Consider the following 57671-nt stretch of genomic DNA (forward strand, 5'->3'; position numbering starts at 1 on the left):
CCACTTTTGGGAGATGGGTAAACAATATTATCTTTTTCAAGTTTATCATAGGCTTTTAAAACTGTACCAATACTGCAATTAAATAGTTGGGATATAGTCCTAATAGAGGGTAATTTTTTTTTGTAGGTGAAATTTCCAGCTGAAATTCCATTATGAATATAGTCAATAATCTTTTCGTATTTTAACAATATAAGCAACTCCTTTAATTTTGTACTAGTACAGATTGCACTTTTATTTCTTGATAACTAAATTATACTATACTAATATGTAGGTGTAATCAATTTGTGCAAGTATAGTGGAGACACTTGAGAGACTAAGAAGTGTGGATAAGTTTTGAAAGGGGATTAAATTGATAATAATTACAGAAGAAATTCTAAGTAGTATTCAAGAATTTAAAAATAAATTGTTACAATACAAAGAAGGCAAATTAGATAATATGAAATCATTCAGTTCCATTATGGGGATTTACAAGGAAAGGTTGAATGATACATATATGGTTAGACCGAGAATTGCTGGAGGGGTTACAACACTTAAACAATTAAAGGCTATAAGTAAGATAGCTAAGAAATGCGATGTAGTAAAAATGCGTTTTACAACAAGACAGGATATTCAATTTCATTCAGTAAAATTGGAATATTTGGATAGTGTAGTTGATGAATTGGTAAAAGCCGGCTTAATCACAAGAGGCGCTGGCGGTGATGGAATAAGAAATATAACATGTTCTCCTCTTTCTGGAGTTTCGATAGATGATGTGTTCGATGTTACTCCATATATGAATGAGGTTACAAATTATATGATGAAGGATCCAGCAAATCTTAAATTGCCAAGGAAATATAAAATAGCTTTTTCAAATAGTGCAGAGGATACTGCTAATGCCACAATTACAGATATAGGTTTCATAGCGAAAATAGTTGAAGGTAAAAGAGGATTTGAAGTTTACGGTGGTGGCGGATTAGGTAGTGGTGCTAGGGTAGCTCTAAAACTGGAAGATTTTATAGAAGATACAGATGCATTATATTATGTACAAGCTATGAAACAAGTTTTTGAGAGAGAAGGCGACAGAACTAATAGACAAAAGGCTAGATTAAGATTTGTGGTTCAAAGATTAGGTGAAGAAGAATTTATCAAAATGTTTAGAAGTGAGCTAAATAAATTGAAAACAGAGCAGGACTTAAAACTCAATATAGATTCAAAAGAAGAAGTGATAGATAACAATAGGATGGACAATAAATTATCATGGAAAAAGGAATATAGAAATATAATATACACACAAAAGCAATTAGGATATTATTCTTTATACATTCATCCGCAAAATGGAGATATTAGTATTAACGATTTGGATAAAGTATTAGATTACATAACAAACTTAAATTATGAAACATCCATAAGACTTACTATGAATCAAGGCTTTTTTGTGAGGGATTTAGAGGAGAAGGATGTGGAAGGCTTGATAGAAATAATATCTGCTTTTTCATCTACATTCAATATATATAATTCTGTAATATGTGTAGGGCCTAAGGTTTGCAAATTTGGTATTAATAATTCTCAAGGTTTATTTCATAATATAATTGAGGCTTTTAAAAATACATCCATTGATATACAAAGCGCACTTCCAAGAATACTTATATCTGGATGTCATAATTCCTGTGCACAACCTCAGAAAGGTCTCATTGGATTTATGGGAAAGAAGAAGAAGGCAGATAATGGATTAGTTCCTGTATATTCTATATCTTTTAATGGTAGAGTAGGTTCAGGTGGTGCGAAGTTCGGAGAAGTTTATGGAGAAATCCCTACAAAGAAAATGGTTGATTTTCTTTTGGGATTAGCTCAGTTAAAAGTTAATTCAGGCTCTATAGATTTTACTGACTTTATAGAAAAAAATGAAGTAAGTGTAAGAATGCTTGTAGCTAAATACTCTTCAATAGAGAGCAATAGTAAAAATCCAGATTTATATTCTGACTTCTAATTCATTTATCATGGTCACTCAAAGCAGTGTTTGTAACATTCATAAATAATATTAGCATGCGATAAGATGAGGAGAAATCAGTTATGACTAAACCAGAGCTTTTAGCTCCAGCGGGGAACTTAGAAAAACTTAAAACAGCTATAAATTTTGGCGCGGATGCTGTTTACCTTGGAGGAAGTAAACTGAATCTAAGAGCATTTGCAAACAATTTTAATATTGAAGAATTAAAAGAAGGACTAGAATTTGCACATTCTAGGGGTAAAAAAATTTATGTTACATTAAACATAATTCCTCACAATGATGATTTAGCAGAAATAGAGGATTATCTTAAAGAGTTATATGAAATTGGGGTTGATGCAATACTTGTTGCAGATCCAGGAATCATTGAAACTGCTAAAGCAGTAGTTCCAAATCTTGAGATACATTTAAGTACTCAAGCAAATTGTGTAAATTATAAATCTGCTTTATTTTGGCACAAATTAGGTGTTAAAAGAGTAGTAATGGCGAGAGAAATGAGTATAAATGATTTCAAAATTTTGAGAGAAAAACTTCCGAAAACCTGCGATATAGAAGCTTTTGTTCATGGATCAATGTGCATGGCATATTCAGGTAGATGTATGTTATCAAATTATTTAACAGGTAGAGATGCAAATAGAGGCGAATGTGCACAACCATGCAGATATAAATATCATCTGATAGAAGAAAATGAATCCGGAGAACGTCATGAAATTACTGAGAATAACAATGGAATCTATATAATGAATTCAAAGGACTTATGTATGATAGAACATATCCCTGAACTTATGGAATCTGGAATTAACTCTCTTAAAATTGAAGGAAGGATGAAGAGTGTATATTATGTTGCATCTGTTGTAAAAGCCTATAGAGAAGCCATTGATAAATACATAGAAGATCCTAAAAAATATGTTTTTGATTCTAAATGGGCAGATTATCTTCTAAAGCCTAGTCACAGACCTTATACTACTGGCTTCTACTTTGATGAAGAGATAAAACAGAGTTATGAAAGCTCAGCATACATTCGTAATTATGACATTGTAGGTATTGTGAGAAACTATAACAAAGATTCTCATATAGCAACAATACAGCAAAAAAATAAAGTCTACAATGGTGATGCTGTTGAAGTTTTAGTTCCAAAGGGCGATAACAAGAATATTAAACTTAATAGCATGAAAAAAGAAAACGGAGAAGCTATAGATAGTGCACCATCAGCACAAATGATTTTCACAATTGAATGTCATGAAGAGCTTAAGGCAGATGATATAATTATTAAACTTAAGGAGGCAAAATAATAAAAAAATCACAAGTTATTAAACAAATTTTAGATGCAGGTAAACCGGATTTTGATACACATAAAAACATTCAAAATGTAGCCATAGAAGCTATTAAGAGGTAATAACTATGAATGAATTACTTATATATTTTGACAATGATTTGTGTATGTGTTACGGTTAGTATATTCATCGGAGGGTATATAACTATATGCTGGATAAGATGGTTGGATAAAATCAACTGTCTTATCCAGCATTTTTTGTTTTTAGGAGGTTATATATTAATGCAACAAGATAATGATTTAACGAAGGGGAAGGTTATTCCTACACTATTAAAATTTGCATTTCCGTTTTTATTAGCAAGTTTGCTGCAAGCACTTTATGGTGCAGCAGATTTGCTAGTTGTTGGTCAGTTTGATAATTCTGCACAAGTTTCTGCGGTGGCAACAGGGAGTCAGATTATGCAGACAATTACAGGAGTTATTCTTGGACTTACCACGGGCGGTACAATTATAATCGGCAACTATTTGGGTGCAAAGAAATATAAGGATATTGTGGAGTCGATTGGAACTATAATTTGTATATTTGCTATAATGGCTGCTGCTTTGACTGTAAGTATGGTGCTACTAACAGGTACTATTACAAGTTTAATGAATACACCAGCAGAGGCATTAAAATATACAAAACAATATATTTTAATATGTTCTTGTGGTATACCATTTATTATAGGTTATAATGCGTTAAGTGGTATTCTACGAGGATTAGGCAATTCAAAAGCTCCATTATACTTTATAACAGTAGCTTGCGTAACTAACATTGTTGTAGATTTAATATTAGTGGGTGTTTTACATATGGGTGCACCAGGAGCGGCAATTGCCACTATATTAGCTCAAGCTATAAGTTTCATAATTGGGGTCGTGTATGTAAAAAAGGTAGGTTTTGTTTTTGAGTTCAATCGCAGCCATATTAAACTTGAATCAGGTAAAGCAAAAAAAGTATTTAAGTTAGGACTGCCAATAGCATTACAGGATGGTTTAATTAACGTTTCTTTTATAATAATTACAGCGGTTATTAATGTGATGGGGCTTATGGCCTCTGCATCTGTAGGTGTTGTAGAAAAAATAATTGTATTTACAATGCTTCCAACTATTGCGTTTGCTTCGGCAATTGCAGCAATGACAGCTCAGAACATGGGTGCGGGAAAGCAGGAAAGAGCGAAACAGTGTTTGTATGTAGGAATTGGATGTTCGTTAATTATAGGAATAATATGTTATATATATGTACAAATTAATCCAACGTCGCTGACAGCATTGTTTTCGAGGGATGTTGAGGTTATAAAAACAGCCTCACTATATCTGAAATCATACAGTATTGACTGTATTTTGGTATGTTTTGTATTTTGTATGAATTCGTTTTTTAGTGGCTGTGGCAATTCTTTATTTCCAATGATTCATAGTTTAATTGCTACTTTTTTTATTCGTATTCCGTTGTCCTTTGTTTTAAGTAAAATGGCAGGTATAACGCTGTACGAAATTGGGTTTGCATCGCCGCTTGCAACATTCGCATCACTTGTAATGTGTATAATTTACCTGAGGTCCGGAAGATGGAAGAAGAATCAATTTATCCCAAAGGCCTAAAGAAATCGTCGGAAGGTGGATTTCTATTCCGTTGACAATTATATAGGTGGAGTATAAAATCGAAAGTAATTATATTAAGATACACCATAAGGGGGATTTTATTTATATGAAAAAGCAATCATTCTACTCAGCGCTTGATAAAGACAGGAAGTACATTTTAAATTGTTGCTTTTTTGTTTTTGCAGTCAATGGGCTATATGCCATGATTTTAGGTTCGCTTTTGCCAATTATTAGTAGTGAGTATGGTCTAAACAATACAATGAGCGGTCTTTTACTTTCAGCTCATCAAGTAGGTAACCTAATATCGGGATTTATTGCAGGTGTGTTACCTCTTTATTTAGGAAGAAAAAAAGCTATAATGTTTTTATGTAGTTTTGTTATTATGGGCTTTTTAATAATGATTTTGACAGGTAATCCAGTGTTACTCATTTTAGGATTCTTGTTTACTGGAATAAGTAGGGGGAGCATCTCTAATTTTAACAACACCGTTGTAAATGAGGTGTCCGGAAGTAGCTCAGCAGCACTTAATTTTTTACATAGTATTTTTGCAGTTGGAGCTTTAGCTGCTCCGTTTTTAGTAATTATATGTACAAATATGGCGGGTGATTTTGGCTGGAAAATAGCTTCAGTCGTTATTATTATTCTTGCATGTATCTCTATTTATCTATTTTCAAAAATGAAAATAGGGGAGACAGCAAAAAAAATGAAACAAATCAAAGTATATTATAAATTTATGAAAAACAAATTTTTTTGGATTACAGCTGGTATTATGTTTTTTTATTTATGTGCAGAGGCAACTATAAATGGGTGGTTGGTTAAATATTTTATAGATTCAAATATTATGACTATACAATATGCTCAAGTGCTTGCTTCACTGTTATGGATAGTCATACTTATTGGAAGGTTAACCTGTGCGTTTTTAGGGGACAAGGTATCTAAGAAAAAATTACTTTTAGTAACAAGCCTTGGGACCGTCGCATTTTATTTGTTGTTGTTATCGTCTCAGAATATAACAATTATAACAATAGCCATAATGGGATTAGGATTTTCTATGGCAGGCATATATCCTACAACAGTTTCAAGTGTCGGGAAAATTATTAAGGATTACCCTATGTCAATGGGAGTACTCCTTATGGTTGGGGGTATTGGAGCTATTATAATGCCAATTATAACAGGCGCATTATCTGACGCTTTTGGGATTTTTGCTGGTATGAGTGCAATTATACTTGCGATTGTCTTGATGATAGTTTGCGTTGTCTTAAGTGTGACAAGCAGCAATGGAATTGCTTAGATCGATTAATATAAGCTTAGCATAATATGTGATTATAAATATAGACTATGAGCGTATAGATTATTTATGTCGAATCATATATAATGATATCCTATTTAGTAATTTTTAATAATATAAAATAGGGGGAATTATGATGCCATTAATAGGTAGAAAACATCTTGAAGATGTAGTAAAGAAACCAGTTAAAAGCTATTGGAACTTAAATGAACATACTAGTAAGGATATGAAAGAGTTAAGAAGCAGCGACGGCAATCACTGGTATTACGTCAACACTAAGAGTAAAGAGAGTGTTCAAAAGGCACTAGAAGCTGTTAGAGAGTTATACATGTTGTCAGTGGTATATAAGGAAGAAGGTATTGCTATACTGGAAACCATGTTGAAAGTATTGAAATAAAATTGAATATATTAAAAAAAGAGGTTAATCTATAATTATTTTGGATTAGCCTTTTTTTATAATGAAAATACTGTAAGATAAAATAAAATTTATGAATTGTATTGAAAAAGCAGCATAATACTGTATAATGGTAGGGGTTAAAGCTTATTAGTTAGCGTAAATAGAAAAGAGTAAAATTCATTTTTGTGAAAATTAAACGCTTCATAGAGTTTCTATGAAGTTTTTTGTGAATTAATGATATGATCATTTATAAATGCTACATTAAAAAAACGAGAGAAGAGGATTCAAATGGAAAGTTTAGTGCTTTTAATTATAGGAATACTTAAGATTACCATACTTGATTTAACATTATCTGGCGATAATATTGGTGTTATTGCTTTGGCAACAAAAAAATTACCACCTGCATATGCTAAAAAGGCGAGTTTGATTGGAATAACAGGAGCTATTGGATTAAGAATAGTATTTGCTTGTATTATAACTTTAATAATGAATATACAATGGTTACATATTAAATTAGTTGGTGGTTTATTTTTAGTGAAAATTACATGGGATTTCATTAAACCTGAAGCTCAAGAAGATGACTGCACTGTGAAGAAAGCAGGGAAATTTTGGGAAGCTGTGGCTATAATTATTATTGCAGATATAAGTATGAGTCTTGATAATGTAATTGCAATAGCAAGTGCTGCAAATGGAAGTGTATTATTAATTATAGTTGGTATTTTGATAAATGTACCAATAATTTTTTTTGGAAGTCAAATTGTTGCAAATTTAATGAGAAAACATCCTATTGTTATATATTTGGGCGGTGGGATACTAGCCCATACTTCCCTTAAAATGATACTCGAGGATAACCTAACAACAAAATATATAGAGATTGCACCGGCAGTTCTAACAATAATTCCATGGATTTTTGCCATTAGTATATTAATTTATGGATTCCTAATGATAAAAAAATCAAAAATTGAATTGGGAACCAATCAATAAGTATAGAACATACATAAAACAATATTGAGAATTGGATAACTTTATTTTTACAAAAAACAAAATAACAATACCATTTTGGAACAAAGTAATTTGTAGTAATTTGTAAGAAAATGTGGTAATATGTTACTGGAATATATAAATTTTAATTTGCAGTAGCAAAAGTTATTTTTGAAATGAGGATAAATATTATGGATAGGACTAGAAGTAGGCGAACTATGGTTTTAGGGTATTTTTCAATTGCTTGTTTATCATTAATTATAATATTATTTAGCATTTATAGTATGAATAAAGTATGCAGTGAATCTGATTTTATTATTAAAAAAATAATTCCGGCAAAAATCTTTTCAACGGAAATTCTAACGTCATTAATTAATCAAGAATCAGGTATTCGGGGTTATATGATTTCAGAAAATAAAGAGTTTTTAGAACCCTATTATTTAGGAAATAAACAAGTACAAGAATATTATAATTCTTTGGATAACTTGAAGGATACAACACTTGGTCTTGGTATTACAAATAAACTTAACCAGCAGATGAAGTCTATCCAAAATTTTTATAAACAACAAATAGAATTAGTCGATAATCGAAAATTAATACAGGCTAAGATTAATTTAAATAAAGGGAAAAAGTTAGTGGACAATTTTATCATGACTGATAATATACTAATAAGACAAATTGATTTAGAGGTAAATAGCTCGCGTAATAAAGTTGCAAATACTCAAATAATTCAGCGATGTTTATTGATCGTTATGGGAATTGTACTTATTGTGGGTAATATTATATTTATTAATTATATTTCAAATTTTATGTATGAGGAAGTTAAGAAAAAAAATGAAGTGAATAAAGAATTGAATAAACTACTTGTTTCACATGAAGAGTTTATTGCAAACATTTCGCATGAACTTAAAACACCACTAAATGTAATTTTTTCAGCCATACAATTATTTCAAATATATTGTGATAACGGTTCATTAGATGAGCGGCGGGAAACAATCATTAAATATCTTGACTCAATGAAATTAAATTCATATAGGTTATCTAAACTTATAAATAATATAGTTGATTCATCAAAAATTCAAGCCGGATTCTTTAATTTAAATTTATCAAATAATAATATTGTTGAAGTCGTGGAAGAAATAGTAATGTCTGTAACTAATATTACTGATATTAAAGGTATACGTATTATTTTTGATACAGATACGGAGGAAAAAATTGTTGCATGCGATACAGAGATGATACAAAGAATATTATTAAATCTTATATCAAATGCCATAAAATTTTCAAATGAAGGTGATGAAATACTTGTGGAGTTCAAGGATAAAGATAAATACTTTGAAATTTCAGTCAAGGACAACGGCATAGGAATTGAAGAAAAAAACTTGAGTATGATTTTTGATAGATTTAAGCAGGTAGATAAATCGTTATCAAGAAATTCTGAAGGCACAGGCATTGGCTTAAGTTTAGTTAAGTCCATTGTGGAATTACATGGAGGCACTATATATGCTGAAAGTGAATTCGGAAAAGGAAGCAAATTTACAGTTGAACTTCCAGCTAGTAAGGTGACACATGACAATATGTTATATAATAGTAAAGGGAAAAGTGAAAATGAAAATATACGTGTGGAACTTTCAGATGTTTATTTGTAACTCAAGATTAAATTTATAAATATAAAATGTACAATGCTTATTTATTAAAAAATTAAGATACAGGGGAAGTATTTGAAATTTTTTGGAGCATAGGACAAAATGAAAAATACAAATCCCTCAATTGTTAAAGTTTTGTTTTAAATAGAATATATGGTGTAGTTTAGCTATTAGTACAAATGGGGGATTATAAAAATGACAGAGGTTAATTATATCAAATTTAAGTGGGGAAGTATTTTTTTGATTATATTAGTTGTCTTTAGTTTTGGTGGTTATAGATTCGTAAAAAATTCATCATTAAATAATAAAGCTAAACTAACATTTGTAAGTGCCCAGGTAACAGAGAGTATGGTGATTACATTTCCAGATAAAAATTTGGAAAAAACAATAAGGGACTATATACAATGCCCTACCGGAGATATTTTAAGGGATGATGTTGATAAGATAACAAACCTAAAAAATACTAAAGGTAAACATATTAAGAATCTTTCAGGTATAGAAAATCTGACTAATTTAGTATGTCTAGATTTAAGTGACAATCAAATTAGTAATTTAAAACCTTTGAAGGGATTAACAAATTTGACTAATTTGAATTTAGCAGCTAATAAAATTAATAATATAGAACCTTTGATAGGGCTTATTGAATTGACTCATTTAGATTTAGCAGCAAACAAAATGAGTAATATAGAGCATTTAAAGAGACTTACTAAATTGACAAATTTGAATTTGGCTGATAACCAAATGCGTGATATAGAAACTTTAAAAGGACTTACCAACTTGACAAATTTGAATTTAGCAGCAAATCAAATGAGTGACATAGAACCATTAAAGGGACTTACTAACCTAATCGATTTGAATTTAGCTGCGAATAAGATGATCAATATAGAACCTTTAAAGGGACTCACTAAATTGACTAGTTTGAATTTATCTGCGAATAAGATGAGCGATATAGAACCTTTAAAAGGACTAACTAATTTGACCAAATTGAATTTAGCAGCAAATCAAACGAGTAATATAGAGCCATTAAAGGGACTTACTAACCTGATTGATTTGTATTTAGACACTAATCAAATAAAAGATTATTCTCCGGGCAATACTAAGTATAAAGAACTGGAAATGCCTAGCAATGTGAATACAGTTATTACTCCTAAGCAAAATATAACAAGTGTCAGTAATCAGGTTGAAGCTAGTAAAGTTATAACATTTCCAGATGGAAATTTAGAAAAACTAATAAGAGATGCCATTCAAAAACCAACTGGAGATATTTTAAAGTCTGATGTTGATAAGATAACAAGTTTGCAAGATGCTAAAGATAAACATATCACAAATCTTTCAGGGATTGAGAATTTGACTAATTTAACTTCATTAAATTTAAGTAATAATCAAATTACTAATATAGAACCTTTAAAAGTGTTGATTAATCTAACTGAGCTAAATGTCAGTTTGAATCAAATAGATGCTACAGATATGCAATCACTGCGAAATGCCTTGCCTAAATGGAATATTAAATAAGATGGAAGGGCTTTATTTATAACAGTATGATAAAATAAACACTTTGTGATAGTATGGTTGTTTAAAATTACGAAATGTTATAATGTGGGAGGTTATCCTATGTCAAGAAAAGAAAAAAACTTATCTCAAAGTGTTGCTGATGATATCCTTGCAATGATTACTATAGATAAAAAATTTGTTATTGGAGATAAACTACCAAATGAAAATGAACTATCGAAGCAACTAGGAGTAAGTAGGACTACACTTCGAGAAGGTATTCGTATTTTAGTAACTCACAATATACTTGAAATTAAGAGAGGCAAAGGAACATATGTGACAAATCATGAAAAGCTTAATGGGGATTTTGGATTAGAAGAGTTTTCTACAATTAAGATGAATGTTAAAGATTTGTATGAAATGAGATTGATTTTTGAGCCTCAAACTGCTTATTATGCTGCAAAGCGAGCAACAGACAAGGAGCTTGCAAGAATACTGTATTATGGTAGATTAGAGGAAGATAAAATTTTAAATAAGCTTGATCGTACTGAGACGGAGCAAGCTTTTCATAAATCTATTGCAAAGGCAACTCATAATGAGTTTGTGAATAAGTTAATGCCTATACTTTACAAAGCAATTGATAAGGGCGTCATTTTATCCTATGAAAATGAAACCATAATTTGCGATACGCTAAATGATCATCATATGATTATGGAGTTTTTAGAGGCCAGGGATGCAGAGGGTGCAAAAACAGCGATGAAGCTTCATATTTTACATGCTATGAGGGGTCTTGGAATAAGTAATGAATAAAATAAATGTCAGTTCTTTGTTACATAAGAATTGACATTTATTTTTTTATAATTATGATAGTAAATCATTGACAACAGACATCATACAACGTACAATGAAAACAAACAACTGTGGACTATAATTTATAAAGGTGGTAATGTTATGAGAAGTGATGTAGTAACAAAAGGAACAAGCAGAGCACCTCAACGTGCACTATTTAATGCTTTAGGTTTTACAAAAGAAGAAATGGAAAGGCCTCTTATAGGCATCGTTAGTTCAAAAAATGATATTGTACCAGGTCATATGAATTTAGATAAAATTGTAGAAGCTGTGAAAATTGGTGTAGCAATGGCAGGCGGTACTCCGATAGTTTTTCCAGCAATTGCAGTATGCGATGGAATTGCCATGGGTCATCAAGGTATGAAGTATTCACTAGCTACAAGAGATTTAATTGCGGATTCAACAGAGGCTATGGCTATGGCACATGCTTTTGATGCACTAGTAATGGTACCGAACTGTGATAAAAATGTACCAGGGCTTTTAATGGCAGCAGCAAGAGTTAACGTACCAACTATTTTTGTAAGTGGAGGGCCTATGCTTGCAGGTAAAATTGATGGATGTAAAACAAGTTTTTCAAGCATTGCTGAGGCAGTTGGTGAGTTTAATGTTGGTAAAATTACCGAGGAAAAGTTGGAAGAATTTGAAAATAAATGTTGTCCAACCTGTGGATCTTGTTCTGGTATGTATACTGCAAATAGCATGAATTGTTTAACGGAAGTTCTTGGAATGGGACTTGGCGGGAATGGAACTATCCCCGCGGTTTATTCTGAGAGAATTAGGCTTGCAAAACAAGCCGGAATGAAAATTATGGAACTACTGGGTAAAAATATAAGGCCGAGAGATATTATGACCCAAGGTGCATTTGAAAATGCTCTAACTATGGATATGGCTCTTGGATGTAGTACAAACAGTATGCTTCATTTGCCGGCAATTGCTCATGAAGTAGGCATTGAGTTAAACGTGGATATGGCAAATGCAATTAGCGATAAAACACCTAATCTCTGTCACCTTGCACCGGCAGGACATACCTATGTTGAGGATTTAAATGAGGCTGGTGGAGTTTATGCTGTTATGAACGAGATAAACAAATTGAATTTATTAAACACTGATTTGATTACATGTACGGGCAAAACTGTTGCAGAAAATATCAAAGGATGCGTAATAAAAGACACACAGGTGATTCGCACTATTACAAATCCTTATAGTACTACTGGGGGAATTGCTGTACTTAAGGGTAATCTTGCTCCAGATTCATGTGTTGTAAAACGGTCTGCGGTATCAACTGAAATGTTAAAACATGAAGGACCAGCAAGAGTGTTTGATTGTGAAGAAGATGCTTTAAGCGCTATTAATTCAGATGAGATTACTCCAGGAGATGTTATTGTAATTCGTTATGAAGGTCCTAAGGGTGGTCCTGGCATGAGAGAAATGCTTAATCCAACATCTGCTATTATGGGACGAGGACTCGGTAACAGTGTAGCTCTTATAACAGATGGACGGTTTAGTGGTGCAACAAGGGGAGCTGCAATTGGACATGTTTCTCCAGAAGCGGCAGTTGGCGGAAACATTGCTTTAATTCACGAGGGGGATATTATATTAATAGATATTAATGCTAATTCTATTAACTTTAATGTTAGTGATGAAGAACTTAAAATAAGAAAAGCAAACTGGAAGCCAAGAAAACCTAGTATTACAACAGGTTATCTTGCTAGGTATGCTGCATTAGTGTCATCAGGTAATAAAGGTGCCATCTTAGAAATCCCAAGATTTTAAATTGGTATTAAACTAAAAATTTATAAAAATAATAACCTACATCTTATAGAAAGATGTAGGTTATTATTTTTGATAATATCATTATCAAACATGAAACTACGTTGAACTAATTTTATACGGTAAGGCTTTGTACCATGCTTTGTGCAGCATTTTTTATGGTAACTAATTTATATTCTCTATTTCTTCTAGTTACCCCTATGAAATCATATTTTACACCTTTAACATGGTCTACAAATCTTTCGAATGAGGCAAGAGTGGAAAGGCATCCATTGCCAGTTCCACCGGGAGCTGCAATGCATATAAAAGGTTTACCAAATAAACTGTTTTTATCACCATTTGAGGCTTCGCATCTGCGTAGTCTATCAATAAATGATTTGAGCGATTCGCTCATATCACCCCAGTAAGTAGGAGTAATAATTATGTATCCATCTGCTTTTACCATTTTTTTGTGTAGGGCTTGAAAATCATCTTTTACCTGGCAGACATGATCTTTAAGGCATGTACCCCATCCTTTTCCACAAGCGTGGCAAGCTGGAATATTTAATGTGTTAAGACTTATTATATTTGAGGTAGCTTCGCCCATTTCTACTCCAACTTTTGCAGCCTCACCACAGGCAGCAGTTAAACCGTCAGTGTTAGGACTAGAAGTAATTATCATTATGTTCATTTAAAAACCTCCATATTATTTATTTTAACTTTCCATTTCATTTTAGTACATTAAGGGGTTAGTGGCAAATAAAATGTATATTCGCCAAAGCTTTTAATATAGAACATATGCTTTAAGAGTACAGTTTATTTGGTAAATTTTTTCTGTTTTATATTATTGTTTTTAATATCTAGATAATATATAATTAAAGTTACTTAAGTACATTTTATGAGAAAAATAAGTTGAGTTTGTATTTTATTAGAACAAGTTTTTGGTTGAAAGGAGATTATTATGAAAACAGATAAATCTAAAGAAAAAGGTACTGTAAAAGAAAAAAAGACTAATATGTTATTAGCTTCCTTTATGCTATTTGTCTTCCCGATAATAATTGTTGTTGTTGCGGTAGTCTTAGGAGGAAATATAGGGAAACATATAGGAGCACCTATTCAAATCGCTAGAGTTTGCGGAGGAATCGTTGGTTTTATATTTGCAATTGTAGTTATTAAATTATTTGATAAATCAGCTGCGATAGATGATAAAGAAGAAAAAATTTATTGGGAAGATTTGTAGATATTAATCTTATAAGCTTTTTAATTATTTAATATTTTAAATTAATCTGAGGGAGTGCTAACGATGATTGGGAAAAGGCTAAGGTTCGGAGATACTATTGGGCTAATTTCTCCTGCAAGTCCTGAAAATATAGAAGCAATAAAAAAGGCAATTTTATTTCTAAATAATCTAGGATTTAATGTAATAGAGGGGAAACATCTATATGATAGATGGGGTTATCTTGCTGGCAGAGATAAAGACAGAGCATCCGATATTATGGAAATGTTTGAAAATAAAGCAGTAGACATGATACTTTGTGTTAGAGGTGGATATGGCTCAAGTAGATTACTACCATATCTAGATTATGATATTATAAAGAAAAATCCAAAGATATTTGCAGGGTTTAGTGATATAACAGTTTTTCTAAATGCTTTTTACGAAAAATGTGAGCTAACTACATTTCATAGCCCAATGGGGACTTCTAATTTAGAAGATATGGTCACATTTAAAAGCTTTATGTTTACATTTATGGAAGGGTATAAACCATACACTATTAAAAATCCAGATGAATTTAAAACATCATGTATAAACCCAGGTATAGCGAAGGGTAACCTTATAGGCGGTAATTTGGGGTTAATATGTAACTCGCTTGGGACTCCATATGAAATTGATATGAAAGATAAAATACTTTTTATAGAAGAAGTTAATGAGGCACCTTATAGAGTTGATAGAATACTAACACAACTTTTATTATCAAATAAACTTAAGCAGTGTAAGGGGATTATTTTAGGCCAATTTAAAGCTTGTGACTTACCACATTATGAAAGAAGCCTTACACTAGAAGAAGTTCTTGAGGATAGATTATACAATTTAGACATACCTATGTTTTCTGGGTTTTGCTCAGGGCATGATTACCCTAAACTTACAATCCCAATTGGGGCTAGGGTCAGAATGGATGCAGAACTTGGAATTATAAGTATATTGGATGCTGTAGTAGAATAATATAAAAGCTTGTAAAATTTAAATTTTACAAGCTTTTATTATATTAATTATTTTATTACTCTTTTACCTATTACAAAGTGCTCTTTATAATATCCAGTTAATTCAGATATTTTTACAACATCGCCTGGTTTGGGACAATGTATAAATTTATTGTTTCCAATGTAAATTCCAATATGAGATACCTCAGAAGGTGAAGAAGTATTTGTTGTAAAGAAAACTAAATCGCCATTTTTAAGATTATCTATATTAATAGGTGTACCTACATTTATCTGATCCATAGTTGTTCTAGGTAAAGTTATACCGTAGTGATTATAAACATAAAGTACAAGTCCTGAACAATCGAAGCCACCACTTATATATTTACCAGTAGTACTTAATGTTGCAGGAGTAGTACCTCCCCATAAGTACGGCGTACCCAAAAATGTATTAGCATAAGACACTATATTATTTCCGGTAACGGTTGTAGTAGATTGTTGTCCATTTGCTATGTAGTTTGGACTGTTTGATGTTTCATAAACCATACTTACATATGGTTTATATATGTATCCCCATTGACCAGAATATTTGATCTTGTAGAAATTACCTTGAGTTCCATATATATCTATCTTTTGATTTGGTTTTAATGAACCTATAATAGTTGCCTTACTATCCAAGGAAGCTGTTTTTCTTACATTTAAAAAATCAGATGCTATAATTTTTCCAACACCAGTAGGTTTTGCTGGAGTGGTTACAATAGGCGTTACAGCAGGTGTAGGAGTGCTTGTACTACTTGTAACCTTTACATATAAGGTACTTATATAATTTGTTTTTCCATTATAAATTATCTTATAAAACCCATTTAAGGTACCGAGTATTGTAACTTTGCTTCCGAGTGTAATAGATCCAGTCACGGGGTAGGTGGACCCAGCTCCAGACCTTACATTTAATGTTGTCGCTGTTATTTGACCATGTTTTTCAGTTGTAACAGGAGCGCTTTTTACTAGATTTACGTATGAGCTACCTATGTAACCAGTTTTTCCACCCTGATTTATTATATAAAAATCTCCAGATTTTCCGAGAGTAGTTATTTTTTCGTTTTTTGAAAGATAACCTGTAATGTTAGATAAAAGTGAAGGTTTTTGTCTAACACGTAATGATGATGTATTTACAACACCGGTGTCTGCAATTGCAATTTGGGAACTTACTATAGACAATAGCATTACTATAAAAACTATTCTTTTTTTCATTTGTTTGCCTCCAATATTTCATTTAATAGTTCTATTTCACTTTAATACGAAACATGAGATAGCTAAATTATATATTCACCACCTTTATTTTGAGTCTAATTTAATCCTACTCAAAAAATCCCATGGGAAATATTATGAAGTCGTATTTAAATAGTATAGCACTTATACTATAAAAAATGTTATTTTTATAAAAAAAATGTCGCTATTTGTTGTTTAACATGATATATATCAATACTGAAAAGGTATTAAGTAGAACTAAGAAACAAATTAGTGATCAAGTCAATATTAATACAACAAACATCTTCTGATTATTGATTTTATAATCTAATAAGTATAATATATAAATAAAATGTAGATTACAAATCACATATTTATATAACAAGTAAGGATAATTTTTGAGTCTATGTGTAATTTTTAAATATGGGAAGACCATATATGGGGAGGCTGAAAGAGTGGAGAAATATTCTGCATTAACTCCAATAGAAGTTGCGGAGATACTTAAAATATCAAAGAACACAGTTTATGAATTGGTAAAAAGAGGAGAGCTTAATTCATATAAAGTTGGCAATAAATTAAGAATAGAAATGAAGGACATTGAAGAATATAAAAATAAGTCTAAAAGACTTCAAAATACTAAACAAAGTAATGATGAAGGAATTAATTCTTATAATTCGATTGAGAGCCAATATGGATTAGAAAAAATTCAAAAAAATTATGGCTTTGTTATATGTGGTCAGGATATTATGCTAGATATATTATCAAGACATTTACAACAACATACTAAAGGGTTTCAGGCACTTAGATCTTATATTGGTAGTTATGATGGATTATATGCACTTTATCATGGTAATGTTCAAATTGCTACGTCTCATTTATGGGATGGTGATACAGGGCAGTATAATGTACCTTATGTAAAAAGAATGCTTCCTGGAATACCTGCAATAATAGTTCATCTTGCTAATAGGATGCAAGGATTTTATGTTCAAAAGGGTAATCCTAAAGAGGTAAAAGGATGGGAAGACTTAAAACGATCAGAAATTATTATAATAAACCGAGAGATAGGTAGTGGGACAAGAGTATTATTAGATGAACATTTAAAAAAGCTTGGAATAGATGGTAATAATCTATCTGGTTACGATAGAGAATGTTTTTCACATCTTGCAGTAGCGAGTACTGTTGCAAGAGGGGGAGCTGATATAGCTATTGGAAATGAAAAAGCTTGCCAGCAGGTAAATGAAATTGATTTCATTCCATTACAAACTGAAAGTTATGATCTTGTAATTAAGAAAGAGGATTTAGACAAGCCTCGTTTTCAAGCTGTATTTCAAATTATTAGGTCAAAGGAGTTTAAACTCGAACTAGAAGGTATAGGCGGATATGACCTTAAAGATATAGGGGTTATAACTGCGGAGACCTAATGAACTAAAAAGTGATTTAGCATATACGCTAAATCACTTTTTAGTTCATTATTATAAATTATTTATAAAAAATAGTTGAAATATTCAGTGAATTAGGATACAATAAAAAACAATAAACACAACGTAACATAACAAAACATGACAGAACATAATAGAACACAATAGAAATATATTTATAGGGGGAAGAAAATGAAAAAAAGAGTAAGTTTTGTATTAACTATGTTCCTAATTACATTCACATTGGCAATGACGGGGTGCGCTCAAAAGGCTAAAACAGCTGAAACACCAGTTCAACCAGCTGCTCAAAAATCAGTTACACTTACAATTTCAGCTGCTGCAAGTTTAACAGAGGCCATGGGGGAAATAAAAACACTTTATAAAAAGGAAAAACCCAATGTTACAATAAATTATAACTTTGGTTCTTCAGGAATTTTACAACAACAAATAGAACAAGGCGCAAATGCTGATTTATTCTTTTCGGCGGCTACAAAACAGATGACTGAACTTGCGAAAAAAGGGTTGCTGATTGACTCTACTAAGGTTAATCTATTAGGAAATACGGTGGTACTTATAACCAAGAGTGATTCTACATTAGGTATTAAGGATTTTAAAGATTTGAAAAACAGTAATATCAAAAAAATTGCTTTGGGAGAGTCTAAAACTGTTCCTGTAGGACAATACTCAGAGGAAATATTGACATCTTTAAAAATTCTTGATAAAGTGAAAGCAAAGGCTGTTTATGGAAAAGATGTTAAAGAAGTTTTATCTTGGGTAGAATCAGGAGATGCAGATGCCGGAGTTGTATATGGCACGGATGCTAAGACTTCTAAAAAGGTAAAGGTTGTAGCTGTCGCTGGCAAAAAATTATATAAAAAGCCAGTGGTATATCCAGTTGCTGTAATTAAAGCTAGTAAAAATATAGATGATACTAAAGCGTTTTTAAAATATTTATCTAGTGATAAAGCAAAAGCAGTGTTTGTTAAATATGGTTTTAGCTTTCTTGTAAAATAAGTTAGGAGTTGGAGTGTATGTCAGAATATTCACCATTATGGATTTCCATAAAAACCTCTATTACAGCTACTTTTATAGTGTTTTTTATTGGTATCGCAGCGGCTTGGTTTATGGCTAGCTATAAGGGACGTGCTAGGGGGATATTAGATGGGATTTTGACATTGCCAATGGTACTTCCTCCAACGGTTGTAGGATTTATATTACTTATGATTATAGGAAAGAATTTCCATATAGGAAAGTTATTAAGTAGATTTGGAATTAATATAATATTCACATGGTATGCTACAGTTATAGCTGCAACTGTAGTTGCCTTTCCTTTAATGTATAGGACTTGTGTTGGTGCTTTTAGGCAAATTGATGTTAATGTTATTAATGCAGCAAGGACCCTTGGGGTATCAGAGCGAAAAATTTTTTGGAAGGTAGCTGTACCACTAGCTTGGCCAGGAATTGCCGCAGGTACAGTCTTGTCATTTGCAAGGGCACTTGGAGAATTTGGAGCAACTATAATGATTGCTGGAAGTATTCCTGGTAAAACGCAAACAATACCAATTGCAATATATTTTGCTGAGGTAGCAGGAGAAACTAGCAATGCCATTAAATGGGTTATATTGATATTTATAATATCTTTAACAGTAATGGTTGCTAGTGATAAATGGGCTGAGAAGCAAATGTTTATAGTATCATCTGCTAGGAGAAAATAATTATGAGTTTAGAAGTAGATATTATAAAAAAACTACAAGGATTTGAACTTAAAGTTAAATTTAAGGCTGATAATTATACATTAGGTTTTTTAGGATCGTCTGGGTCAGGGAAAAGCATGACGCTAAGATGTATTGCGGGAATTGCAACACCTGATACAGGGCGAATAGTGTTAAATAATCGTGTGTTATTTGATTCAGAAAAAAAAATAAATATGCCAATACGAGAAAGAAAGGTTGGTTTTCTTTTTCAAAATTATGCTCTTTTTCCTAATATGACAGTAGAAGAAAATATTGGTTTCGGGCTTATTAAAAGGATTTCTAAAGTTGATAAAGTTAATAAAATTAGTAAGAAAATTATGGACTTACAGCTTAATGGAATGGAAAAAAGATATCCATATCAATTGTCAGGAGGGCAACAACAAAGAGTTGCACTTGCAAGGGCTCTTGTTGTAGACCCTGAAATATTACTTCTTGATGAACCATTTTCAGCACTAGATGAGCACCTTAGGAATAACATGATTATTAGGCTGAAGGAGGATCTTAAGGAATTTAAGGGAACTTCAATTTTTGTTACACATAACATGGAAGAAGCTTATCAATTATGCAATAATATAATAATAATAGCAGGAGGAAAGATTGATGCTGTTGGTCATAAGGACGTTATATTTAATAATCCACCAACGCTTTATTCTGCTAAATTAACAGGTTGTAAAAATATTTCAAAGGCTAGGAAAATTGAACCTAATATAATAGAAGCTGTTGATTGGGGATGCAAAATTACATTTAATTATGAAATAGAAGGCGATATAACATATATAGGAATTAGGGCTCATTATTTAGAAATCTGTGAAGAAGATGAAGTCATTAATACTTTTAATTGTTGGGTTGTTTTTACTAGTGAGGCTTTATTTAGAATAAAAGTATATCTTAAATTTGGTAAGCCTATACTAGGTGAAAAAGATTATAATATAATGTGGGATATTTCAAAGGAAGAATGGGATTTAATTAAACAAAAACCACTTCCTTTAAAAATAAGAATTAATACGGATAAAGTTATAAAAATCAAGAAAAGCATATCAAATTAAAAGGTCACCTATTAAAGGCGACCTTTTTCTAATTCATCGATTATTTCTAATTCTACCAAGTCTATATTTGTTTTTCCTATATATCCAAATTTAAGCTGATTAGTTCTTATAAAGTTCATTGCCTTGTAATAGGTTGCGTGATTCATAAAACCGGGATAGAAAAACACATAATCGCAATTAGCTAAAACACTAGTATCAAAATTTTCACTAAAGCCGTGCAACGTTCTAAGCTCTGGATATTTTTCTCTGAATCTTCTTCTCCAGTCTTTAGCACCACCTATGATAATAATATTAAAATTTGATATGTAATCTGATAATGACTTTGTTTGCGCAAGCGGGATATAATCATTGTTTATTTTAAATACATATTCTCGTAGACCATTTAATTCAGTTCTATATCTTTTCTCAACTAATAATTGGTTTTCAAGATCAGTGATTCTATTTTGCATTTCCACAACTTCAGAATTATGTGTTTTATTTACTTTATTTATCTGAATGTTTAAAGTATCTTCAAATTTTGTATTTTGTTTCTTAGAAATCATTAACTTATTTGATATATCTTTATTTGTCAGATTAACAATATTTAAATTATCATCTAAAGTGTTTATTTTAATAAGTAATGTTTCTTGATTATTTTCAAAATATAGGTTCTTAGATTTTTTATATTCATTAATTAAAGATTTTATAAAAATGCCATTTACAAGAACTTGAAGTATCACTTTAGGGTCCAAAGAAGTATATCCCATTTTAATATAGGATAATAATATTTCATCAATATTTAAAAAGTTCGAATCGGAGAATAAATGATTAACATCAAGTTTGTTAATAATGAAAATATTCTCAAGAATTCCACCTGATTCTTCAATAATATTTATATTGCTGTTTAAAATATCTTTAAAACTATTTATTTTGCCATACTTTCTCTTGAGTAATGCTTTGATTTCTTGAAGCTCGTTTTTATGTACTTCTAATTCCTTCGTTATGTCTCTTGTCATGGGATCACAAAACTCAAATGTTTTTATATCATTAATAATTGATTCAAAAAAACCTTGATCAACTTCACTTGCAGTGCGATATATACCAAAATAAAAGTATATTGCGGCTTCTAGCCTTGCTTCTGTTTTCATTGTAACTTCATCCATTAGATGGTATTTTTTAGTTAACTCTCTTTTTTCATGCTTTTTAACAGCATTAAATACTACGCAGTAGTGTTTTCTAAGTAATTTAATTATAGTGTTTCTTAAGTTATAATCATTCTCCGCAATTAAAAGAACACCAAGTGCTTTTCTTCCTTCAATTTCTTGCTCAAGTGTACCTTGTGTCATAATAATATGCTTTGCACAGGAAGAATTTTTAACAACTTCATAATATTTAATTTTATCAAGAAGATACAATTTATTAATATCTTTTTTCATTTCAGGGTTTCTAATGATTGCTATGCTTACATTTGCTAATATGTAATTTGAAAGAACATTCTCAGGGACATTCCAAGTTTGACCTATCATTTTTGAAAAATTTCCAATATTTAAATTTACTACATTTGAGTTATCTTTAATCAAATCCAATTATAGAATGCCTCCTTTACTATATCATTATTAATTGTGTTAAATATAATGATAGTGTATATAGCGTATTATAAAGCTAATATTAGGATAAATCAACAACATAATAACATTTAGAAATGACATGAAGTTAGTTAAATAAAACCAGATTACATAAGAAAAACATGGCAACGATTGCAAAATTAATCAATTCATATGGCAACGATATCATAACAAAAAATGATGGAATTGCAAGAATTATTATAAAAAACTTGCAAAAAAGGCTTGACTATATATCAAAAAGACAGTAATATAAATAAAAATAACCTATTAAAAAAGAGTAAAAATGAGTATAAATATATAAATACAATTCATTTGTTTCAAAATTTAAACAAAAAATATTTTATTTAAAACTAATAATTAAATCACATAAAGTAAATATTATGGTTATGATAAGATTTCAAAAAGATCATTTAGAATAAAACATAAAGAAATACTGGCTTTTTATCTATAATAACACTAATATAAATGATTTTACGTGTTAAATGTTCGCAATTTTCAGAATTAAATTGAATAATAATAAATTTCTCAAAAAATACAATATTTAAACTTCTGAAATAAAATAAATTATAACTTTATAAAACAGTCATTTATATTTTATAAAAGTCATAAACATATTAAAACTATTTTTAAACAAAATGATTTTTAGATATTCAAAAAACTCATTTTTAATTTGGTAAATACTTTACTTCAAATAAATTTGTGGTAAAGAATTATATATATGAGGAGGAGTTAATATGAGACAAGTAGCAATTTATGGAAAAGGTGGTATTGGAAAATCTACCACAACTCAAAATCTAACAGCAGGTCTTGCAGAAATGGGAAAACAAATCATGGTGGTTGGATGTGATCCAAAAGCAGATTCAACTAGACTTCTTCTTGGTGGTCTTGCACAGAAAAGTGTTCTTGATACATTAAGGGAAGAAGGCGAGGAGGTAGATCTTGACTCAATATTAAAGCCTGGTTATAGAAATATAAGATGTGTTGAATCAGGTGGCCCAGAGCCGGGTGTAGGTTGCGCAGGACGTGGAATTATTACTGCAATTAATATGTTAGAAAGTTTAGGTGCGTATACTGATGATTTAGATTATGTATTTTATGATGTTTTAGGTGATGTTGTCTGTGGTGGGTTTGCAATGCCAATGAGAGAAGGAAAAGCTCAAGAAATATATATAGTTGCAAGTGGTGAAATGATGGCACTATATGCAGCAAACAATATTGCAAAGGGCGTACTTAAATATGCTAACAGTTCAGGAATAAGACTTGGTGGAATAATTTGTAATAGTAGAAATGTAGATAAGGAAATAGACCTATTAAAAGCATTTGCAGAAGAACTTGGAAGTCAATTAATATATTTTGTGCCAAGAGACAATATGGTTCAAAGAGCTGAAATACACAAACAAACTGTAATAGAATTTGATCCAGAGGCAGGACAAGCGCAGGAATATAGACAACTTGCTAAAGCAATTGATGAAAATAAGATGTTTGTTATTCCAAAACCAATGTCTCAAGAAAGATTAGAAGCAATATTAATGGAACATGGGTTAATGGATATCTAATTAAGTATATCTAATTCATTATAACAATATAGATAGGGGGAATTAAACGATGATAATGATTAAAGCAGTAATTAGACCAGAAAAAGTAGGTATTGTTCTCTCAGAGTTATGTGATGCTGGTTTCCCAGCAGTTACAAAGATAGGTGTAGTTGGACGTGGTAAGCAAAGAGGAGTTAAGGTCGGAGATGTATATTATGACGAAATTCCAAAAGAAATGTTAATGCTAGTAGTTAGCGATAATGATAAAGATGATGTTATAAAAATTATAATTAGAAGTTCAAAAACAGGAGAAAAAGGTGCTTTTGGTGATGGAAAGATTTTCGTAAGTGATGTAGACGAAGTATATACCATAAGTTCTGGAAATTCTGGATTATAAGGAGGGCCAATAATATGAAGGAAATAACAGCTATCATTCGAATGGATATGGTTAATAAAACAAAAGAAGCTCTTCTTAAAATAGCAGTTCCTTCTATGACTGCAATAAGGGTTATGGGAAGAGGAAAGAAAAAAATAGCTTATGAATTATTTCAAAATGCATTTAGTGAGGATGAAGGACTACCTCCAATAATCGCTGAGCAATTGTCTGAGATGCACAGATTAATGCCAAAGAGAATGATAATACTAGTTGTAGAGGATAAAGATGTACAAAATACAGTAAAAACTATTATAGAAGTAAATCAAAACGGAAATCCAGGAAATGGAAAGATATTTGTAGCTACGATAAATGATGTGGTTACAGTAAGAACCGGAAAAACTGGAATAGAAGCTATTTAATTAAATAAAGCGAGGTGAAGTATATGAAAGAATTTATGGATAAAGTGCTTGAAAAATATCCTGCAAAAACATTTAAAAACAGAAAACAACATATAGTTATTAAAAAAGCGGAGGATGATTTATTATCAATTACAGCGAATACTAGAACAATTCCAGGGATGATAACAAGCAGGGGATGTTGTTATGCAGGCTGTAAGGGCGTTATACTCGGGCCAATAAAGGATATGGTTCATATAGTTCATGGACCTATCGGGTGTTCTTATTATACTTGGGGAACAAGGAGAAATAAGGCGAAAACTGAACCAGGAGGTCAAAACTATATAGAATATTGTTTTTCAACAGATATGCAAGAAAGCGATATTATATTTGGTGGTGAAAAGAAATTAAGACAAGCAATAAAAGAAGCAGTAGAGATATTCCATCCGACTGCCATAACAATTTCAGCTACATGCCCAGTAGGACTAATTGGTGATGATATAAATGCAGTAGCGGCTGAAGCAGAAAAGCTTTATGGAATTCAAGTTTTAGCTTTTAATTGTGAAGGATACAAAGGTGTAAGTCAGTCAGCTGGACATCATATCGCTAACAACAATTTAATGAGAAGTGTAATTGGTACAGGAACTAAAGCTCCTACTAAAAAACATTCTATAAATTTGTTAGGTGAGTATAATATTGGCGGAGATGGCTGGGAAGTTGAAAGAGTATTCAAAAAAATAGGTTATGAAGTAGTATGTGTAATGACCGGTGATGGTAGTTATGAGGACATAAAAAATGCTCATACAGCTGATGTTAATTTAGTTCAATGTCATAGATCTATAAATTATATAGCTGAAATGATGGAGACAAAATACGGAATACCTTGGATAAAAGTTAATTTTATAGGTGTTAGTGGAATTACTGAGACTTTAAGAAATGTAGCGCTTTATTTTGATGATAAAGATCTTATAGAAAAAACAGAAAAGGTAATTGCAGAGGAAATTGCTGCAATAGAAGGACAAATGCAATATTATAAAACAAGACTTGAAGGAAAAACAGCATTTTTATATGTTGGAGGTTCAAGGTCCCATCATTATCAAACGCTTCTTCATGACTTAGGTATTGAAACTGTAGTTTCAGGTTATGAATTTGCCCACAGAGATGATTATGAGGGTCGCGAAGTTATTCCTGATATAAAACTTGATGCAGACAGTAAGAACATTGAGCACTTAACAGTTGAAAAAGACGAAAAGAAATATAGAACTATTATATCTCCGCAGAGATATGAAAAACTCAAAAATGAAATACCTTTAGCTAAGTATGACGGCCTTATAAAAGATATGAAGAAAGATGCTGTAATAATTGATGATTTAAACCATTTTGAAACAGAGCAATTAATTAAACATTTAAAACCTGACATGTTTTTCTCGGGAATTAAAGATAAGTATGTAGTGCAAAAGATGGGGGTAACGTCAAAGCAATTACATTCATATGATTATTCAGGACCGTATGCAGGATTCAGAGGAGCAGTAGTTTTTGCAAGAGAGCTTACATCGGGAGTACATACTCCTGCATGGAGATATGTTACCCCACCGTGGAAAGTAGAACCACTATTAGAAGGAAAAGTTATTGGAGGTGATGAGTAATGTTAGATTTAACTACGAAAGATGTCGTTGAAAGAAAAGCTTTAAGAATTAATCCTGCAAAAACTTGTCAACCTATTGGGGCTATGTATGCAGCACTTGGTGTTCATGCATGTTTACCTCATAGTCATGGGTCCCAAGGATGTTGTGCTTTTCATAGAATGCAACTTACAAGGCATTTTAAAGAGCCAATAATGGCATCTACAAGTGCATTTACAGAAGGAGCATCGGTTTTCGGTGGAGGAGCAAATTTAAAAACTGCTATAAAAAATATATTTGAACTTTATAAACCGGATATAATAGCAGTTCATACTACTTGTTTATCAGAGACTATCGGTGATGATTGTAAAACAATGATTTTTCAAGCTGAGGGTGATATTCCAGAGGGTAAACATGTAATTCATGCTAGTACTCCAAGTTATGTAGGTTCACATATAACTGGATTCTCAAGTATGGTAAAAGCTTTTGTTACTTATTTATCTGTTAATAGCGGCAAAGAAAATGGAAAAGTTAATCTTTTACCAGGATTTGTAGATCCAGGTGATATGAGAGAATTAAAAAGGATTCTTAGTGTTATGGGAATTGACAATATTCTTTTCCCGGATACTAGTGGTGTTTTAGATGCACCTATGACAGGTTCTTTTGAAATGTATCCACTTGGTGGAACAACAGTTGATGAAATTATTGATGCTGGAAATTCAAAGCTATCAATAGCACTTGGTTCATATTCTGCCGAGGCTGCTGGGATAGAGCTAGAGAAAAAATGCAAAGTACCTATGAAAACTTTAGCTACTCCTATTGGAATTGAAGCTACAGATAGATTGATGACAGAACTATCTCTATTCTCAAATAAAGATGTTCCAAAATCTATAGAAGAAGAAAGAGGGCAACTAGTTGATTTAATGTTAGACAGTCAAGCTTATTTTAATGGTAAAAAAGTAGCTATTTATGGAGATCCAGATATAGTTACAAGTTTAGCCGAATTTGTAATAAGTCTAGGCGCTATTCCAAAGTATGTAATTACAGGAACACCAGGAGAGACTTTTGTAAAAGAGGTTAATGCAATGCTTGAAAAAAATGGTATAGAGGGATCTACAGTTAAGGCTGCAGCTGATTTATTTGAACTTCACCAATGGATGAAAAATGATCCAGTAGATTTATTAATGGGTAATACTCATGGTAAATTTATTGCAAGAGCAGAAGATGTTCCATTTGTAAGAGTTGGTTTCCCAATACTCGATAGATATGCACATCAGTATTTCCCAATAGTTGGATATAAGGGTGCTATTAGATTAATTGAAATGATGTCAAATGTCATATTAGATAAAATAGATAGAACATGTCCTGAGGAGGATTTTGAATTAGTAATGTAAATTAATATTCGTGGAGGTGATTATATGAAAACAGAATTACTTAAAGAAAGAGAAGACTCAGTTTGTTATAACTCTAAAAACAAAGGAAAAAAGATGAAGTGTGATGGCAATAGCGTATCTGGCTCTGTAAGTCAAAGGGCTTGTGTGTACGCGGGTGCAAGGGTTGTATTAAATCCCATAACAGATGCGTTTCATTTGGTTCATGGACCTATTGGATGCGCTGCCTATACTTGGGATATAAGAGGAAGTCTAACTAGTGATTCTGAAAATTACAGAAATAGTTACTCCACGGATATAAGAGAAAAAGATGTTATATTTGGGGGAGAGAAAAAACTTGCTGCTGCTATCGATGAGATAGTAGTAGCACATTCCCCTAAAGTAATATTTGTATATTCAACTTGTATTGTGGGTGTAATTGGTGATGATATTGATGCAGTCTGTAGAATGGCAGAAAGCAAATATAATATTCGAGTTATTCCAGTTAAAGCACCTGGGTTTTCAGGAAATAAAGCAGTAGGATATAGAGCCGCTTGCAATGCAATATTAAATCTTATGGGTGAGAATAATGAGCCAAAGGTTTTAGGAATAAATATTTTAGGTGATTTTAATTTAGCCGGAGAAATGTGGATTATTAAAAATTATTTTAAAAGAATGGGTGTTAAAGTAGTTGCAAGAATCACAGGTGATAGCACAACTGATGAGATTAAAAAGGCACCAACAGCTAGTCTAAATATAGTGCAGTGTGCTGGATCTATGCATTACCTTGCAAATCAAATGACTGAAAAATTTGGAATACCATATATTAATGTTAGTTTTTTAGGACTTGCGGATATTAAGGCATCTTTAACAAATGTAGCGCAGTTAAGTAAGGACAAAAAAATTATAAAAAGAACAAAGGAACTAATTGAAACTGAAGAGAAACAAATTGAAGAAACATTAGCTTATTACAAAAGGAGACTAATAGGTAAGAAGGTTGCTATATATGTAGGTGGTGGATTTAAAGCTATTTCACTTATTAAACAATTTAGAGAACTTGGAATGGAAACTGTTATGGTAGGAACTCAAACTGGTAAGGAAGAGGACTACGATATTATAAAAAAAATAACTAATGAGGGAACGGTAATTTTAGATGATACCAATCCAGCAGAACTTGAAAGATTTATACTTGAGAAAAATGCAGATATTTTAGTTGGAGGAGTTAAAGAAAGACCGCTTGCTTACAAACTTGGAATTGCATTTTGTGATCATAATCATGAAAGAAAACATGCACTAGCGGGATTTGAAGGAGCTGTTAACTTTGCAAAGGAAGTAGATTTAACAATCAATAGTCCAGTTTGGAAACTTATATAAAACAGGAGGTGTTAATATGGAAATCAGAAATTCGGTGAATTTGAGTGTTAATCCTTGTAAGATGTGTATGCCACTTGGTGGTGTGATGGCACTTAAAGGAATTGAAGAAAGTATGGTAATTCTTCATGGATCTCAAGGGTGTAGCACATATATTAGGCGCCACATGGCAACTCATTATAATGAACCAATTGATATTGCATCGTCTTCACTTACTGAAGATGGAACAATTTATGGTGGTGCTAAAAACTTAAAATTAGGACTTAAAAATATAATTAAATTATATAATCCCAAAATTATTGGCGTTCTAACAACTTGCCTTGCAGAAACTATCGGAGAGGATATTGGACGTATAATTATAGAATTTCAAGAGGAGAATCCTGAAACTAGAGATATTAAGATTATTCCAATATCAACACCTGCATATTCTGGTACCCAAGCTGAAGGCTATTATAAAACACTTAGAAGACTCGTTGAATATTTAAGCATGGGTGATATAAAAACTAAAAAAATTAATATAATTGCTGCTAATATAAATCCAGGAGACATAAGGTTATTAAAAAGTATTTTAGATCTCTTTAAGGTAGAATACACAATATTACCAGATGTATCAGAGACATTGGATGCAGGCTACAATAAAAAGTATAATAAAGTTCCAGAGGGTGGTACTAGTCTTCGTGATATAGCTTTAATGGGAGGAGCCGTCGCAACAATAGAGATGGATTGTAGCGCTGAAATCGGATCTACTGCTGGAGATTATTTGTTTGAAACTTTTGGAGTCCCAATATTTAAGTGTGCAGTGCCAATAGGGTTAAAGGCAACAGATGTATTTATTAATTTAATATCACAAATCAGTGGAAAACCAGTGCCTAAGGTATTAGAAAAGCAGCGGAGTCGTTACCTTGATGGAATAATTGATTCACACAAATATAATGGAGAAGGACGAGCTATTATTTTTGGAGAACCGGAAATTGTGTATGCAGTTACATCATTATGTGTTGAAAATGGAATAACACCACTACTTATAGCCACTGGTTCTAAAAATAAAATTTTAAAAGGTAAATTAAAAGAACTTACAAAAGATCTTGATAATCAACCTATTATTATTGATGATACTGATTTTGAAATTATTGAAAAACATGCAAAAGAGCTTAAGGCGAATTTATTAATTGGTGATTCCAATGGAAGACGGATCGAGAAAAAATTAGGAATCAAATTAATAAGAATCGGATTCCCAATTCATGATAGAGTTGGTGCTCAAAGGGCAGTTAATGTGGGATATTATGGTTCACTAAGATTTTTAGATGAAATCACTAATTCTATATTAGAAAGAAAAGAAAGGGGCTATAGGCGAGATATGTATGATAAATATTATGATAACGGAAAAGATGAAGATAAGTCTAATGCTCAGGCGCAGGTTAAAAAGATAATCAGTATGGAGGAAAAAACAAAAAGTCACCCATGTTTTAATGGCTGCGCACATGATAATGCAAGGATACACATTCCAGTAGCTCCAAATTGTAATATAAGTTGTAATTATTGTAGTCGTAAATTTGATTGTGTAAATGAGAGTAGACCTGGAGTTACAAGCTCAATATTATCTCCAGTTCAGGCCTTGGAAAGATTCAAAGAATTCAAAGGTAAACTTAAAAATCTTACAGTTGTTGGGATAGCGGGCCCTGGAGATGCATTAGCTAATTTTGATGTAGTTAAAGAATCCATCCAACTAATAAAGAAAGAAAGTCCTGATATAACGTTTTGCTTATCTACTAATGGATTAATGTTACCTTTTTATGCAAATGAAATATTAGAACTTGGTGTTTCACATATTACTATTACTATAAACACAGTAGATCCAAAGATTGGAGTTAAGCTTTATAAGGAGATTAACTATCTTGGGGTGAAGTATACGGAGATTGATGGAGCAACTATTTTACTACAAAATCAGCTCTCGGGTCTTAGATATCTTACGTCGAAAGGACTTATTTGCAAGGTAAACATCGTTTATGTAAAAGGTGTTAATGATATTGGAATTGAGGATACTGTTAAAAAGGTTAAAGAGTGTGGAGCATTTATGACAAATATTATGCCTATGATAAATGCACCAGGAAGTGTTTTTGAAGACATTAAAACGGTAAATAATGAAGACTTGCTCGCTATGAGAAAGAAATGCGAAATAGATCTTAAACAAATGTATCATTGTAAACAGTGTAGAGCAGATGCTGTAGGAACTCTTGGAAATGATATATCTCAAACAGCAGGAGCGATAAAATCTTCCGCTACGGATGAAGTTAAACCAATTAGATTTGCAGTGGCATCTAAATCAGGACTTAATGTGGATCAGCATTTTGGACATGCGCAGGAGTTTTATATATATGATTTTACAAATGGTGATGCAACATTTATTGAAAAGAGAAAAATACCTAAATTTTGTACAGGTGCAGAGGATTGTGATGATAGTCATGAAGATAAGATAGATTATATAATAAAAACAATTGATGACTGCTCTGGGGTTCTTGCTCTTAGAATTGGAGATATACCTAAACAGAAACTTGAAAATAAAAATATAGAAGTATATCTATTATGTGATGAAATTAGAAATGGAATTAGAAAAATAGTAGGGGAGGCAGTGTCATGATAAAACCAGAATTTCACGTTTTTGTCTGTACGAGTTCTAGAATAAATGGAACTCAAAAGGGATATTGTCATTCTAATGATTCCACTGAAATTGTAACAAATTTTATAGAAGCTATTGAGGAAAATGATATTAGTGATAAAGTAATGGTAACTAATTCAGGATGCCTTGGATTATGTAATGAGGGGCAAATAGTTATTGTATATCCTGAAGGCACCTGGTATGGAAAAGTAACACCAGACGATGTGGATGAAATTGTGCAGTCACATTTGATAAATGGAGATATAGTAAAAAGACTAGAAATATGATAAAGAATTAAATTATTTTATACGAGGGGAGTGTTATTAATGTCTATAATTATAAATGGAAAAGAAACTTATATTATTGATAGGACATTAATGAACATAACGAAAAAAAGATTTAATGAAAATGAAGTACATGAGTTCACGATGAATTTAAGAAGAATAGGGGTAGATTTCTTTGAGGTTGATGAGAGGACATTTAATATTGTAAGACCTCTGATAACATCAGAGGTTTTTATTTTTAGAATTGATAAAATTAGTCAATTGGAAATATGTAAAAGAAATGGTATAGAATATATTTTAGTTAAAGAAGAGGACTTAGAGTTTTTTAATATTAAATGTATTGAAGAAAATTATAACTTTAAAATTATATTAGAAATAGATATTAATTCTTATAAAAGCAATTTCATGAATAAGATTAATAAAAATATAGATAAATTTTTTTGCTTAAGATTTAAAGGCGAGAGTAACTGGTTAACTTACGATTATATACAAGAAAAATATAATGTAAAAACTAATATTTATGCTAGTGATAAATTTTCTATGGCAACAGCAGCATGTTTTCAGGCTATTATTAAAGGAATAGATTATATAACCACAGCTTTTTGTGGACGTGATGGGACTTATGGCACAACGCCACTGGAGGAAATATTAGTTTCTACAAAAGTTATTTTGGGTGAAGAAGTAAATGAAGATATTAGTGTTCTTAGCGTAATGAGGTTACAATACGAAAAAATAACCTACAGTAAGATACCTAACAATAAGCCCGTAATTGGTAAGGATATATTTAAATATGAATCTGGAGTACATGTGGCTGGCATTGAAAAAAATCCAATAACATATGAACCTTTTAAACCTGAAATTGTTGGAATGAAGCGTAAACTTGCTTTAGGTAAGCACTCAGGTAAAAATTCAATCCATGCTAAATTAAAAGAGCTTAATATAGAAAATAAATTTATGGAAGCAGAAATTTCAGATATTTTGGAGAGGGTTAAAAGTAAAAGCATAAAAAATAAAATGGAACTTTCAGATGAGGACTTTATAGAAATATGCAAAGGAATTAAGAGGGTACGTTATGTATAAAATAGTTGATACTACATTAAGAGATGGTGAACAAATGGCAGGCGTTGAGCTAGGTTTTGATGACAAGATTGAATTTGCTAAAATTATAGATTCAAAAGATGTATATCAAATAGAAGCTGGCACTCCTGCCATGGGTGGGGATGAAAAAAAAAGCATTGAACAATTAATGAGTCTAGGGTTAAAAAGTAAGGTTTCTGCATGGAATAGGATGAATATAAGTGATATAAAACATTCTATTGATTGCAGGGTAGATATTGTGCATATATCAGTTCCTGTATCTGATATACAAATAAAATGGAAACTTGGGAGAAATAGAGTCTGGGTTATTAATGAAATGAAGCGGAGCGTTTATTATGCTAAAGAAAAGGGCTACGAGGTTGTGGTTGGTCTTGAGGATGCTTCAAGAACATCAATCGAGTTTTTAATTCATATTATAAGGGAAGCTAAAGAACTTGGCGTACAGCGTGTTAGATATGCAGATACTGTTGGAATACTGTATCCAGATAAAATATATAAACAAATTAAACAAATCAAAAAAAACATTGATATTTCTATTGAGTTTCATGCACACAACGATTTTGGTATGGCTGTGGCAAATTCTGTTTCTGCAGTTATGGCTGGGGCAGAATTTGTAGATTCTACATTTGGAGGAATAGGAGAAAGGGCAGGTAATTGTGATTATGTTAAGTTAATAAATGCCTTAGATAAAAATAATAATTTAGTATAAATAAACACTATATTTTATTAAAATAAGGAGGAAAATTTATCAGATAAACAAAAAAACATTGATTTGATAAATAGAAAATAAAATGGAGATAGCAGTATTTCAAGATGCTTCTGGTAAAACAGAATCTATAGTTGAACCAGGTATAATTAAAGTTTACGCGGGAAGCAAGGGCACATGGAAAATAACTAAGGAGATTATCTTTAGAATAGATAATATAACTGGGATAAAAGAAATTAGAGGCAACATTATAAAAATGGCAGAAGAATTAGGTAATTGCAAAGTTTTTGTTGGGAGAGAAATAAAAGGGATGACCTACAATATTCTTGATGGAATGGGATTTAATACTTGGGAACTAGAAGGTAACCCGATGGAATTATTAGAGTTTGTATTTGAAAAAGAAATGGTCGAAGCAAAGTTAATAAAGCTGGAAAGATTAGATGATTTGAAACCTATTATTCAAAAGGTTAAGGATGGACATTATTATGTAAATCTAAGGAAAATTCAGAAAAATAATGAAAGCTTTACTTCGAAGAGTATATTGATACCATTTTTGATTACTACAATTTTTTATCAATTAGAGATAATTTGTGGTCATATACCACCCTGGTTCAATTCTGAATTTGAAAAGTTGAATTTAAAAATGGAAACGACTCATATTAGTCAAAGTGAAATTAAAGTAATGGTTTATCCTGATATTTGCAAGGAATAGTAAATATTTTATTTCGGAGGCGATAATATGAAGGAGTTTATGACTAAATATGGTATGCTAAAAGGGATAACTAGTATTGAATTTTATACTGATGGAATAATAAAGGAATGTAAATTGAGCGAGTATTGCGAGATTAACACAAGTTATGGAATTTTGGTTCCTCAATATGATGAAGAAGAAGTAAGACGTAAGTATAAAAGATCTTTATCCTTTTATAAAAATGGAAATTTACAAAGTATTTCTTTTCAAGGTGGAACGAATATAATTACAAGTGTAGGAAAACTATCAGCAGAGCTTGCGGTATTTCATGAAAATGGGGAAATTAAGCGCATTTTCCCGTTAAATGGTAAGATAACTGGCTATTGGACTGAGCAAAATGAATATGAACTTTCCGAGGAGTTAGAATTTCATTTTGAGTTTGGAAAGTTTAAGAAAAAAATTATTGGCATTAATTTTTATGAATCTGGCGCTGTAAAGAGCCTAACTTTATGGCCAAAGGATTTTATTAATGTTTTATCACATTATGGGATGATAGAGACTCGTATTGGATTCTCACTATATCCAAATGGTGCTATTAAGTCTTGTGAACCTAGAAGGCAAACTTTAATAAAGACTGTTATTGGAGAACTTCATGCATTTGATTTTGATGCTATTGGCCTTAATGCTGATACAAATTCTTTGAATTTTAAAGAAAATGGAACTATTAAATCATTGTATACATCATTAGATAAAATAACAGTTAAAGATGCTTTTGGTAGCTCGCATATTTACGAGCCAGGATTAAAACCAAATAATTTTAATGATAAAATTATGGATGTGGTGCCTCTAAGGGTTGAATTTTATCTGAGTAAAGTAAAGATTAATGAAACAGAGTACAATATAGAGAGTAACACTTTCTGCGTTGATAAGTTTGTTAGAAAATTATTTTAGGCAAATATAAATTCTAATTTAAAGCAGAAATATATGAAATTAACCTTCCTATTTTATTAATGTTGGTGTAAACTTATGGAAAGTATTGTATAAGAAAATTTAACAATTAACTAATTCTAAACAAAAAAATAACATATTCTTTACAAACAACTGATATAATAATATTATTATCAAATACATTTTCAAATAGATATTTTATAAAAGCAGTTTTATAAATTTTAGTTTTATTTATCTAATAATATATTAGAAAGGTGAGGATTAAAATGAATGAAGAAGAATTGTTATATAATGTGATTTTCCCAGAAAGCAATGACCCTAATTATATTAATTATGGCTATTTTATAGGGAGGAGCAAAAAAAATGTATTTAAACTGAAAGCTATTATTAATGAAAGTCAACTTAATCCTGTATTAATTTGTGATGGTGATAAGCAAAATGCTTTTTTTGCAAAAGTTTTTCAAAGTGAAGTAGATAGATTTTTGCAAATTATAAGTGAACTTGATTTTAAACAAATTAGGATAAATAGCTGTCACATGAACGAAGTAAAAGCTATGTTTGAAGAAGAGATAAAAGATAAACGAAAAAAAGAACATAGAGTAGTTCATTATTTATTACCAAGGAAATTTAATAATGGAACAAAAAATTGGAAAATACCGGACGTAATAGAGTTTAATCCAATAAATGAAAATAAGCCAGTTTTAAAAGGAGTAATTAATTTATAAAAAAATTAGAGGAAAATATTAATATAAGGAATTACTCTAGTGGTGATTTCTTATATTTTTTTTGCGTTAATTAGGAACTATCTTAATTGTTTATGATACAATTAATAAAACATTTATATTATGAAATATAGTTTTAAAATATAAAATAGGTTGGTGAGTAGATTGAAAGGAAAAAGGGAGCGAGGTAAAAGAATTTTAATTGTAGCCTTATTATTTTCTTTGGTATTTAGTGCTCTTGTTGGCAGAATGGTTTATTTAATGGCCGTTAATGGGTCGAAGTATAAATCCTTGGCATTAGAGCAGCAGACCAAAAGTATAGCTGTACCTCCTATAAGAGGAGCAATTCTAGATATAAATGGTCAAGAACTGGCATTAAGTATGAATATTTATAGACTAGATGTTGATTTAAATGTATTAAAAAAATATTTAGTAGTAAAAAAAATACCAGAGGAACAAGCGGATCTTCAATTGTCGAAAATACTAAATATTGATAAGGGCAAAATTAAAGAGATATTAGATGACAAAGATAACAAAGGGAATCCATTACAGTTTGTATCACTTAAAAGAAAGGTAGAGAAGAAAGTTGTGGATAATATTAAGGCTCTAAAATATAGTGGAATAATAATTTCAAAAGATGTAGAGAGGACATACCCAAACGATAACTTTTTATCACATGTAATGGGACATACCAATTTAGATGGAAATGGAGTCAATGGAGTTGAATTAAGTTACAATAATGAATTAGCAGGTGTTCCCGGAGTTAAGGTAGTTGAAGCGGATAGGGAGAGTAATGAATTGCCTTATACGGAAGCAGTGACAGTTCAACCAGTAAACGGAAAGGACTTAACATTAACTATTGATGAACGAGTTCAAGAGTTAGCGCAGAAAGTTGCAAAAGAAACATTAGCTAAAAATGGTGCAAAATCTGTAAGTATAACAATTATGAACCCAAAGAATGGCGAAATTATGGCAATGGCTAATGCACCGGATTATAATTTAAATATTCCATATGTAGAAGGAAAGACAAGCAAGGAAATACAGGAAATTTGGAAGAATAGAGCCATTAGCAGTGCATTTGAACCGGGATCAATTTTCAAGGTTATAACATCAGCTGCAGCCCTTCAAAATAATGCTGTAACGGAAAAGGATCGATTTATAAGTAACGGTAGCATTAAGGTCGGAGATAAATTATTATATAGCGATAATAAAGAAAATTATGGAATTGAGACTTTCTCGGATATAATTAAAAATTCAGATAATGTAGGGTTTGTTAAACTAGGACAGATGATAGGAAAGGCTAACTTTTACAAATTTATAGAGCTTGCTGGATTTGGACAGAAAACGAATATTGATATGCCAGGCGAGGGCACAGGGATTGTAAAAGACTTAAATAATATAACACCGCTTGATCTTGCTACAATGGCATATGGACAAGGGGTTGCCGTTACTCAGATACAATATATTGCAGCGTTTAACGCAGTGGCAAACGGAGGCACATGGATAAAACCACATGTTATGAAAGACATATCTCATATAGAAAATGGAAAAAAGGTTATGGACAAGCAGTTTAGTGATCTAAATGAGAAAACAATAATGAGCAAAGAAAAAGCGACTCAGCTAAGAACGTATTTGGAAAGGGTAGTTAAAGAAGGAACAGCAGTTGGTACGTATATCGACGGTTATCATATAGCAGGGAAAACTGGAACTGCAAATGAAGTTAACAGTACAAATGGAGGATACAACACTGGTAAATATGTATCCTCATTTGCGGGTATGGCACCTGCTAGCGACCCAAAAGTGAGTTTAGTAATTACTATAGAGGAACCGAACGCTTCGAATTATTATGCTGCGCAAACGGCAGTACCTGCGGCGCGTAAGTTGTTTTTAGAATTATTTCCAATAATCAATATGGCTCCTAGTAATGTGGGTAGTGCAAAAAAATAATATTCCTCCAAAATATTTTATTATTGAATATTTACATTTTTGCTTCATAATGGTAATATACATATATAGTGGCATAAAAGTTATAATAGGATTAGCTCTATTTATATGGTTTATAAATAAAGCATAATAAAGAATGTCAATATATTTGATATTAGGGGGTAAATAACAATGATAAAAACTAAGAAAATGTTAGCTTTGGGTGTTGGTTTAATTATGACGACTTCGCTATTCGCTGGATGCTCAACTGATGGGTTCGCACTTGTGAAGTCATTTACAAAGTCACAAACAATAAACTCTATGCAGAGTAAAACTGATATTTCACTTAAGGTTTCAGGCACTAATATGTCGATAAAAGAGAAACAAATGATGGATACTGTGTTGCCATCTATAGATGGAACTAAAATCTCTATGGTAACTAAAACCAATCAGAATGAGGATAGAACAATATCAAAAATGCAAAGCGATATATCATTACAATTAGTTCAATCTCCAGATCCTATAAATATGAGCATTTGGGTTGATACAGACATAACTGGAGAAAAACCTGTGATTAATGAGTTGTATAAAATTCCTAAATTACTTTCATCGCAGCTTCCAACTGAATTAAAAGGTAAAGAATACATGGCTATGGATTTAGCGAATATGCCAAGTACACCAGGTATGCCCAAAACTGATTATAAAAAACTTATGGCTTTTAGCAAAGAATTCCAACCTAAATTAACTGATTTTATAGTTAAATATGCTAAACAATTTAATCCGACTACAAAGTATGTTACCTATATAGGAAGTCAAAGTTTCTTGCAAGATAACGTAATGCAATCTTCAAATACTTATGAAGTAAAGTTAAATGATAAATCATTTAAGGATTTAATGCATTATACTTTGAATAACCTTTCAGAGAGCAAGGATGCTATGAGTTTTACTCAGGATTATATGAAAGCTATGATGTCAGTTTATGATGTTACTGGTGGTAAGGATAAAACGAGCAAGGATGAAATAAATAAGGCATTTGGAGATGTAACAACTCAATTGCCACAACAACTTAAAAGTATGAATAAATCATTAGAATCTATTGATAATCTTAAAATTCTTGGAGATAAAGGAATTACAATTAGATATACTATTAATAAAGATGGTTATATTGTAAATGAAAAAGGTAATGCAGAATTTGTAATTGATTTACCTAGCATAAATAAATTATCTGGTACAACAGCTGTGGCAAGTAATAGTGACCAAACTGGGATATATACTGTAGGGGTAGATTTTAATACAGATATAACTAATATTAATAAAAATATTGATATTGTGTTACCAAAAACAAATTCAACTAATTCATTTAACTATAATGATATATTGAAGTTAGATAACACAAAATTACCCACAAATTAGTAGGTGTATCTATTGTTGGTTTATAGGACATAAATAAGAACAACCTGTAAAATTTTTTACAGGTTGTTTTTTAATGTGCATTAAAAGGGTATAATGTACATTAATTTCTAATAAAGTACTTACAGGTATTTTATATGTGTGATGCTAGTTTGTGGTATATTAATTAAAAAGGTTAATATTCCTTAATTTTATAAAAAAATAGGAGTAGGGTGAACTTTGAATGGAGAAAAATATGGATATAGAACTTTCTAGTATGTTTGTGATTTTTGGTGGAACTGGTGATCTGACAAAAAGAAAACTTATTCCTGCTGTTTTTAGCTTAATGCATGAGGGAAAGTTATCTGAGAATTTTACAATTGTGTGTATAGGGAGACGAGAAAAGACAAGTGAACAGTATAGGGAAGAGATGCATGAGTATGTAAAAGAATTCTCTAGATTTCCCTTGAATAATAAATTATGGGATAATTTTATTAAGAGAATATTCTACAAGAATTTTGATTTTACTTCAAATAACCAAGGATATAAGGATTTAGATTTGTTTTTGGGGGAAATGGATAATGAATATTCAACAAGAGGAAATAGATTATATTATTTAGCAGTTGCACCAGAGTTTTTTGAGGGTATAATTAGAAATTTAAAAAACAATAATATGGTTTGTAAATCAATAGGTTGGCAGAGGGTAATGATAGAAAAGCCTTTTGGATCAAATTTGAAAACTGCGAGAATTTTGAATAAAAATATATCAAAACTTATACCGGAAGAGGATATATTTAGAATAGATCATTATTTAGGAAAGGAAATGATCCAAAATATATTAGCAATTAGATTTGGTAATTCTCTATTTGAACCTTTATGGAATTCAAACTATATTGATAATATCCAAATTACATCTAATGAACTAATAGGTGTAGAAAATAGAGGGGCATATTATGAAAACGCAGGTATATTAAAAGATATGCTTCAAAATCATTTATTGCAGATGCTTACAATGATTGCAATGGAACCACCAGTGGATTTTGATCCGGAATCTATAAGAGATGAAAAAGTTAAAGTGCTTAGATCGCTAAGACCTTTTACTACGGCGTCATTAAAGAAAGATATAGTTCGAGGGCAATATGGTTCAGGAACAATTAATGAAGTCAAGGTAGTGGGATATAGACAAGAAGAAAGGGTGTCTAGGGAATCTAATACAGATACATTTATAGCGCTTAAGACTTATATAGATAATTTTCGTTTTGGAGGAGTGCCAATTTATATAAGAGCAGGAAAAAGAATGGATACTAAAAGTACGGAAATAGTTATTCAGTTTAAAAAACTTGCTGGAATTAATTATTATAAGGAATTTGATCAAATAGGAAGCAATCTTTTAGTTTTAAAAATTCAGCCTGAAGAGGGCTTTTATTTTCAAATAAATGCTAAAAAACCTGGCAATGACTTTAAAATAGAAAAGGTAGAGTTAGATTATTGCCAAAGCTGTAAGTATTTAAATGATTCGCCTGAGGCCTATGAGAGATTGCTACTTGAAGCAATGAGAAATAATTCATCTTTATTTACAAGGTGGGATGAACTTGAATATTCTTGGAAATTTATTGAAAGCATTGAAAAAGGATATGAGAATGATGTTTCTGATTACCCTAACTACGAGGCGGGAACACCAGGACCTACGGGAGCAGTAGATTTAATTGAAAAGGATGGCAGACAGTGGTGGAACACTGAACTTTAAGGAGGGATAACATGATTATATATGATATATCTATGATTATTGAAAAGGATATGGGAGTATACAAGAATAAAGAGGAAAAAAGGCCGATAATTAAATTTGAAAGTAAAATACCTAAAGATAAAATAAATGAATCTAGTTTGTATATGAATGTGCATACAGGAACTCATATTGATGCAGCATTTCATGTAGATAATGATGGCGATACAATTGATGCTATAGATCTAACTAAATTGATTAGGAAATGTAGAGTAATAGACTTAACTAAAGTTATAGGTTCAATAACAAAAGAGGATCTTATAGATAAAAACATTAAGCCATTGGAATTTTTATTATTTAAAACTAAAAATTCATTTAAAGATGGGTATGAAACAGATTTTGTATATCTCTCAATAAGCGGAGCAGAGTACTTGGCAGAAAAGGAAATAGTGGGTGTGGCAATAGATTCATTTGGAATAGAAAGAGCTCAACCGGGTCATGAAACCCATAAAACACTTTTTAATAAAGGCATAATTATAATAGAGGGTGTTAGATTAAAAGAAGTTTCAGAAGATGAATACTTCATGTGTGCGCTTCCACTTAAAATTAAAGGTATAGATGGTGCGCCTGCTAGAATAGTTTTAATAAAAGACTTAATGATATTATAAAGGGAGAGATTTAATTGTAATAATATTCTGTTTTACGATTAGTTTTACAAATTCTTGACTATATAGAAAATAAGGATTAGTTTTACAATTAAATGATATCTGTATAGGAAAATATAAAGTTAAAGGGGGGGGCTAACCCCCTCAATTACTTAGCATTGTGATTATAAGCATACCATTATTCAATACGTAAAAACGGTAGTTGTTAATGTTTTAACGCTATTTAACAAAAACTTAACAAATCTAAAAAAATCTAAAAAATAATAAGTAATTAATGTATATAACTGTTCTAGTACTGAAAAAGGTAAATATAACAGAATGCTTTGTTATTATAAGACGCTAATTCGGAAATACGGGACTGTATTGCCAAAAACATTAGTAAAATAGATATTATTTATAATGGTTAAAGTAATGAATAAGCAGCTGTGTATATTTTTAAAATAGTTTCTGATATATGAGGCATATAAATTGTTATATAGGCATTTGTTAAAAATTTAATTATTGTTGACTTTTGCACTAAATAAAACTATCTTGAGAGATAGAAGCTTGGTTATTTATATAATTCGACAGGAACTAATTAGACGAATTTTATTATAGGATTATAATGTAATTGATATTATAATCAAAGGGGGAGCGTTTAATTATCATATAAGTAGTTCCTTGCGAGTATAATATAATTAATATTGTAGTAGAGGAAGGAGCTGTAAAGGTGATAAAAGAAGAAGAAGGAATTATAATAGAGATTTCTAAGGATAATATTGCAAAAGTAAAAGTAGGAAGGCATAATGAGTGTAAAAATTGTGGCGCATGTCCTGGTGATAATTCAGTTGTAATAGAGGCTAAAAATCCTATTGGAGCTAAAATTGGTCAACGAATTGCATTTGAAATGAAAGATACAAATATGTTAATGGCAGCTTTTGTTGTATATATACTTCCTCTTGTTCTAGTTGTGGCAGGTGTTATTGTTGGACAAGTGATAGCTAAAAAATTTGGGTATTCTGTTCGGGGATTTCAAATTGGAGGCGGAATAATAACATTTGTATTATCAATTATTAATATTAAACATTTTGAAAAGTACGCTCATAATAATGACAAAATGCAACCTGTGATTACTAAAAGTTTATCTTGAATATAATTTTTTCGAATTTGATTATATCTATTATAGTTCACAAATTTTAAATATTTTAAAAGAGGTGTGGAAAAGTGATAAAAAGTTTTCGTGGAGGAATACATCCAAATGGTTCTAAAAATTACACCGCGAGCAAGCCTATAGAAATAGCAACTTTACCAAGTAAAGTTGTTATTCCTGTGAGTCAGCATATCGGTGCTCCTTGTGTGCCAACTGTAGCAAAGGGGGATTATGTAAAGAAGGGACAGGTTATAGCAACTAGTCCAGCTTTTGTTTCAAGTCCAGTACATGCATCTATATCAGGTATGGTTAAAGATATAGCTTTATATCCTCATCCGGTATTTGGAAAATGTCTTTCTATCGTAATTGAAAATGATGGAAAAGACGAATGGATAGAAGGAATCCCTCTTGTTCGCGATTGGGAGAAGTTAAGTGCTGATGAAATAAAAGGTATCATTAAAGATGCAGGTATCGTTGGAATGGGAGGAGCTACTTTTCCAACTTTCGTAAAATTATCACCACCAAAAGATAAGAAAATAGATACTTTTATTTTGAATGCAGCGGAATGTGAGCCTTTTTTAACAGCAGATCACAGAATGATGCTTGAGCATTCAGATAAAATTGCTATTGGAGTAAAATTAGTAATGAAGGTTCTTGGGGTTGAAAAAGCATTTGTTGGAATAGAAGACAATAAACCAGATGCTGTTATTGCTATGCAAAAAGCGTTTGAAGGAACTACAGTTAAAGTAATGGCAATACCAACTAAATATCCACAAGGTGCGGAAAAAATGCTTATTAAAGTGCTTGTAGATCGTGAGGTTCCATCAGGAAGCTTACCAATGGATGTGGGCGTTGTTGTTCAAAACGTAGGTACGGTCGTTGCAATTTGTGACGCAGTTGTAAGTGGAATTCCATTAATTGAAAGAGTAACAACAATAAGTGGAAGTGCTGTTAAAGAACCTAAAAATCTTTTGCTTAGAATTGGAACAACATTTGAAGAGGCTATTGAGAATTGTGGTGGATTTAAAGAACCACCAGCTAAAATTATTATGGGTGGCCCTATGATGGGATTCGCTCAATCAAATTTAAATATTTCTATAATTAAAGGGGTTTCTGGAATACTTGGATTAACTAAGAAAGATATTAATAATGGAACTCAATCTCCCTGTATTCGTTGTGGAAAATGTGTAAGTGTTTGCCCTTGTGGACTTAATCCAAGTATGTTAAGTATACTCGGAGAAAGAGATATGTATGAGGAAGCAAAACTTGAACAAAATCTTTTCGATTGTGCTGAATGTGGAAGCTGTGTTTATGTATGTCCAGCTAAACGTAATATTGTACAATACATTAAATATAGTAAAATGAGAAACAATGCAGATGCTGCTAAAAAAAAGGAGGCTCTAGCTAAATGAGTGAAGTAAAATTACAAGAGAATCTCTTTACTGTATCAACTTCTCCACATATACGTGCAGAAGCATCTATTTCTAAAATTATGTGGACTGTTACTATGGCATTAACGCCAGCTGCGCTTTTCGCAATTTATCATTTTGGAACCTCTGCTTTATTCGTATTACTTGCGGGAAGTTTGTCTGCGGTAGGATTTGAGTATATAGTACAAAAACTTAGAAAAAAGCCAGTAACTATAACAGACGGGAGTGCATTTTTGACAGGTCTATTGCTTGCAATGTGTTTACCACCAGCAATACCGCCTTATATGGCAATTGTTGGTTCATTTATAGCTATAGTAATTGCAAAACATGCTATGGGTGGTCTTGGATATAATATTTTCAATCCAGCTCATATTGGTCGTGCTGCGCTTATGGTTTCATGGCCTGTGGCTATGACAACTTGGTCAAAGTTTACATCAAGTGTAGACGTAGTGTCTACTGCAACACCTTTAAATATTTTAAAACAACAAGGATATTCAAAATTAATAGATACTTTTGGAAGCGCACCTCAAATGTATAAAGATATGTTTGTTGGCTTTCGTAATGGAAGTATTGGTGAAACATCTACGGTTTTACTAATTATTGGAGGTATATATTTAATTTATAAAGGTTATGCAAATTGGGTAGTTCCTGCATTTATGATTGGAACTGTAGGTATTTTAACTTGGATATGTGGACCAACAGGTTTATTTACTGGAGATCCGTTATTTCATATGATGGCCGGAGGCCTTATTATAGGAGCTTTTTTCATGGCTACAGATATGGTTACCATTCCAATTACAAAGAAAGGGCAGATAGTTTTTGCTATTGGCGCTGGAGTTATTACTGTTTTAATCAGGCTTAAGGGTGGATACCCTGAAGGGGTTTGTTATTCTATTTTATTAATGAATGCAGTTACACCACTTATTGATCGCTTGATGAAACCAGTAAAATTTGGAGCAAGGGGGTAGTGAAAAATGTCAGATGAGAATAATATCAAGCCTAAAGTTAATCATGAGAAAAAATATAGCATTTTTCAAATCACTATAAATTTAACAATTGCCTGTTTTATATCAGGATTGATTATTGCTGTAGTATATTTTTTTACAGCACCAGTTGCAGTGAAAACAGCGGCAGGAATTAAAACTGATGCAATGAAATCACTAGTGGTAGGTGCACAAGAATTTAAGCCTGTAGAAGGTAAGAAAGAATGGTTTACTGCAGAAAAAGATGGAAAAGTAATTGGATATGTTGTGCCAGCAGAAAGTAAAGGATATGGTGGAGCAATTACAATGCTTGTAGCAGTTACACCTCAAGGTAAAATTATTGAATTTACTATATTAACTACTAAAGAAACACCTGGACTTGGAGATAATGCAAGTAAAGATCCTTTTAGAAACCAATTTAAAGGTAAGGCAGTCAAAGATTTAGAAGTAACAAAAGACCCAACAAAAACAAATAATATTCAAGCTATGACTGGTGCTACCATTACTTCTAAAGCGGTAACTAAAGGCATTAAAGAAGCTGTGCAAGAAGTTACACAGTTTGTAGGGAGGAAATAATATGAGAGAGTTATGGAACATATTTAAAAAAGGGATTATTGAAGAGAACCCAATTTTTGTTCTTGCACTTAGTCTTTGCCCAGCACTCGCGGTAACTAGTAGTGCGCTAAACTCCTTGGTTATGGGACTTGCGGTACTGTTTGTTATTACTGCTAATAATATGGTTGTATCTGTTACTAGAAAATTAGTAAATCCGACAGTTCGTGTACCAGTGTATATTACTTCAGTTGCAACAATTGTTACTGTAGTACAGTTAGTATTACAGGCATATTTGCCAGCACTTAATAAGGCTTTAGGAATATATCTAGCATTGATAGTTGTTTTTGCAATTATTTTAGCTAGAGCAGAAGTTTTTGCCTCAAAGAATAAAGTTATTCCATCTATGTTTGATGGACTTGGAATGGGATGTGGTTTTGCACTTGGACTTGTATTAATCGGGGTAGTTCGTGAACTTATTGGTGCGGGAACATTATTTGGAATAAAAATTCTTGGTTCTTGGTACAATCCGGCACTTATCATGGTTTTATCACCAGGTGCATTTATATTAATTGGCTACATGGTAGCTGGTTTTAAGATGTGGATTGAGCATAGTGAAAAAGTTAAACTCGAGAGAGGTGAGATGTAATGGGGCATTATTTAACTATACTTGCAAGTAATATAGTTGTAAACAATTTCGTTTTAACAAGGTTTTTAGGGCTTTGTATTTTCTTTGGAGTTTCAAAAAGTTTAAATGCATCTATTGGTATTGGAATGGCTGTAACTTCTGTTATGACATTAAGTTCTATGATGGCATGGTTAGTTTACCATTTTGTATTAATGCCTTTTCATTTAACATTTTTAACAACAGTGGTATTTGTACTTCTAATTGCTAGTTTTGTTCAGCTTTTAGAAATGATTATTAAAAAACATGCACCTACTTTATATAATATGTGGGGAATTTATTTATTATTAATTGCTACAAATTGTATCGTATTTAGTGTACCACTTTTAAATGTAGAAAATAATAATTCGTTTTTAGACAGTGCGGTAACTGCAGTAGGTGCTGGTTTAGGCTTTACTTTGGCAATCGTCCTTATGGCAAGTTTAAGAGAAAAATTAAGACTTGCAGATGTCCCAAAACCACTTCAAGGGCTTGGTGTAGCGTTTATTTTAGCTGGAATGCTTGCATTAGCCTTCTTAGGTTTTTCTGGGATGATACCAGTATAAAAAGGAGCTGAAAAATTAATATGAGTAATTTAGAAATTGCAATTGCAGTGTTAATTGTAATGACAATAGTTGGGTTGATATTTGGTTTAGTTTTAGCATTTGCTAATAAAAAGTTTTCTATTGAAATAAATCCATTGATTCATATCGTTGAGGATATATTACCAAAAGGTCAGTGTGGAGCCTGTGGATTTGCTGGCTGTATGGCATATGCAGAAGCTGTAGTTATGAATGATGAGGTACCACCAAATCTTTGTGTTCCGGGTAAGGCAGCTGTTGCAAAATTGGTAGCTGATTTAACTGGTAAAGCAGCATTAGAAGTGGAACCAAAGGTTGCTTTTGTACACTGCGCTGGTAGCACAGATAAAGCAAATAAAGCTTACGAGTATAAAGGTGTACAAGATTGTGTTGCTGCATCATTACTACAGGGAGGACCTAAGGGATGTCAATATGGTTGTCTTGGTTTTGGAACCTGTGTTAACAACTGTCCATTTGATGCAATGACAATGGGTGATAATGGATTACCTATTATTGATGAAGTAAAATGTACAGGCTGCGGAAAATGTAAATCAGTTTGTCCAAAGAAAGTTATTGATTTAGTTTCACCTGGAATTCATGTGGCTATAAATTGTAATTCAAAGGACAAAGGCGCAGTAGCACGTAAACTTTGTACTATAGCGTGTATTGGGTGTGGAATTTGTGTTAAAAATTGTTCCCATGGTGCAATAAAAATTGAAAACAATTTAGCTGTAGTAGACAGCAAAATTTGTATGGCAGAGTGTAGTGAAGCTACTTGCACACATAAATGTCCTACTGGAGCAATTAAAACTTTTATAAAAGAAGCTCCATCAGCAAATATAGCAGCAGAATCAGTTAATAGTAAAACTTTATCTGAATAAAATTTTATAAATTCATAAAAAGCCTCTAAAATTGGATATTAATTTTAGAGGCTTTTTATATTTTCAACTAATATTAGATGTTATCATATGGTGAAAATAGTATAATATGTGTTATAATAATCGTATACATAAGTTTAAGGAGGCTCTAAATGGATAAAATTAAACAACAAAAAATTATGAAAGAATTTGCTATACCTCATCCTTTTAAAGATGAGTCAGATGAAAAATATGCAAATAGAATGATAGAAGAAACTTCTGATTTTTTAAAAAAATATGCTAAAGCTACAGGAAAAAAAGGGTATGTTTGTCATCTTACAGGTGGAGTAGATAGCTTCGTTACAAGTATGATAATTAGAAAATCTGGACTAGAATTAATTAATTTATCACTTCCTTTTGGAATAAAGCAAGATATAGATGATGTAGAAAAAGCTAAATGTGTTATAAAACCAGAGGTTTTCAAAACCTATGATATAATGGGACCTGTTATTGAATCTATTGAACTTTTACGTGATTTACCTTCTTCAAAGGTAGATATTGGGAATACGAAAGCTAGAATAAGAATGACAGTGTTATATAGAATAGCTGAAGTTTATGATGTTTTAGTTGCTGGTGTCTCAAATGCTGCAGAGCTATCACTAGGAATGATGACTAAATATGGTGATGGTGCGGCAGATGTACAACCACTTGCAGGAATAACAAAAGGTGTAGTATATGAAATGGCAAAAATACTTAATGCACCTCAATCTATAATTGATAAGCTTTCTACAACTGGTGTATGGGATAATGGAACAAATCAAAAAATAGTAACAGAGCTAAATCATCAGATTTGTATATATTTAAGAGGTGGAGATATAGAAAGAGCATATGAAGAGAAAATATTAAAGCTATATGAAATTTCTAGACACAAAAGACATTTACCAGTTTCGTTAAAAGATAGTTGGTGGGTCGAATAAATTTATAAAATATTTTTAGTAAAAGAGATGTTATGCATCTCTTTTTTTTGTTGAATTTAATTTAAATTAATGGCTAATTATAAAATTTATGGATATGAATTTAAAGTAGTGGGCAAAATGTATTTAGTAATAAATATGAGAGGTGACGATATTGGGTAAAATAATAGCTTATTTTGCAATGCCACATCCCCCTATAATAATTCCAGAAGTGGGACGTGGAGAGGAAAAAAAGATAAAAAACACATATGATGCATGTAAGGAAATTGGGTGCGAAATAGCTGACTTAAAACCAGAAGTAATAATAATGGTTACACCACATGGTACTATGTTCTCGGATGCTATAGCAGTTTCTTTTGAACCAAATATTACAGGAAGTCTTAAGCAATTTGGAGCCCCAGAAGTTTCTATGAACTTTGAAATAGATATGGATCTTACTCAAGAAATTATGGTTAGGGCGGATAAAAGTAATATACCAATTGTAAGGGCAACAAGTAGCACTCTTAAACAATATGGTAGGGAATATGAATTAGACCATGGATGTTTAGTTCCACTGTATTTTGCTGTCAATAAATATAACCATTTTAAGCTTGTGCATATTACATATGGTGGGCTTACTCCTATTGAGTTATATAAATTTGGTAAACTAATAGAGGAGGCTGTACGCGAAAGCAATAAAGAAGTTGTGTTTATTGGTAGTGGTGATCTTTCACATCATCTTAAGGATGAAGGTCCATATGAATACAATCCATATGGAGAAAAATTTGATAAGAAGATAATAAGTTTACTTAAAAATGGAGATGTAACTGGAGTATTTAATATAGATCCTGAAATGATACAAAAGGCTGGAGAATGTGGCTTGAGATCTTATTATATAATGCTTGGGGCAATGGATGGTAACGACATAGTGGGAGAGCTTCTTTCCTATGAAGGTACCTTTGGAGTTGGATATGCGGTGATGAAATTTAAGCTTGAAAAAAGTGGCAGAGATATATTATCTGAAATAATTAAAGAAAAGGAAAAAAAATATAATGAAAGAATAAAAAATGAGGATGTTTATGTACGCCTTGCTAGAGAAAGTCTTACTTATTATCTAGCAGAGGCTAATTATATGGATGTACCAAGTTATGTGCCTTGCGAAATGTTAAATAACAAAAGAGGCGTTTTTGTATCTCTTAAAAAATTTGGAGTATTAAGAGGGTGCATAGGCACCATTTTTCCAACATCAGAAAATATTGCAGAGGAAATAATGAAAAATGCGGTTTCTGCAGGAGAAGGTGACCCAAGGTTTATTAACGTAGATTCCACAGAACTTGAAGATATTATATTTTCAGTAGATGTTCTGACAAATCCTATAAAAGCTTTAAAAGAAGAGCTAAACCCTAAAAAATATGGAGTAATTGTTAGGAGTGGAAAAAATAGTGGATTGTTATTACCAGATATTGAGGGTGTTTCCACCATAGATCAGCAAATAAGCATTGCGCTTAATAAAGCTGGAATTTTAATAAATGAGGATTATTCTATAGAAAAGTTTGAGGTTATTCGTCATGTTTAGGAGGTGTGGATATGGAAAAAGAGGCTTTATTTTATGAAAAAGAAGTAGGGTATGTAAACTGTAAACTCTGCCCCCATAACTGCTTTATTATCGACGGTGCATTTGGAAAATGTAATGTGCGGGTAAATCACGAGGGAAAACTTTACACAACAAATTACGGAGAAATAACCTCTATGGCGCAAGAACCCATAGAAAAAAAGCCATTGTATCACTTTAAACCGGGTAGCAATATCTTATCAGTTGGGAGTTTTGGATGTAATTTTAGTTGTGAATTTTGTCAGAATCATACAATATCACAAGGTAGGGCAAGAAGTGAATATTTACCTCCAGAAAAATTAGTGGAAGTTTGCAAAGGACTTGAAGACAATATTGGAGTGGCATTTACATATAATGAACCTTCCATCTGGTATGAATATGTATACCAGTCATCAAAGCTATTAAAAGAGAATATTAAAAACATAAATATAGTGCTAGTAACAAATGGATATATAAATGAAGAACCTATAAAGAAACTTCTTCCTTATGTGGATGCTATGAATATAGATTTAAAATCATTTAACAACGATTATTATAAAGGAGCATGTGGAGGGAGTATTTCGCCAGTACTTAGTACTATAAGGATGGCATCAAAAGAATGTCATGTAGAGGTAACTACACTGCTTGTAAATGGTGAAAACGATTCTGAATTTGAGGTTAAGGAAATTGCAAGTTTTATAGCTTCATTAGATAAAAATATTCCACTTCATTTATCAAGATATTTTCCTAGCTATAAAATGAGAAAACCTGCGACAAACATTGATGTAATGATTGAAGATAGAAAGATAGCAAAGCAATATCTAAATTATGTGTATATGGGTAATGTTACTAATAATGATAACTCAACATACTGTCCAAAGTGCGGTCATAAAATTATAGAAAGAGAAGGATATCATATTAATGTTAATATTTGTAATGGTTTATGCCCAAAGTGTGGTTACAAAATAAATATTGTGTGCTAAGTCCATAGTATATAGATGATTATTAGTTATATCAACGTAATAGTTAATATTGGGTGAATATTGTTAATGTTTTAACGTAATATATATAATATGTGTTATAATGAGAGTATAAATAAGTTTAAGGGGGAACGAAATGGATAAAACTAAACAAGATGAGATAATGAGTGAATTTGGTATACCTTGTCCTCTTCAAGATGAGTCGGACGAAAAATATGCACATAGAATGATAGAGGAAACTTGTACTTTTTTAAAAAAATATGCGCAGCTTGCTGGTAAAAAAGGGTACGTATGTAATCTAACAGGTGGAGTAGACAGTTTTGTTACTAGTATGCTTATCAAAAAATCAGGACTTGAGCTAATCAATTTATCGCTTCCTTTTGGAATTAATCCAGATATAGAGGAATTAGAAATTGAGAAGCATGTAATACAACCTGATGTATTTAGAACTTATGATATAACAGGACCTGTAAATGAATCACTTGATCTTCTCCATAATTTGCCTTCATCTAAAGTAGATATAGGGAATACAAAATCTAGAATAAGAATGACAGTTATATATAGAATAGCTGAAGTTTATGATGTTTTAGTTGCAGGTTGCACAAATGTTGCTGAATTAACTCTAGGAATGGTAACAAAGTTTGGTGATGATGCTGCAGATGTAAAACCACTTGCTGGAATAACAAAAGGTATAATTTATGAAATGGCTAAAATATTTAATGCTCCTAAATCTATAATTGATAAGGTATCTACAAGCGGAATGTGGGATAATAAATCAAATTTAGAAGAAGTAACAGAATTAAATCATCAAGTTTGTATGTATTTAAGAGGTGAAGAAATTTCTAATGAATATGAGGCAAAGATATTGAAGTTATACAATGTATCTAAACACAAAAGGCATTTACCAGTTTCAACAAAAGATACTTGGTGGGTAGAATAAATTAAAAAAACAAATGCACCTATTATTTAGATGCATTTGTTTTTTTTATATTATCTTAATTTATTTTACTCGTAGAACAAAAACATGAGGTGTAAGTCTACCGCTTTCAATCTTTATTTCTTTAAGTAATTCAAGTTGATCATTATCTAATAAGATATCTCTAAACAATTCCTTTTCTATTGTGTACACAAATGCCATTCCGTTTGATTTAACTAGCTTCGGAATTTTAGCTATAAATGAATTATATAAGTCTGCATACTTGTTATGTGTGGTAGATTTATTGTCAAAAGGCATATTTGTTATAAGCTCATCATATAGAGTATAAGGAATAAATTCTAATGTGTCATCAGCAATAAGTTCTATGTCTACATTAGCTAACTTAGAATTTATTGTTGCAGCTGTTATAGCGGTTCTAAATATATCAATTCCTGTTAAAGACTCGAATTGTTCTAATTTAGACCTTTCTATAAGCATTGTTCCTGCGCCGCAAAATGGATCTATAACTTTAGCATTAGGTTCTAGCCATTGCTCTATGGATTTTATTACAATAGCTGCAGTTACTGGATTTATAGATGTAGCTAGGTCATTTTTTCTATAATTAAATCTATCATCTTTAAAGGAATATAACTTAATATATACATTACAAAGATTATCTTTTTCAAGTATTCTAATTTCAACTTCATATGAGGAAGGGCTATTTCTTAAAGTTCCAGAGGAGATTGCATCTAACTCCCTAGATAAATTTTTTACAAAATCGGATCTATCTCTGTTGGAGTCCATAGTTTTAAATTCAATTCTGTATCCAAAAGGAGAATTCGATTCATTATCGTGACAATCATTTAAAAAGCCTACAATATCTGCATTCATAATTTCAGCTGCAATTATCTTATAATCAAACAACACGTCAGAGCAATCACCTAAAGGATATAAAAGTTCATAAAAGGTCCTGCAACTATAAATCTTATCTAAATCATTTTCACATATAAGTATACCATCATTAATAAGTCTACCTTCGATTAACTTTTCATCAAGTTCAGCTAAAGTAAGCTGATATTGATAATTCATAATTGTGAGTAGCATTGGTACAGGAGTATTAAATCCTTTAAATTCATGGCGTGCAGTTGGAGATAATTTATCTATTGCTCTTGTAAGTGCTAATTTTTCTTCATTAATATGTTTATTAGTTGTAATCAGTGAGTTATTATCTTTTGAAATTTGCTCGTTATGGACTACTTCCTCAAACATTTCCTTTAGCTTTTCTGCATCAATGGCGCTGCCACAGTTACCTATCGCAAGTACATATGAATATCTCACAAAGAGTTTTTCTTCGGCGTTATAGGCGTTATATAAGCCTTCTAAATATGCAGGGTCTGCGAGTTCACCTATGACACCACATACATTTTTTCGAACTTTAGGATCAGGATGTGAAAGAAAAGCAATGAGCTTTTCCTTTGAATTCCCGATAGTTCTTTTAAACATTCCCTTTGGTTTTTCCTTTTTCAAAATATCCCTCATAACGGATAGTAATGTCCTAGGGTCATCCTCAGTTATTATTTTTGACCATAACAATGGAATGGCATTATTATAATCAAGAGATAGTTTGTTTATTATAGCGGATCTCTGTTTATCATCTGAAGTTTTTAAATTTTCTAATAAAATTGTAATTTTATTATTTACTTCTAATTTATCATTTATATCTATCATTTGTTTCACCTCTTATGTTTAAATTTAATAACTATAATTATAGCATAGATTTTATTTTTTTTAATAAGAAATGAGTGATTATGTGCGTTTAATGAAGAAAATGTGATATAGTATTGTTTTAGTGACTAGATGTTAAAAAAATAAATATACTTAGGAGGATTTATTATGAATGAAACTTTGAAAAATATAAGAAATAGAAGAAGTACAAGAGCATTTTTACCAGAACAAATTAATGGTGCACACTTAACAGAGATAATAGATGCGGGCATATATGCACCAAGTGCTAATAATCAGCAACCATGGCATTTTACCGTAATACAAAGAAAAGACATTATCGACAGATTAAGCGATGCTTTTAAAGAAATTGCAAAAGACTCTGATAATGAGTATATTAGAAGATTTTCTGATAATGAAAAGTTCCATGTATTTTATAATGCACCAACAGTAGTATTAGTATCTGGGGACATAAATATTAAGTCTGCTCCAGTAGATTGTGGTATTGCTACACAGAATATGCTAATAGCTGCGGAATCATTAGAAATTGGTTCTTGCTGGGTTGGTCTTATTGCTATTCTATTAAATAGTGAAAAAGGTAAAGACTTCATTAAAGAGCTTGAAATTCCAGAAGGATTTAAACAAATACATGCATTTTGCCTAGGGTATAAAAAAATTGAAGTAACTAATGCACCGAAAAGAAAAGAAAATAATGTAAATTATATAAAATAATAGTATAATTTACTTAGTAAAACTAATAGATATAAATTTATCTATTAGTTTTATAAAAAAAGTATTTACAAATACGCAAAAGTAATATATACTAAAGAAGTTGTCAAACATGCTTCATTAGCTCAGCTGGTTAGAGCACCTGACTCTTAATCAGGGGGTCCAGGGTTCAATTCCCTGATGGAGCACCATAATATATGCAGATATCTCAAGCGTTGAGGTATCTGCATTTTTTTATTATTAATTTGGTATTGGGTTTTAATCTGTTTTAAAACACACATCTATTTAAGATTTAGCCACCCTCTACGTTTAAACCAACAGGACATACCGATGCCTATAAGTAATAGTATACTCATAATAATAAAGTAGCTGTAGCGAAAGTGAAGTTCTGGCATATAATCAAAATTCATGCCATATATACCTACAATGAAGGTAAGTGGAATAAAAATTGAAGAGATAACTGTCAAAATCATCATTATAGTGTTCATTTTGTGAGAATTAAGTGATACAAAACTATCTCTTATTTCAGAAGTTATCGCCTGACTTGATTCGATCATTTCAGAAAGTCTTAGAATATGATCATAAACATCAACAAAATAAACACGCTTATTGTTCACCTCTTCTAGATGAGTTGAGTTCAGAGCTCTATAAACCAGGTCTCTCATTTGGCTTATAATTCGGCGAAGTTTAAGTAAATCTGAACGTATTTCAAAAACTTTATCCATTAAGTTCTTCAATAGGTAAATCTTTTTTAGACTTAAATCTTTTGTTATTGCTAATTAATAATTATCTTTGTTTTGATGAACTTTATATAATATTATGTTAAAATATTTGTAGTGGCATTTTTGATAAAAAATGGAGGATTACTAATGAAAAGAAATATTTGTATGATAGGTATATGTATATTATTATTTGCTATACCTATTACTGCGTGGCTAATTAGCGATAGGGCTAATAAACAATTATATGAGGATACTTTTATATCAATGGATACACCTATGAAATTAAGTGCCAATGGGCCAAAGGCAAAAATCATAGTTAATGAAAGCAAGAAAAAAGTGGATGAGCTTAATGAGATGGCAAGTCCTACGATAGCTACTAGCGATGTTAGTAAAATAAATAAAGCGGCAGGGAAAAATTATGTAAAGGTTCATCCAGAGATAATCAAAATGTTAGTGTCGTCTCAAAAATATTCAAAAATAAGTAATGGTGTGTGGGATATATCTGTTGGACCTCTTGCGAATCTATGGGCTATAGGTACAGATAAAGCAAAAAAGCCTTCGGATATAGATATTAAAACAAAACTACCACTTATAGATTACAATAAAATTAAGATTAATGAAAAAGATAATAGTGTTATGCTTATGGAGACTGGTATGGCTATAGATTTAGGGGGAATTGCAAAAGGCTTTGCTGTTGACGAGGTAGATAAAATATATAAAAAGTATAATGCCCAAAATGGGCTTATAGATTTGGGTTCAAGTTCTATATATGGTATTGGTAAAAATGGAAAGAATAGTCCATGGTCAATTGGTATTAAACACCCAAGAAGCGATGGTAGTGATAAATACATTGGTATTATTAAAATTTCAAATCAAGGAATATCTACATCAGGTGACTACCAACGATACTTTATTCAAAATGGAAAAAGATATCATCACATAATTAGTCCATCCACAGGATACCCGGTAGATAATGGTGTAATGAGTGTTACAGTTGTTGTTGATGGTAGTGTGCCAGATAATGGAATGCTTGCAGATATTTTATCTTTAACTGTTTTTGGTCTGGGTCCAGATAAAGGTATTAAGCTTATTAATAGTATGCCAAATGTATCATGTATAGTTACTACAACAAATTTTAAAATTTACAAGTCATCGGGTTTTAAGGATAAGATAATAAATTTAAATGAAGATTTCAAATTTGTTAATTAAAAGTATGGATTAGATATTCAATTGTGAGTTAAAATATAAATAAATTAAAAAGGTGGTAAATATTATGGGCTATAGCGTTACTATGGATAATCATAAAGAACATTTCAACATTCAGCTAACTAATACAAAGGGTTGTACTTATTGTAAGGATGGTAAAGAATTATTAGGCACAAAAGGTGGAAATGTTTGGTATATTGATGATGATAAAAAAGAAATTTATTCAAATAAGGATGATGTATTAGTTCAGACAATTAAGATTGAGTATTGTCCTATGTGTGGTAGAAAGTTAACATAGTTACTATGTTAAGAAATATGAAATAAAAAAACACACAAAAGAGATAATAAATTATATTATATATAATTATGAGTGATGGAGAGATTTATCACTCATAAATATTTTAAAATTTAATATTTGGTAATATAAAATCATAAATTAAATGGGTTAGGGCAAAAACAAATCCACCGAATAATGCACCTACAACGCAACCGTTTATTCGAATTCCATGAAGTTCATTTCCAGCCTTTTTGATTACAAAATTATTTAAGGAATTGTCATCCATATTATTTAATACTTGCTTAACTATATCTCCTACATTTTGATATTTGGATTCAATAAATTTAAA

55 protein-coding genes and 1 tRNA gene (2 of these 56 cut by a window edge) are annotated in these 57671 nt (G+C 31.3%); 49 read left to right on the forward strand and 7 right to left on the reverse strand.

Annotation, left to right across the window (positions count from 1 at the left end):
* On the reverse strand, nt 1–188 hold the 5' end (the start) of the coding sequence (locus A7L45_RS06215; protein WP_071611968.1) for an aminotransferase-like domain-containing protein. It extends 1150 nt beyond the left edge of the window; 188 of the gene's 1338 nt are visible here — the first part of the coding sequence; the start codon lies at nt 186–188; the stop codon falls past the left edge of the window.
* Between the two features lie 161 nt (nt 189–349).
* Here A7L45_RS06215 and A7L45_RS06220 point away from each other — a divergent pair, with 161 nt between their 5' ends.
* From A7L45_RS06220 to ilvD, 10 genes are all read left to right on the forward strand, one after another.
* Nucleotides 350–1966, forward strand: a complete 1617-nt coding sequence (locus tag A7L45_RS06220; protein ID WP_071611969.1) for a nitrite/sulfite reductase — start codon at nt 350–352, stop codon at nt 1964–1966.
* A gap of 83 nt (nt 1967–2049) precedes the next feature.
* Nucleotides 2050–3276, forward strand: coding sequence for a peptidase U32 family protein (locus A7L45_RS06225; protein WP_071611970.1), 1227 nt, complete (start codon nt 2050–2052; stop codon nt 3274–3276).
* A 263-nt stretch (nt 3277–3539) separates the two neighbouring features.
* Nucleotides 3540–4892 carry an MATE family efflux transporter gene (locus A7L45_RS06230; protein ID WP_071611971.1) on the forward strand — a complete coding sequence of 451 codons (1353 nt, stop codon included), beginning with the start codon at nt 3540–3542 and terminating at the stop codon, nt 4890–4892.
* Between the two features lie 106 nt (nt 4893–4998).
* Nucleotides 4999–6183 (forward strand): MFS transporter, encoded by a 1185-nt coding sequence (locus A7L45_RS06235; protein ID WP_071611972.1) that lies wholly within the window; start codon nt 4999–5001, stop codon nt 6181–6183.
* 130 nt (nt 6184–6313) lie between these two features.
* Entirely contained in the window at nt 6314–6577 is a 264-nt protein-coding gene (locus A7L45_RS06240; protein WP_151553341.1) for a hypothetical protein, read from the forward strand.
* Nucleotides 6578–6865: 288 nt separating this feature from the next.
* Entirely contained in the window at nt 6866–7561 is a 696-nt protein-coding gene (locus tag A7L45_RS06245; protein ID WP_071611974.1) for a YjbE family putative metal transport protein, read from the forward strand.
* A 188-nt stretch (nt 7562–7749) separates the two neighbouring features.
* Nucleotides 7750–9207 carry a sensor histidine kinase gene (locus tag A7L45_RS06250; RefSeq protein WP_071611975.1) on the forward strand — a complete coding sequence of 486 codons (1458 nt, stop codon included), beginning with the start codon at nt 7750–7752 and terminating at the stop codon, nt 9205–9207.
* A 192-nt stretch (nt 9208–9399) separates the two neighbouring features.
* Nucleotides 9400–10716, forward strand: a complete 1317-nt coding sequence (locus A7L45_RS06255) for a leucine-rich repeat domain-containing protein (protein WP_071611976.1) — start codon at nt 9400–9402, stop codon at nt 10714–10716.
* Nucleotides 10717–10815: 99 nt separating this feature from the next.
* Complete coding sequence (locus tag A7L45_RS06260) at nt 10816–11502, forward strand: FadR/GntR family transcriptional regulator (protein ID WP_071611977.1); 687 nt, start codon at nt 10816–10818, stop codon at nt 11500–11502.
* Between the two features lie 141 nt (nt 11503–11643).
* On the forward strand, nt 11644–13314 hold the full coding sequence (gene ilvD / locus A7L45_RS06265; protein ID WP_071611978.1) for a dihydroxy-acid dehydratase: 1671 nt from the start codon (nt 11644–11646) through the stop codon (nt 13312–13314).
* Between the two features lie 112 nt (nt 13315–13426).
* Here ilvD and A7L45_RS06270 read toward each other — a convergent pair whose 3' ends face one another.
* Nucleotides 13427–13981, reverse strand: a complete 555-nt coding sequence (locus tag A7L45_RS06270) for a flavodoxin family protein (RefSeq protein WP_071611979.1) — start codon at nt 13979–13981, stop codon at nt 13427–13429.
* 270 nt (nt 13982–14251) lie between these two features.
* Here A7L45_RS06270 and A7L45_RS06275 point away from each other — a divergent pair, with 270 nt between their 5' ends.
* A complete protein-coding gene (locus A7L45_RS06275; protein WP_071611980.1) occupies nt 14252–14530 on the forward strand; it encodes a SoxR reducing system RseC family protein in 279 nt (92 codons plus the stop codon).
* A 63-nt stretch (nt 14531–14593) separates the two neighbouring features.
* A complete protein-coding gene (locus A7L45_RS06280; protein ID WP_071611981.1) occupies nt 14594–15511 on the forward strand; it encodes a S66 peptidase family protein in 918 nt (305 codons plus the stop codon).
* A 47-nt stretch (nt 15512–15558) separates the two neighbouring features.
* Here the strand turns inward: A7L45_RS06280 and A7L45_RS06285 are convergent, their stop codons facing one another.
* Nucleotides 15559–16737, reverse strand: a complete 1179-nt coding sequence (locus A7L45_RS06285; RefSeq protein ID WP_071611982.1) for a C40 family peptidase — start codon at nt 16735–16737, stop codon at nt 15559–15561.
* A 452-nt stretch (nt 16738–17189) separates the two neighbouring features.
* Between A7L45_RS06285 and A7L45_RS06290 the strand changes: the two genes are divergently transcribed.
* The 4 genes from A7L45_RS06290 (at nt 17190) to A7L45_RS06305 (ending at nt 20952) form a co-directional block, all read left to right on the forward strand.
* Nucleotides 17190–18155, forward strand: coding sequence for a substrate-binding domain-containing protein (locus tag A7L45_RS06290; protein WP_071611983.1), 966 nt, complete (start codon nt 17190–17192; stop codon nt 18153–18155).
* Between the two features lie 189 nt (nt 18156–18344).
* A complete protein-coding gene (gene modA, locus A7L45_RS06295; protein WP_071611984.1) occupies nt 18345–19166 on the forward strand; it encodes a molybdate ABC transporter substrate-binding protein in 822 nt (273 codons plus the stop codon).
* Nucleotides 19167–19183: 17 nt separating this feature from the next.
* Nucleotides 19184–19867: a molybdate ABC transporter permease subunit gene (gene modB / locus A7L45_RS06300; protein ID WP_071611985.1), complete on the forward strand. Its 684-nt coding sequence runs from the start codon at nt 19184–19186 to the stop codon at nt 19865–19867.
* 2 nt (nt 19868–19869) lie between these two features.
* The gene (locus A7L45_RS06305; protein WP_071611986.1) at nt 19870–20952 is read left to right on the forward strand and encodes a sulfate/molybdate ABC transporter ATP-binding protein; all 1083 of its coding nucleotides are present in this window, start codon (nt 19870–19872) and stop codon (nt 20950–20952) included.
* Between the two features lie 11 nt (nt 20953–20963).
* Here the strand turns inward: A7L45_RS06305 and A7L45_RS06310 are convergent, their stop codons facing one another.
* Nucleotides 20964–22517, reverse strand: a complete 1554-nt coding sequence (locus tag A7L45_RS06310) for a hypothetical protein (protein ID WP_071611987.1) — start codon at nt 22515–22517, stop codon at nt 20964–20966.
* A 161-nt stretch (nt 22518–22678) separates the two neighbouring features.
* Here A7L45_RS06310 and A7L45_RS24050 point away from each other — a divergent pair, with 161 nt between their 5' ends.
* The 29 genes from A7L45_RS24050 to nadE (A7L45_RS06450) all read left to right on the forward strand — a co-directional run bounded on the left by A7L45_RS24050 (nt 22679) and on the right by nadE (A7L45_RS06450) (nt 52690).
* Nucleotides 22679–22804: a hypothetical protein gene (locus A7L45_RS24050; protein WP_257786567.1), complete on the forward strand. Its 126-nt coding sequence runs from the start codon at nt 22679–22681 to the stop codon at nt 22802–22804.
* A gap of 486 nt (nt 22805–23290) precedes the next feature.
* Complete coding sequence (nifH, locus tag A7L45_RS06315; protein WP_071611988.1) at nt 23291–24112, forward strand: nitrogenase iron protein; 822 nt, start codon at nt 23291–23293, stop codon at nt 24110–24112.
* 49 nt (nt 24113–24161) lie between these two features.
* Nucleotides 24162–24488 (forward strand): P-II family nitrogen regulator, encoded by a 327-nt coding sequence (locus A7L45_RS06320; protein WP_071611989.1) that lies wholly within the window; start codon nt 24162–24164, stop codon nt 24486–24488.
* A gap of 14 nt (nt 24489–24502) precedes the next feature.
* Nucleotides 24503–24886, forward strand: a complete 384-nt coding sequence (locus tag A7L45_RS06325) for a P-II family nitrogen regulator (RefSeq protein ID WP_071611990.1) — start codon at nt 24503–24505, stop codon at nt 24884–24886.
* Between the two features lie 23 nt (nt 24887–24909).
* A complete protein-coding gene (gene nifD / locus A7L45_RS06330) occupies nt 24910–26508 on the forward strand; it encodes a nitrogenase molybdenum-iron protein alpha chain (RefSeq protein WP_071611991.1) in 1599 nt (532 codons plus the stop codon).
* Nucleotides 26508–27878 (forward strand): nitrogenase molybdenum-iron protein subunit beta, encoded by a 1371-nt coding sequence (gene nifK, locus A7L45_RS06335; protein WP_071611992.1) that lies wholly within the window; start codon nt 26508–26510, stop codon nt 27876–27878. The genes nifD and nifK overlap by 1 nt, the downstream gene beginning before the upstream one ends.
* 24 nt (nt 27879–27902) lie before the next feature.
* Nucleotides 27903–29228: a nitrogenase iron-molybdenum cofactor biosynthesis protein NifE gene (nifE, locus tag A7L45_RS06340; protein ID WP_071611993.1), complete on the forward strand. Its 1326-nt coding sequence runs from the start codon at nt 27903–27905 to the stop codon at nt 29226–29228.
* Between the two features lie 16 nt (nt 29229–29244).
* A complete protein-coding gene (gene nifB, locus A7L45_RS06345; protein ID WP_071611994.1) occupies nt 29245–31863 on the forward strand; it encodes a nitrogenase cofactor biosynthesis protein NifB in 2619 nt (872 codons plus the stop codon).
* The gene (locus A7L45_RS06350; protein WP_071611995.1) at nt 31860–32168 is read left to right on the forward strand and encodes a 2Fe-2S ferredoxin; all 309 of its coding nucleotides are present in this window, start codon (nt 31860–31862) and stop codon (nt 32166–32168) included. The genes nifB and A7L45_RS06350 overlap by 4 nt, the downstream gene beginning before the upstream one ends.
* 39 nt (nt 32169–32207) lie before the next feature.
* On the forward strand, nt 32208–33245 hold the full coding sequence (locus A7L45_RS06355; RefSeq protein ID WP_071611996.1) for a homocitrate synthase/isopropylmalate synthase family protein: 1038 nt from the start codon (nt 32208–32210) through the stop codon (nt 33243–33245).
* On the forward strand, nt 33238–33972 hold the full coding sequence (locus A7L45_RS06360; protein ID WP_151553339.1) for a beta/alpha barrel domain-containing protein: 735 nt from the start codon (nt 33238–33240) through the stop codon (nt 33970–33972). Before A7L45_RS06355 ends, A7L45_RS06360 begins: the two co-directional genes overlap by 8 nt.
* A gap of 82 nt (nt 33973–34054) precedes the next feature.
* Nucleotides 34055–34681 carry a Fe-only nitrogenase accessory protein AnfO gene (anfO, locus tag A7L45_RS06365; RefSeq protein WP_071611997.1) on the forward strand — a complete coding sequence of 209 codons (627 nt, stop codon included), beginning with the start codon at nt 34055–34057 and terminating at the stop codon, nt 34679–34681.
* Between the two features lie 27 nt (nt 34682–34708).
* Nucleotides 34709–35611: a hypothetical protein gene (locus tag A7L45_RS06370; protein ID WP_071611998.1), complete on the forward strand. Its 903-nt coding sequence runs from the start codon at nt 34709–34711 to the stop codon at nt 35609–35611.
* Nucleotides 35612–35874: 263 nt separating this feature from the next.
* Complete coding sequence (locus A7L45_RS06375; protein WP_071611999.1) at nt 35875–36333, forward strand: hypothetical protein; 459 nt, start codon at nt 35875–35877, stop codon at nt 36331–36333.
* Between the two features lie 153 nt (nt 36334–36486).
* Nucleotides 36487–38277, forward strand: coding sequence for a penicillin-binding transpeptidase domain-containing protein (locus tag A7L45_RS06380; RefSeq protein ID WP_372445281.1), 1791 nt, complete (start codon nt 36487–36489; stop codon nt 38275–38277).
* A 168-nt stretch (nt 38278–38445) separates the two neighbouring features.
* Nucleotides 38446–39666 (forward strand): hypothetical protein, encoded by a 1221-nt coding sequence (locus tag A7L45_RS06385; protein WP_071612001.1) that lies wholly within the window; start codon nt 38446–38448, stop codon nt 39664–39666.
* Between the two features lie 220 nt (nt 39667–39886).
* Nucleotides 39887–41389 (forward strand): glucose-6-phosphate dehydrogenase, encoded by a 1503-nt coding sequence (zwf, locus tag A7L45_RS06390; protein WP_071612002.1) that lies wholly within the window; start codon nt 39887–39889, stop codon nt 41387–41389.
* Nucleotides 41390–41400: 11 nt separating this feature from the next.
* Nucleotides 41401–42033: a cyclase family protein gene (locus tag A7L45_RS06395; RefSeq protein WP_071612003.1), complete on the forward strand. Its 633-nt coding sequence runs from the start codon at nt 41401–41403 to the stop codon at nt 42031–42033.
* Nucleotides 42034–42739: 706 nt separating this feature from the next.
* Nucleotides 42740–43159 (forward strand): SoxR reducing system RseC family protein, encoded by a 420-nt coding sequence (locus A7L45_RS06400; protein ID WP_071612004.1) that lies wholly within the window; start codon nt 42740–42742, stop codon nt 43157–43159.
* Between the two features lie 74 nt (nt 43160–43233).
* Nucleotides 43234–44571 (forward strand): electron transport complex subunit RsxC, encoded by a 1338-nt coding sequence (gene rsxC / locus A7L45_RS06405; protein ID WP_071612005.1) that lies wholly within the window; start codon nt 43234–43236, stop codon nt 44569–44571.
* Nucleotides 44568–45557, forward strand: a complete 990-nt coding sequence (locus A7L45_RS06410) for an RnfABCDGE type electron transport complex subunit D (RefSeq protein WP_071612006.1) — start codon at nt 44568–44570, stop codon at nt 45555–45557. Before rsxC ends, A7L45_RS06410 begins: the two co-directional genes overlap by 4 nt.
* A gap of 6 nt (nt 45558–45563) precedes the next feature.
* Nucleotides 45564–46148, forward strand: coding sequence for an RnfABCDGE type electron transport complex subunit G (locus A7L45_RS06415; RefSeq protein WP_071612007.1), 585 nt, complete (start codon nt 45564–45566; stop codon nt 46146–46148).
* A gap of 1 nt (nt 46149) precedes the next feature.
* Nucleotides 46150–46773 (forward strand): electron transport complex subunit RsxE, encoded by a 624-nt coding sequence (gene rsxE, locus A7L45_RS06420; protein ID WP_071612008.1) that lies wholly within the window; start codon nt 46150–46152, stop codon nt 46771–46773.
* Complete coding sequence (locus A7L45_RS06425; protein ID WP_071612009.1) at nt 46773–47354, forward strand: electron transport complex protein RnfA; 582 nt, start codon at nt 46773–46775, stop codon at nt 47352–47354. The genes rsxE and A7L45_RS06425 overlap by 1 nt, the downstream gene beginning before the upstream one ends.
* Nucleotides 47355–47374: 20 nt before the next feature.
* Nucleotides 47375–48250 (forward strand): RnfABCDGE type electron transport complex subunit B, encoded by an 876-nt coding sequence (gene rnfB / locus A7L45_RS06430; RefSeq protein ID WP_071612010.1) that lies wholly within the window; start codon nt 47375–47377, stop codon nt 48248–48250.
* A 149-nt stretch (nt 48251–48399) separates the two neighbouring features.
* On the forward strand, nt 48400–49203 hold the full coding sequence (nadE, locus tag A7L45_RS06435; protein ID WP_071612011.1) for an NAD(+) synthase: 804 nt from the start codon (nt 48400–48402) through the stop codon (nt 49201–49203).
* A gap of 178 nt (nt 49204–49381) precedes the next feature.
* On the forward strand, nt 49382–50755 hold the full coding sequence (amrA, locus tag A7L45_RS06440; RefSeq protein ID WP_224617006.1) for an AmmeMemoRadiSam system protein A: 1374 nt from the start codon (nt 49382–49384) through the stop codon (nt 50753–50755).
* Between the two features lie 11 nt (nt 50756–50766).
* Nucleotides 50767–51753 (forward strand): AmmeMemoRadiSam system radical SAM enzyme, encoded by a 987-nt coding sequence (gene amrS / locus A7L45_RS06445; RefSeq protein ID WP_071612013.1) that lies wholly within the window; start codon nt 50767–50769, stop codon nt 51751–51753.
* 133 nt (nt 51754–51886) lie between these two features.
* A complete protein-coding gene (nadE, locus tag A7L45_RS06450) occupies nt 51887–52690 on the forward strand; it encodes an NAD(+) synthase (protein WP_071612014.1) in 804 nt (267 codons plus the stop codon).
* 60 nt (nt 52691–52750) lie between these two features.
* Here nadE (A7L45_RS06450) and A7L45_RS06455 read toward each other — a convergent pair whose 3' ends face one another.
* Complete coding sequence (locus A7L45_RS06455; protein ID WP_071612015.1) at nt 52751–54394, reverse strand: methyltransferase; 1644 nt, start codon at nt 54392–54394, stop codon at nt 52751–52753.
* A 165-nt stretch (nt 54395–54559) separates the two neighbouring features.
* Here A7L45_RS06455 and A7L45_RS06460 point away from each other — a divergent pair, with 165 nt between their 5' ends.
* Together A7L45_RS06460 and A7L45_RS06465 are read left to right on the forward strand one after the other, a co-directional pair.
* A complete protein-coding gene (locus A7L45_RS06460; RefSeq protein ID WP_071612016.1) occupies nt 54560–55120 on the forward strand; it encodes a nitroreductase family protein in 561 nt (186 codons plus the stop codon).
* A 111-nt stretch (nt 55121–55231) separates the two neighbouring features.
* Nucleotides 55232–55308, forward strand: a tRNA-Lys gene (locus A7L45_RS06465).
* A 90-nt stretch (nt 55309–55398) separates the two neighbouring features.
* On the opposite strand, the gene A7L45_RS06470 is transcribed toward A7L45_RS06465, so the two are convergent.
* Nucleotides 55399–55854, reverse strand: coding sequence for a CorA family divalent cation transporter (locus A7L45_RS06470; protein ID WP_207647761.1), 456 nt, complete (start codon nt 55852–55854; stop codon nt 55399–55401).
* A gap of 132 nt (nt 55855–55986) precedes the next feature.
* Between A7L45_RS06470 and A7L45_RS06475 the strand changes: the two genes are divergently transcribed.
* Both A7L45_RS06475 and A7L45_RS06480 read left to right on the forward strand, forming a co-directional pair.
* Nucleotides 55987–57048 carry an FAD:protein FMN transferase gene (locus tag A7L45_RS06475; protein WP_071612018.1) on the forward strand — a complete coding sequence of 354 codons (1062 nt, stop codon included), beginning with the start codon at nt 55987–55989 and terminating at the stop codon, nt 57046–57048.
* Nucleotides 57049–57112: 64 nt separating this feature from the next.
* Nucleotides 57113–57343: a hypothetical protein gene (locus tag A7L45_RS06480; protein WP_071612019.1), complete on the forward strand. Its 231-nt coding sequence runs from the start codon at nt 57113–57115 to the stop codon at nt 57341–57343.
* 103 nt (nt 57344–57446) lie between these two features.
* On the opposite strand, the gene A7L45_RS06485 is transcribed toward A7L45_RS06480, so the two are convergent.
* Nucleotides 57447–57671, reverse strand: partial view of a DUF445 domain-containing protein gene (locus A7L45_RS06485; RefSeq protein ID WP_071612020.1) — the end only. It continues 1149 nt past the right edge of the window; 225 of the gene's 1374 nt are visible here — the last part of the coding sequence; its start codon lies off the right edge, out of view; the stop codon is at nt 57447–57449.

Origin of the sequence: Clostridium estertheticum subsp. estertheticum (genome assembly GCF_001877035.1) — a bacterium.
GTDB classification, from domain to species: Bacteria; Bacillota; Clostridia; order Clostridiales; family Clostridiaceae; genus Clostridium_AD; species Clostridium_AD estertheticum.

Bases quoted from the DNA above. Each gene is read 5' to 3' on its own strand.
- A7L45_RS06225 (WP_071611970.1), top strand. From the start codon at position 2,050: ATGACTAAACCAGAGCTTTTAGCTCCAGCGGGGAACTTAGAAAAACTT.
- A7L45_RS06230 (WP_071611971.1), top strand. From the start codon at position 3,540: ATGCAACAAGATAATGATTTAACGAAGGGGAAGGTTATTCCTACACTA.
- A7L45_RS06235 (WP_071611972.1), top strand. From the start codon at position 4,999: ATGAAAAAGCAATCATTCTACTCAGCGCTTGATAAAGACAGGAAGTAC.
- A7L45_RS06240 (WP_151553341.1), top strand. From the start codon at position 6,314: ATGATGCCATTAATAGGTAGAAAACATCTTGAAGATGTAGTAAAGAAA.
- A7L45_RS06245 (WP_071611974.1), top strand. From the start codon at position 6,866: ATGGAAAGTTTAGTGCTTTTAATTATAGGAATACTTAAGATTACCATA.
- A7L45_RS06250 (WP_071611975.1), top strand. From the start codon at position 7,750: ATGGATAGGACTAGAAGTAGGCGAACTATGGTTTTAGGGTATTTTTCA.
- A7L45_RS06255 (WP_071611976.1), top strand. From the start codon at position 9,400: ATGACAGAGGTTAATTATATCAAATTTAAGTGGGGAAGTATTTTTTTG.
- A7L45_RS06260 (WP_071611977.1), top strand. From the start codon at position 10,816: ATGTCAAGAAAAGAAAAAAACTTATCTCAAAGTGTTGCTGATGATATC.
- ilvD (WP_071611978.1), top strand. From the start codon at position 11,644: ATGAGAAGTGATGTAGTAACAAAAGGAACAAGCAGAGCACCTCAACGT.
- A7L45_RS06270 (WP_071611979.1), bottom strand. From the start codon at position 13,981: ATGAACATAATGATAATTACTTCTAGTCCTAACACTGACGGTTTAACT.
- A7L45_RS06275 (WP_071611980.1), top strand. From the start codon at position 14,252: ATGAAAACAGATAAATCTAAAGAAAAAGGTACTGTAAAAGAAAAAAAG.
- A7L45_RS06280 (WP_071611981.1), top strand. From the start codon at position 14,594: ATGATTGGGAAAAGGCTAAGGTTCGGAGATACTATTGGGCTAATTTCT.
- A7L45_RS06285 (WP_071611982.1), bottom strand. From the start codon at position 16,737: ATGAAAAAAAGAATAGTTTTTATAGTAATGCTATTGTCTATAGTAAGT.
- modA (WP_071611984.1), top strand. From the start codon at position 18,345: ATGAAAAAAAGAGTAAGTTTTGTATTAACTATGTTCCTAATTACATTC.
- modB (WP_071611985.1), top strand. From the start codon at position 19,184: ATGTCAGAATATTCACCATTATGGATTTCCATAAAAACCTCTATTACA.
- A7L45_RS06305 (WP_071611986.1), top strand. From the start codon at position 19,870: ATGAGTTTAGAAGTAGATATTATAAAAAAACTACAAGGATTTGAACTT.
- A7L45_RS24050 (WP_257786567.1), top strand. From the start codon at position 22,679: ATGGCAACGATTGCAAAATTAATCAATTCATATGGCAACGATATCATA.
- nifH (WP_071611988.1), top strand. From the start codon at position 23,291: ATGAGACAAGTAGCAATTTATGGAAAAGGTGGTATTGGAAAATCTACC.
- A7L45_RS06320 (WP_071611989.1), top strand. From the start codon at position 24,162: ATGATAATGATTAAAGCAGTAATTAGACCAGAAAAAGTAGGTATTGTT.
- A7L45_RS06325 (WP_071611990.1), top strand. From the start codon at position 24,503: ATGAAGGAAATAACAGCTATCATTCGAATGGATATGGTTAATAAAACA.
- nifD (WP_071611991.1), top strand. From the start codon at position 24,910: ATGAAAGAATTTATGGATAAAGTGCTTGAAAAATATCCTGCAAAAACA.
- nifK (WP_071611992.1), top strand. From the start codon at position 26,508: ATGTTAGATTTAACTACGAAAGATGTCGTTGAAAGAAAAGCTTTAAGA.
- nifE (WP_071611993.1), top strand. From the start codon at position 27,903: ATGAAAACAGAATTACTTAAAGAAAGAGAAGACTCAGTTTGTTATAAC.
- nifB (WP_071611994.1), top strand. From the start codon at position 29,245: ATGGAAATCAGAAATTCGGTGAATTTGAGTGTTAATCCTTGTAAGATG.
- A7L45_RS06350 (WP_071611995.1), top strand. From the start codon at position 31,860: ATGATAAAACCAGAATTTCACGTTTTTGTCTGTACGAGTTCTAGAATA.
- A7L45_RS06355 (WP_071611996.1), top strand. From the start codon at position 32,208: ATGTCTATAATTATAAATGGAAAAGAAACTTATATTATTGATAGGACA.
- A7L45_RS06360 (WP_151553339.1), top strand. From the start codon at position 33,238: ATGTATAAAATAGTTGATACTACATTAAGAGATGGTGAACAAATGGCA.
- anfO (WP_071611997.1), top strand. From the start codon at position 34,055: ATGGAGATAGCAGTATTTCAAGATGCTTCTGGTAAAACAGAATCTATA.
- A7L45_RS06370 (WP_071611998.1), top strand. From the start codon at position 34,709: ATGAAGGAGTTTATGACTAAATATGGTATGCTAAAAGGGATAACTAGT.
- A7L45_RS06375 (WP_071611999.1), top strand. From the start codon at position 35,875: ATGAATGAAGAAGAATTGTTATATAATGTGATTTTCCCAGAAAGCAAT.
- A7L45_RS06385 (WP_071612001.1), top strand. From the start codon at position 38,446: ATGATAAAAACTAAGAAAATGTTAGCTTTGGGTGTTGGTTTAATTATG.
- zwf (WP_071612002.1), top strand. From the start codon at position 39,887: ATGGAGAAAAATATGGATATAGAACTTTCTAGTATGTTTGTGATTTTT.
- A7L45_RS06395 (WP_071612003.1), top strand. From the start codon at position 41,401: ATGATTATATATGATATATCTATGATTATTGAAAAGGATATGGGAGTA.
- A7L45_RS06410 (WP_071612006.1), top strand. From the start codon at position 44,568: ATGAGTGAAGTAAAATTACAAGAGAATCTCTTTACTGTATCAACTTCT.
- A7L45_RS06415 (WP_071612007.1), top strand. From the start codon at position 45,564: ATGTCAGATGAGAATAATATCAAGCCTAAAGTTAATCATGAGAAAAAA.
- rsxE (WP_071612008.1), top strand. From the start codon at position 46,150: ATGAGAGAGTTATGGAACATATTTAAAAAAGGGATTATTGAAGAGAAC.
- A7L45_RS06425 (WP_071612009.1), top strand. From the start codon at position 46,773: ATGGGGCATTATTTAACTATACTTGCAAGTAATATAGTTGTAAACAAT.
- rnfB (WP_071612010.1), top strand. From the start codon at position 47,375: ATGAGTAATTTAGAAATTGCAATTGCAGTGTTAATTGTAATGACAATA.
- nadE (WP_071612011.1), top strand. From the start codon at position 48,400: ATGGATAAAATTAAACAACAAAAAATTATGAAAGAATTTGCTATACCT.
- amrA (WP_224617006.1), top strand. From the start codon at position 49,382: ATGCCACATCCCCCTATAATAATTCCAGAAGTGGGACGTGGAGAGGAA.
- amrS (WP_071612013.1), top strand. From the start codon at position 50,767: ATGGAAAAAGAGGCTTTATTTTATGAAAAAGAAGTAGGGTATGTAAAC.
- nadE (WP_071612014.1), top strand. From the start codon at position 51,887: ATGGATAAAACTAAACAAGATGAGATAATGAGTGAATTTGGTATACCT.
- A7L45_RS06455 (WP_071612015.1), bottom strand. From the start codon at position 54,394: ATGATAGATATAAATGATAAATTAGAAGTAAATAATAAAATTACAATT.
- A7L45_RS06460 (WP_071612016.1), top strand. From the start codon at position 54,560: ATGAATGAAACTTTGAAAAATATAAGAAATAGAAGAAGTACAAGAGCA.
- A7L45_RS06475 (WP_071612018.1), top strand. From the start codon at position 55,987: ATGAAAAGAAATATTTGTATGATAGGTATATGTATATTATTATTTGCT.
- A7L45_RS06480 (WP_071612019.1), top strand. From the start codon at position 57,113: ATGGGCTATAGCGTTACTATGGATAATCATAAAGAACATTTCAACATT.